General features: G+C 45.1%; 50 protein-coding genes and 2 tRNA genes (2 of these 52 cut by a window edge). 13 read left to right on the plus strand and 39 right to left on the minus strand.

Translation table 11 applies throughout. The annotated features are described in order from the left end of the window. The 3 genes in view from H5T88_05380 to H5T88_05390 are tightly spaced (at most 59 nt apart) and all read right to left on the minus strand, a layout consistent with a single transcriptional unit that may run on beyond the window. On the minus strand, positions 1 to 1,821 hold the 5' portion of the coding sequence (locus H5T88_05380; GenBank protein ID MBC7329776.1) for a family 20 glycosylhydrolase. Its footprint begins 831 nt before the window's first position; 1,821 of the gene's 2,652 nt are visible here — the first part of the coding sequence; its start codon is at positions 1,819 to 1,821; its stop codon lies off the left edge, out of view. Next, positions 1,818 to 2,984 (minus strand): glycosyltransferase family 4 protein, encoded by a 1,167-nt coding sequence (locus H5T88_05385; GenBank protein ID MBC7329777.1) that lies wholly within the window; start codon positions 2,982 to 2,984, stop codon positions 1,818 to 1,820. Before H5T88_05385 ends, H5T88_05380 begins: the two co-directional genes overlap by 4 nt. A 59-nt stretch (positions 2,985 to 3,043) precedes the next feature. Continuing rightward, positions 3,044 to 3,310: a stage V sporulation protein S gene (locus tag H5T88_05390; GenBank protein MBC7329778.1), complete on the minus strand. Its 267-nt coding sequence runs from the start codon at positions 3,308 to 3,310 to the stop codon at positions 3,044 to 3,046. Between the two features lie 260 nt (positions 3,311 to 3,570). Between H5T88_05390 and H5T88_05395 the strand changes: the two genes are divergently transcribed. From H5T88_05395 to H5T88_05410, 4 genes are read left to right on the plus strand one after another with little or no spacing between them, the layout of a single operon-like run. Beyond that, the gene (locus H5T88_05395; protein MBC7329779.1) at positions 3,571 to 4,179 is read left to right on the plus strand and encodes an SPOR domain-containing protein; all 609 of its coding nucleotides are present in this window, start codon (positions 3,571 to 3,573) and stop codon (positions 4,177 to 4,179) included. After that, entirely contained in the window at positions 4,176 to 4,622 is a 447-nt protein-coding gene (smpB, locus tag H5T88_05400) for an SsrA-binding protein SmpB (protein MBC7329780.1), read from the plus strand. The genes H5T88_05395 and smpB overlap by 4 nt, the downstream gene beginning before the upstream one ends. After that, positions 4,615 to 5,013: a hypothetical protein gene (locus H5T88_05405; GenBank protein MBC7329781.1), complete on the plus strand. Its 399-nt coding sequence runs from the start codon at positions 4,615 to 4,617 to the stop codon at positions 5,011 to 5,013. Before smpB ends, H5T88_05405 begins: the two co-directional genes overlap by 8 nt. A gap of 22 nt (positions 5,014 to 5,035) precedes the next feature. Further along, positions 5,036 to 8,008: a GNAT family N-acetyltransferase gene (locus tag H5T88_05410; GenBank protein MBC7329782.1), complete on the plus strand. Its 2,973-nt coding sequence runs from the start codon at positions 5,036 to 5,038 to the stop codon at positions 8,006 to 8,008. On the opposite strand, the gene H5T88_05415 is transcribed toward H5T88_05410, so the two are convergent. The 5 genes from H5T88_05415 to H5T88_05435 all read right to left on the minus strand — a co-directional run bounded on the left by H5T88_05415 (position 7,989) and on the right by H5T88_05435 (position 14,022). After that, positions 7,989 to 8,813 carry a PHP domain-containing protein gene (locus H5T88_05415; protein MBC7329783.1) on the minus strand — a complete coding sequence of 275 codons (825 nt, stop codon included), beginning with the start codon at positions 8,811 to 8,813 and terminating at the stop codon, positions 7,989 to 7,991. The genes H5T88_05410 and H5T88_05415 overlap by 20 nt on opposite strands. Further along, positions 8,800 to 10,155, minus strand: a complete 1,356-nt coding sequence (locus tag H5T88_05420; GenBank protein MBC7329784.1) for a CCA tRNA nucleotidyltransferase — start codon at positions 10,153 to 10,155, stop codon at positions 8,800 to 8,802. The genes H5T88_05415 and H5T88_05420 overlap by 14 nt, the downstream gene beginning before the upstream one ends. Continuing rightward, positions 10,152 to 11,276, minus strand: a complete 1,125-nt coding sequence (locus H5T88_05425; GenBank protein ID MBC7329785.1) for a glycerate kinase — start codon at positions 11,274 to 11,276, stop codon at positions 10,152 to 10,154. The genes H5T88_05420 and H5T88_05425 overlap by 4 nt, the downstream gene beginning before the upstream one ends. Further along, positions 11,273 to 11,509, minus strand: a complete 237-nt coding sequence (locus H5T88_05430; GenBank protein ID MBC7329786.1) for a PTS glucose/sucrose transporter subunit IIB — start codon at positions 11,507 to 11,509, stop codon at positions 11,273 to 11,275. The genes H5T88_05425 and H5T88_05430 overlap by 4 nt, the downstream gene beginning before the upstream one ends. A gap of 128 nt (positions 11,510 to 11,637) precedes the next feature. Continuing rightward, positions 11,638 to 14,022 carry a hypothetical protein gene (locus H5T88_05435; GenBank protein ID MBC7329787.1) on the minus strand — a complete coding sequence of 795 codons (2,385 nt, stop codon included), beginning with the start codon at positions 14,020 to 14,022 and terminating at the stop codon, positions 11,638 to 11,640. Between the two features lie 214 nt (positions 14,023 to 14,236). On the opposite strand from H5T88_05435, the gene H5T88_05440 reads away from it, so the two are divergent. Beyond that, entirely contained in the window at positions 14,237 to 14,467 is a 231-nt protein-coding gene (locus H5T88_05440) for a hypothetical protein (GenBank protein MBC7329788.1), read from the plus strand. Positions 14,468 to 14,495: 28 nt separating this feature from the next. On the opposite strand, the gene H5T88_05445 is transcribed toward H5T88_05440, so the two are convergent. From H5T88_05445 to H5T88_05455, 3 genes are all read right to left on the minus strand, one after another. Beyond that, the gene (locus H5T88_05445; protein MBC7329789.1) at positions 14,496 to 15,095 is read right to left on the minus strand and encodes a hypothetical protein; all 600 of its coding nucleotides are present in this window, start codon (positions 15,093 to 15,095) and stop codon (positions 14,496 to 14,498) included. A gap of 143 nt (positions 15,096 to 15,238) precedes the next feature. Next, on the minus strand, positions 15,239 to 15,889 hold the full coding sequence (locus tag H5T88_05450; protein MBC7329790.1) for a DUF1559 domain-containing protein: 651 nt from the start codon (positions 15,887 to 15,889) through the stop codon (positions 15,239 to 15,241). A gap of 157 nt (positions 15,890 to 16,046) precedes the next feature. Further along, the gene (locus H5T88_05455; GenBank protein ID MBC7329791.1) at positions 16,047 to 17,327 is read right to left on the minus strand and encodes a PocR ligand-binding domain-containing protein; all 1,281 of its coding nucleotides are present in this window, start codon (positions 17,325 to 17,327) and stop codon (positions 16,047 to 16,049) included. 74 nt (positions 17,328 to 17,401) lie between these two features. Between H5T88_05455 and H5T88_05460 the strand changes: the two genes are divergently transcribed. The 4 genes from H5T88_05460 (at position 17,402) to H5T88_05475 (ending at position 21,011) form a co-directional block, all read left to right on the plus strand. Next, the gene (locus tag H5T88_05460) at positions 17,402 to 17,638 is read left to right on the plus strand and encodes a hypothetical protein (GenBank protein MBC7329792.1); all 237 of its coding nucleotides are present in this window, start codon (positions 17,402 to 17,404) and stop codon (positions 17,636 to 17,638) included. Then, a complete protein-coding gene (locus H5T88_05465) occupies positions 17,635 to 18,849 on the plus strand; it encodes a tyrosine--tRNA ligase (protein MBC7329793.1) in 1,215 nt (404 codons plus the stop codon). The genes H5T88_05460 and H5T88_05465 overlap by 4 nt, the downstream gene beginning before the upstream one ends. A 1-nt stretch (position 18,850) precedes the next feature. Next, the gene (locus tag H5T88_05470; protein ID MBC7329794.1) at positions 18,851 to 19,921 is read left to right on the plus strand and encodes a phosphoribosylformylglycinamidine cyclo-ligase; all 1,071 of its coding nucleotides are present in this window, start codon (positions 18,851 to 18,853) and stop codon (positions 19,919 to 19,921) included. A 76-nt stretch (positions 19,922 to 19,997) separates the two neighbouring features. After that, on the plus strand, positions 19,998 to 21,011 hold the full coding sequence (locus H5T88_05475) for a 4Fe-4S cluster-binding domain-containing protein (protein MBC7329795.1): 1,014 nt from the start codon (positions 19,998 to 20,000) through the stop codon (positions 21,009 to 21,011). A 2-nt stretch (positions 21,012 to 21,013) separates the two neighbouring features. Here the strand turns inward: H5T88_05475 and H5T88_05480 are convergent, their stop codons facing one another. The 5 genes from H5T88_05480 to H5T88_05500 form a co-directional block, all read right to left on the minus strand. Next, positions 21,014 to 21,532 carry a GAF domain-containing protein gene (locus tag H5T88_05480; GenBank protein MBC7329796.1) on the minus strand — a complete coding sequence of 173 codons (519 nt, stop codon included), beginning with the start codon at positions 21,530 to 21,532 and terminating at the stop codon, positions 21,014 to 21,016. Between the two features lie 361 nt (positions 21,533 to 21,893). Then, positions 21,894 to 21,968 (minus strand) — tRNA-Ile (locus H5T88_05485). Positions 21,969 to 21,970: 2 nt separating this feature from the next. Beyond that, positions 21,971 to 22,873, minus strand: coding sequence for a sigma-70 family RNA polymerase sigma factor (locus H5T88_05490; GenBank protein ID MBC7329797.1), 903 nt, complete (start codon positions 22,871 to 22,873; stop codon positions 21,971 to 21,973). An 86-nt stretch (positions 22,874 to 22,959) separates the two neighbouring features. Beyond that, complete coding sequence (locus tag H5T88_05495; protein ID MBC7329798.1) at positions 22,960 to 24,696, minus strand: DNA primase; 1,737 nt, start codon at positions 24,694 to 24,696, stop codon at positions 22,960 to 22,962. A 3-nt stretch (positions 24,697 to 24,699) separates the two neighbouring features. Next, positions 24,700 to 25,665, minus strand: a complete 966-nt coding sequence (locus H5T88_05500) for a hypothetical protein (protein ID MBC7329799.1) — start codon at positions 25,663 to 25,665, stop codon at positions 24,700 to 24,702. Positions 25,666 to 25,810: 145 nt separating this feature from the next. On the opposite strand from H5T88_05500, the gene polA reads away from it, so the two are divergent. After that, positions 25,811 to 28,387: a DNA polymerase I gene (polA, locus tag H5T88_05505; GenBank protein MBC7329800.1), complete on the plus strand. Its 2,577-nt coding sequence runs from the start codon at positions 25,811 to 25,813 to the stop codon at positions 28,385 to 28,387. Positions 28,388 to 28,391: 4 nt separating this feature from the next. Here polA and H5T88_05510 read toward each other — a convergent pair whose 3' ends face one another. The 3 genes from H5T88_05510 to H5T88_05520 are packed head-to-tail and all read right to left on the minus strand — an operon-like array spanning position 28,392 to position 31,401. Then, the gene (locus H5T88_05510; protein MBC7329801.1) at positions 28,392 to 29,882 is read right to left on the minus strand and encodes an efflux RND transporter periplasmic adaptor subunit; all 1,491 of its coding nucleotides are present in this window, start codon (positions 29,880 to 29,882) and stop codon (positions 28,392 to 28,394) included. Positions 29,883 to 29,884: 2 nt separating this feature from the next. After that, a complete protein-coding gene (locus H5T88_05515; GenBank protein MBC7329802.1) occupies positions 29,885 to 31,192 on the minus strand; it encodes a TolC family protein in 1,308 nt (435 codons plus the stop codon). After that, the gene (locus tag H5T88_05520) at positions 31,189 to 31,401 is read right to left on the minus strand and encodes an AbrB/MazE/SpoVT family DNA-binding domain-containing protein (GenBank protein MBC7329803.1); all 213 of its coding nucleotides are present in this window, start codon (positions 31,399 to 31,401) and stop codon (positions 31,189 to 31,191) included. Before H5T88_05520 ends, H5T88_05515 begins: the two co-directional genes overlap by 4 nt. Positions 31,402 to 31,558: 157 nt before the next feature. Between H5T88_05520 and H5T88_05525 the strand changes: the two genes are divergently transcribed. Next, entirely contained in the window at positions 31,559 to 34,660 is a 3,102-nt protein-coding gene (locus tag H5T88_05525; GenBank protein ID MBC7329804.1) for an efflux RND transporter permease subunit, read from the plus strand. A gap of 43 nt (positions 34,661 to 34,703) precedes the next feature. Here H5T88_05525 and H5T88_05530 read toward each other — a convergent pair whose 3' ends face one another. The 8 genes from H5T88_05530 to H5T88_05565 all read right to left on the minus strand — a co-directional run bounded on the left by H5T88_05530 (position 34,704) and on the right by H5T88_05565 (position 41,467). Then, complete coding sequence (locus H5T88_05530; GenBank protein MBC7329805.1) at positions 34,704 to 35,405, minus strand: hypothetical protein; 702 nt, start codon at positions 35,403 to 35,405, stop codon at positions 34,704 to 34,706. Positions 35,406 to 35,465: 60 nt separating this feature from the next. Continuing rightward, complete coding sequence (locus tag H5T88_05535) at positions 35,466 to 36,068, minus strand: trimeric intracellular cation channel family protein (protein MBC7329806.1); 603 nt, start codon at positions 36,066 to 36,068, stop codon at positions 35,466 to 35,468. Positions 36,069 to 36,420: 352 nt separating this feature from the next. Next, a tRNA-Ser gene (locus tag H5T88_05540) sits at positions 36,421 to 36,511 on the minus strand. A 25-nt stretch (positions 36,512 to 36,536) separates the two neighbouring features. Then, positions 36,537 to 37,484, minus strand: a complete 948-nt coding sequence (locus tag H5T88_05545) for a radical SAM protein (GenBank protein ID MBC7329807.1) — start codon at positions 37,482 to 37,484, stop codon at positions 36,537 to 36,539. Then, complete coding sequence (gene surE / locus H5T88_05550) at positions 37,463 to 38,230, minus strand: 5'/3'-nucleotidase SurE (GenBank protein ID MBC7329808.1); 768 nt, start codon at positions 38,228 to 38,230, stop codon at positions 37,463 to 37,465. Before surE ends, H5T88_05545 begins: the two co-directional genes overlap by 22 nt. 10 nt (positions 38,231 to 38,240) lie before the next feature. Beyond that, on the minus strand, positions 38,241 to 39,821 hold the full coding sequence (locus H5T88_05555) for a phosphoglycerate dehydrogenase (protein MBC7329809.1): 1,581 nt from the start codon (positions 39,819 to 39,821) through the stop codon (positions 38,241 to 38,243). Between the two features lies 1 nt (position 39,822). Then, positions 39,823 to 40,962, minus strand: coding sequence for an alanine--glyoxylate aminotransferase family protein (locus H5T88_05560; protein ID MBC7329810.1), 1,140 nt, complete (start codon positions 40,960 to 40,962; stop codon positions 39,823 to 39,825). A 97-nt stretch (positions 40,963 to 41,059) separates the two neighbouring features. Continuing rightward, positions 41,060 to 41,467, minus strand: a complete 408-nt coding sequence (locus tag H5T88_05565; protein ID MBC7329811.1) for a YjbQ family protein — start codon at positions 41,465 to 41,467, stop codon at positions 41,060 to 41,062. A gap of 179 nt (positions 41,468 to 41,646) precedes the next feature. Here H5T88_05565 and H5T88_05570 point away from each other — a divergent pair, with 179 nt between their 5' ends. Further along, complete coding sequence (locus H5T88_05570) at positions 41,647 to 43,764, plus strand: glycoside hydrolase family 3 C-terminal domain-containing protein (GenBank protein ID MBC7329812.1); 2,118 nt, start codon at positions 41,647 to 41,649, stop codon at positions 43,762 to 43,764. A gap of 18 nt (positions 43,765 to 43,782) precedes the next feature. On the opposite strand, the gene H5T88_05575 is transcribed toward H5T88_05570, so the two are convergent. From H5T88_05575 to H5T88_05585, 3 genes are read right to left on the minus strand one after another with little or no spacing between them, the layout of a single operon-like run. Continuing rightward, positions 43,783 to 46,068, minus strand: a complete 2,286-nt coding sequence (locus tag H5T88_05575) for a hypothetical protein (GenBank protein MBC7329813.1) — start codon at positions 46,066 to 46,068, stop codon at positions 43,783 to 43,785. Beyond that, positions 46,065 to 46,562, minus strand: a complete 498-nt coding sequence (locus H5T88_05580) for a hypothetical protein (protein MBC7329814.1) — start codon at positions 46,560 to 46,562, stop codon at positions 46,065 to 46,067. Before H5T88_05580 ends, H5T88_05575 begins: the two co-directional genes overlap by 4 nt. Positions 46,563 to 46,608: 46 nt before the next feature. Beyond that, positions 46,609 to 47,607, minus strand: coding sequence for a glycoside hydrolase family 99-like domain-containing protein (locus tag H5T88_05585; protein ID MBC7329815.1), 999 nt, complete (start codon positions 47,605 to 47,607; stop codon positions 46,609 to 46,611). 95 nt (positions 47,608 to 47,702) lie between these two features. Between H5T88_05585 and H5T88_05590 the strand changes: the two genes are divergently transcribed. Continuing rightward, positions 47,703 to 48,911 (plus strand): neutral/alkaline non-lysosomal ceramidase N-terminal domain-containing protein, encoded by a 1,209-nt coding sequence (locus H5T88_05590; GenBank protein MBC7329816.1) that lies wholly within the window; start codon positions 47,703 to 47,705, stop codon positions 48,909 to 48,911. Here H5T88_05590 and H5T88_05595 read toward each other — a convergent pair. The 9 genes from H5T88_05595 to mfd form a co-directional block, all read right to left on the minus strand. After that, the gene (locus H5T88_05595; GenBank protein ID MBC7329817.1) at positions 48,867 to 50,033 is read right to left on the minus strand and encodes a cation:proton antiporter; all 1,167 of its coding nucleotides are present in this window, start codon (positions 50,031 to 50,033) and stop codon (positions 48,867 to 48,869) included. The genes H5T88_05590 and H5T88_05595 overlap by 45 nt on opposite strands. After that, on the minus strand, positions 50,034 to 51,143 hold the full coding sequence (locus tag H5T88_05600) for a DUF362 domain-containing protein (GenBank protein ID MBC7329818.1): 1,110 nt from the start codon (positions 51,141 to 51,143) through the stop codon (positions 50,034 to 50,036). 30 nt (positions 51,144 to 51,173) lie between these two features. Next, the gene (locus tag H5T88_05605) at positions 51,174 to 51,635 is read right to left on the minus strand and encodes a bifunctional nuclease family protein (GenBank protein ID MBC7329819.1); all 462 of its coding nucleotides are present in this window, start codon (positions 51,633 to 51,635) and stop codon (positions 51,174 to 51,176) included. 17 nt (positions 51,636 to 51,652) lie between these two features. Then, positions 51,653 to 52,975: a transcription termination factor Rho gene (gene rho / locus H5T88_05610; GenBank protein MBC7329820.1), complete on the minus strand. Its 1,323-nt coding sequence runs from the start codon at positions 52,973 to 52,975 to the stop codon at positions 51,653 to 51,655. 6 nt (positions 52,976 to 52,981) lie between these two features. Beyond that, positions 52,982 to 53,524 carry a hypoxanthine phosphoribosyltransferase gene (hpt, locus tag H5T88_05615; GenBank protein ID MBC7329821.1) on the minus strand — a complete coding sequence of 181 codons (543 nt, stop codon included), beginning with the start codon at positions 53,522 to 53,524 and terminating at the stop codon, positions 52,982 to 52,984. Positions 53,525 to 53,542: 18 nt separating this feature from the next. After that, positions 53,543 to 55,084, minus strand: a complete 1,542-nt coding sequence (guaA, locus tag H5T88_05620; protein ID MBC7329822.1) for a glutamine-hydrolyzing GMP synthase — start codon at positions 55,082 to 55,084, stop codon at positions 53,543 to 53,545. Between the two features lie 135 nt (positions 55,085 to 55,219). Beyond that, positions 55,220 to 55,804, minus strand: a complete 585-nt coding sequence (rdgB, locus tag H5T88_05625; protein MBC7329823.1) for an RdgB/HAM1 family non-canonical purine NTP pyrophosphatase — start codon at positions 55,802 to 55,804, stop codon at positions 55,220 to 55,222. Next, complete coding sequence (locus tag H5T88_05630) at positions 55,801 to 57,192, minus strand: phosphoglucomutase/phosphomannomutase family protein (protein ID MBC7329824.1); 1,392 nt, start codon at positions 57,190 to 57,192, stop codon at positions 55,801 to 55,803. The genes rdgB and H5T88_05630 overlap by 4 nt, the downstream gene beginning before the upstream one ends. 13 nt (positions 57,193 to 57,205) lie before the next feature. Next, positions 57,206 to 57,671, minus strand: the 3' end of a protein-coding gene (gene mfd, locus H5T88_05635) for a transcription-repair coupling factor (protein MBC7329825.1). Its footprint extends 2,651 nt past the window's final position; the window shows 466 of its 3,117 coding nt (coding positions 2,652–3,117); its start codon lies beyond the right edge, outside the window; its stop codon occupies positions 57,206 to 57,208.

Consider the following 57,671-nt stretch of genomic DNA (forward strand, 5'->3'; position numbering starts at 1 on the left):
ATCGGCTATTATTATGTCTTTTGGCAGAAGCTTTCGTTTTCCCTCCGCTTCCTGCTTGGTTTGGGCATGGGTTGCATCTCCTGCCTCGCCTGGGGCGAGTAATTCATCGCCCCAAATCATGACCTTACAGCCCTTCTGAGAAAGAAAATCGTAAATCTTCTTTATATGCTCAACATATAAGCTGACGATATCTTTGGTTCCACAACCATATGGGCAATTTGGATTGGGGAATCTTCCAATCATTTCAACTTCGTCAGCCCCGATATGGAAGATAGCGGGCCTCTCAAAAAGGTTGATTGCCTCTTCATATATGCTGAATAAGAAAGAATAGGTGCGGGGATTGGAAGGGCAGAAGGCATAAGGGCGTTGAGGGTCCTCAGCAATATCAAGATTGTTTTTCCTTTGAAACGCCCATTCCGCATGACCGAATGATTGGATTAATGGGTATACATCTATGAAATTTTCCTTTGCTGTTTTAACAAGGGTTTTGATTTCCTCTTGGGTCATCGTCCAATCATTCTTGAGGTTGGGTTGGCTTTTCCACTCTCCATACTCACATTCTAAAACAATCGTGTTTATCTTCATGGGAGCGAGGATTTTCTTTATCAATTGTAGATAAAAAGCAAGAGAGAACTTGTCAGCGAAGAAATGAACTCCTCTAAATGGAAAGGCGGGATAATCTTTTATGACACAACACCTTATTCCATTCTTTGTAAATAACCATCTAAGAGTTTGCACAGCATAAAAAAGCCCCCTTTCATCTTTTCCACAAAGGAGGGCAAAATTGGGCTTGACGATTAGAAAATATCCCTCTGGCTTAAGAGGTTCATTGAGAATTGCGCTTTCCTCTGGAGTGATTACATCCTTTATGAGGTTTTCGTTATTCGTTAGGATAATGTTGCCTGGCAAGTTCTTCAATGGTTCGTTTGAAAGCAAAACTTGGCTGGAAAACCCTTGTTCCTTTAAAACCTCCTGCAAAGAAGCGATAATTCTTCCGTCTATTTGGTTCTGGGAGGAGTCAACTATTATCTTGGAGGAGCGGAGAAGGAAGAAATCGTTGTCAAGAATTGATTGCTTTGGGGGAGGGAGAAATGGAAAATTCCAGTTTCGTTGGATAAGGTTATCTTTATATGTGGCTTTGACTACGCTTGTGAGCGATTTTTCCACCTTCATAGTGGGAGTGAATTTGAAGACAGTGCGGAAAACCGACTCTTTATCAAAGTTCAACGGGCTATCCATATATCCAACCCATAGCTCGTCTTTGCTCCAAACGGGTAAGCGGGCATCTATTAGGACTTTTTTCCCCTCTCCTTCAAAGGATAAATTGAGTTCTCCTAAAGTGGTTCTGAGCGAAATATATTGAAAATCCTCTGCAAGGTATGCTTCCTCTATCCTCTGTGCCTTGCTGACGACGGGAATGTTTCCCGATTTTTTATCCGATTTGAAAGTTGCACCTGCGAATTGACTTATCGGTAACTGGGCAACAAAATATTGGAGAGTAGCCGGGATATTCTTTTTAAGCTTTATGCGGAGGACAGCCTCTATTCCTTCCTCTATATAAGATACTTTATAAATTAAAGAGACTTCCGATGTTTCATCTTGCCAAATGAAGGAGTTCCCTTCCTCCCTAACCGTTATCTTTCTTTTACTGCTATCATAAATCACCCCATCCTGTGAAACGACGGCAATGGACGACCTTCTAACTATTCCTTTTCCTCTTATTGCTACATAAAGCCCTTGACTTGTTATTGAACATCTCATCTCATCTGAGGGGAGGGCAAGAATGGAAACGGTTAAAAGGAGAATTATGATATATTTCATTTTGATTTATTTTTCTCTACGACCCTTTTGTAAAGGGAGAGGAGTTTTCGCGCGCTTTCCTTAGCGGAGAAACGTTTTGCTCCTTTCAACGCTTCTTCCTTCATTTTATTAAGTCTCTCCCTATTCCTCAGAAGTTCACCCGCAACATTGGCAAAGGCATCGGGGTCAGCGGGAAGGATGAATCCATCCAGACCCTCACGGATTGATTCCCTCGCGCCGAATGAATCAGCTGCAATAACGGGAACACCCATAGCAAGTGCTTCTGCCATCACTAATCCCTGTGTTTCCGTCTTTGAGGGGAAAAGGAAGATATCTGTTGCGGAGAGGCATTCCCTTACTTTCTCCCTATCAACGAATCCCAAAAACCTACATTTATCACTAATCCCAAGTTCATCCGCTAAAACCTTGAGCTCTTCTTCCTGAGGACCCGAACCAACAAGGAGAAGGTAAACATTGGGAATTTTTTCAACAAGTTTCCTAAAGGATAATAGAAGCATTTGGACATTTTTTTCCACCGCGAGCCTACCAACATAGGTTAAGATGGAAGCATCTGAGGGAATGCCAAGGGAAAGGCGAGGGAAAGAAGGGTCTTCTTCTTTATACCAATTATCCAGCTCTAACCCTGTGGGAATGACCTCTATTGGACGATAAACGCCATAACTTCTCAGCAATTGCTCGGCTGCCTTGCTTGGAACGACCACCGCATCGCAGAGGTTGCAGAAATTCCTGCTTAGTTTACGGAGAAAGGGTTTGACCAAGAAGGAAGGGAGGGGGTAGGCGTAATGGGAATACTCTTCATAGAATGTATGGTAGGTGGTGACGAGAGCTGTCCCATTCCTTCGTGCCAAGTGCCTTGCCGTCCAGCCCAAGAGGAAAGGAGTTTGAGGATGGACGACATCCACATTTAGGGTTGAAAAGGCTTCAAATATTCTTGGCGAGAAGGGGATGGGGATGGGGTATTCGGGGTGATGGGGGAAGCGGAAGGAGGGGAAACGAAATACAGAAGCGTTTTTATCTTTGTAGCCAGGGAAACGGGGGGCGAAGAAATATAATTTGCATCCGAGCTCTTGCAAATGCTTGGCAAAAGTTTCAATAGATATAGAGACTCCGTTTATAATAGGAGTAAAAGACTCACTGAAGATGGCTATAACCATCCTCTGCACAAGAGTTTCCTTCGGGTTCTGGGACCCTTTCTTTTACTTTACATGACTTGCCCTATTTTTTATTTGGTGCGGGATTCCAAGAGGAAGCGTATAGCGGTTCGTTCCTCACCGTCGATGTTGACGGAATGGAAGGCAGGGGCAGCTACAAGGTCTATGCCGTTTGGCGCTACATATCCCCGCGCTATGGCTATTGACTTCACCGCCTGATTAACGGCTCCCGCTCCAACCGCTTGCACGATGACCTGCCCATCCCTTCTCATTACCGCCGCAATAGCACCGGCTACCGCCTTAGGAGAAGAGTTAGCAGATACCTTCAATACCTCCATTTCTTCGACCTCCTTCTTTATCTTTTTTGCGTCGCATCTATCATTTGAGCTTGGCTATTGAATTCAGCTGTTTTTGTTATTAAATTTTAATAACGGTTAAATTATGAAGCAAGCAAATTTTCAATGCAAGCAATTTTTTAATCTTGGTTTTGTTGCATAATTCATTAAAATTATAAATTGTCAAGATACAGGGTTTTTGCAACAAAACCTAAACCCTTGACTTCTCCTTTGTTAATTGATTATAATGCCTATAGAAAGGAGTGATAAGCATAGAAAAGTCGGGATTGCTTAAGAACATTCTGCTTGTGATGGGCGTGATTTGCGTCCTTGGGGTTTCCTTTGTTTTGGGGCTCTTCACTGGGTGGAAACTCTCCAGCTCCGAAAGATACGAAGAAAGATACGAAGAAATGCCACCGTTAAGAAGAACTGTTCCACAAAAGCAATACACGCCACCCTCAACCCCCATCTTCATTATACCCCACAAGACTACTCCCTCCCTTCAAGCTACTCCTTCCCAAACCAAGCCCCGGATACAAAAACCCTCTGTTCCTCCTAAACCGGAAATCTCAATAACTCCGACCAACATCCCTCAACCTCCAAAGGCAGTAACGACTCCACCACCAACCAGCGAAGAGGCACCCGTGGAATCCCCAAAGAAGCTTTACAAAGTGACTATTGGTCCTATGGATGAGGAGCAGGCAAAGAAAACACAGGAGGAATTGAAAAATCAGGGAAAGGAAGCCATACTCGTGCCTTCAAATGGCAAATATAAATTGCAAATAGGAGCTTTTATTCAGAAGGAAAACGCCCAGAACCTTGTGGATGAACTGAAGAAATCAGGATATAACGCAGTATTAGAGGAAAAATGAAGGTTATCACAACGAACAGAAAAGCGAGCCACTTCTACGAGATAGAAGATAATATAGAAGCCGGTATAGCCTTGACTGGTTCGGAGATAAAAAGCGTGAGGGAAGGGAAGGTGGACATAAGCGACAGCTTTGCAAAGATAGAGAAGGGAGAGATATGGTTAATGAATATGTACATAGCTCCTTATGATAAGGCAAGGGGATTGAATGTTGACCCTCGTCGCCCGAGAAAATTGCTCCTCAAGAAGAGGGAGATAAGGCATCTTATGGGAAAAGTTCTTCAGCGTGGTTATACCCTCATTCCTTTAAGAGTTTATATAAAGGGAAGATGGGCAAAAGTAGAATTAGGATTGGCGAAGGGGAAAAAGCTATACGATAGGCGCAGGGAGATAGCGGAGAGAGATATGAGAAGAGAAATGGAGAGAATGTTAAAGGGAGGTGATTGAAATAGATATTAAGAAGGAAAAGCTGGTAAGGGAAATCATAAGACAGCGTTTTGACAATCCCGAATGGGAGGTTTTCTCCAATATAGGAGAGAGAAAGGAGCGAGGAATTAGGATAGGTCCGAATGTCTTTTATCCAAGCATAGTAGTTCTAAAAATGGATAGTAGCGAGGTCATCGGCGTAGGTGAAGTGGAAACTGAGGAAGCAATTGACCCCCAGTCAGCGAATAGATGGCAGATGTTAAGTAAAGCTTTCCCTTCTTTTTGGCTTTACATTCCAAAGAGCAAATTGGAGGAAACTCGTAAATTGCTCCAAGAACGAAAAATAAAGAAGGTCTTGCTTCGCACTTGGGAGGTAGATGAGAAGGGAACGGTTACCATAACCGACCTTTAGAGGGAAGGCTGAGTTAAAGCCGATGATTATAAGAGAGCTTTTAAAGAGCGATGGTGAGAAATTAGGGAGTTTTCTTGAAAGTCTATCTCCGCAAACGGAGTATTTCTTTCATCCTTACCCCCTAACAAGGGATTCCGCCTTAGCCTTTGTTAATAGGGAAGATATATTTTGCCTTGTCGCAGAGGAAAATGGGAAGATAATAGGCTATGCTTGGTGGGAGCCTAAGGATGTAGAACTTCCCTCAATAGGCATCTGCGTTGCCGATGAATACCAGGGGAGGGGAGTGGGGAAAGCCTTATTGGGTAAATTGGTTCAAGAAGCAGAGAAGCGGAAGAAGAGAGGACTCAGGCTGATAACTATGAAGGATAATTTGAGGGCGATAGCTCTTTATAAAAAATTCGGCTTCTACATAGTAGGGGAGACAAAAGAGGACCCAAGAGGGGAATCTTGGAAAATGATAAAAAGGATAGGACCGATAAGGAAAATCTTCATCGTCCCTTACTGCCATCCCGACTGGGCTTGGACTCACACAAGGCTCTGGCACGAGAGACGCTATGACCTTGTCTTCAACGAGGTTTTGGATATAATCTCCCAACATCCCAATTTTCGTTGGTATATGGATAATTACTTATGCCAACTGACTCCCTTTTTGAAACGCTCACCTAAAAGGATAAAAGAATTAAGGGAAAGGATAAAAGAGGGAAAGATAGCGATATGTGGAGGTTATTCCAATATTCGCCCAAATATGGTTGAGGAGGAAACGTATATTCGCAATTTAATAATAGGCAAGGAAAAGTTCCGGTCCTTATTCCCTGAAGCGAATTTGTCTGCACATGGGGATGCGGTTGATGTTGCTGTTGGGCATCCCCAGATGCCACAAGTGCTTTCCCTTGCTGGCTATCGCTATTTTATCTTTTGGCGACCGGAGGTCGCGCTCAATCACAAGGAAATACCCTATGAATTCATCTGGGAGGGTTTGGATGGCTCCAGAATAATAGCTCATAGAGCCTGTTATGGAGGATTATGCACTAAAGATATGCTTCCTGATGATTTTAGGGATAGATGGGAAGAGATTAAGGCACTTTGGTGGGAAAGGGAGATAGGTTATCGCGCTGTGTTGTCTCCCACGGGTTTGATTTGGATAAGTCATGGCAACGATGATGCTCGTCCTCTCCGTGCTCTATGGACAGACGAGGAGATGGAGCTCTTAGCCTTTGTTGAAGAGTGGAACAAAAGGGAGAATATACCTATGGTCTTTGCAACACCCTTGGAGTTCTTCAAGGAGATTAACAAAGAAGAACTCCCGATAGTTAGGGGTTCTCTTGACCCTTGTGATGTCTGTTACAACGCCGCTTTCGGTGGTTCTTTGGGTCTTTGGAAATTGCGGATTGAAACAGATAAGGAACTGCGTCTGGGAGAGATTTGGTCTGCAATAGCTAAAGCGCTCGGATATAGTTGGGAGGCAAATTGCTTCCAACCCTTGTGGGAAAACCTACTTAATTATTCTGCCCATGCTACACAGTGGCTTTTCCAGGAGGATTTTGACAACCTCTATTCTCTCGCCCAGCAGACCATTGGGAAAGCAAAGGGAATAAAAATCAAGGCATTAAAGGATATTTCTAATCACATCTCTCCAAAGGAGAAAGAGGTAATCGTTGCATTCAATCCTCTACCCTGGGAAAGAAGAATCTATATACCGATGGTTCTCTCTTTCCCCCAGAAGATACCTCCCTTCATCCGCCTCAAAGACGGGACAGGTAGGGAGATTGCCTATCAAAGGATTAGAGAAGTTGGTCTATCCGGCTGGGAATTGGAGGTCTTGACCAGGGTTTTCCTCCCTCCCCTTGGCTACAATACGATAACAGTTGAAACAGAGAAGCCTAAAGATTTGGAAGAAGGAAGTTTTCTACAACCGATTTGGCAAGGAGGGGAAATAATCGGATTCAGGGAGGAAGAGATAGGGGAAGTAAAATTGGAAAAAGGAGATGTCGGTTTTGGCGGTCTCGTTCTTTTTCTTGTTGATGTTACTGCGGAACTACATATGGGTAGGATATTGGATAAAAGGAAGGTGGAATGGGATGCAGTGGAGAAGGTCAATGATGGCCCTTTGTTCAAGAGCTTTCTAAGAAGGGGAAAGGTCAACTCTCACAAAATAGAGCAAAAAATTCACCTTTATAGTGGCGAAAAGAGAATAGAATTTGAGACCCTTATTGACTGGCGAGGTGAGGATGGTTTTATTGCCCTTGTTAATCCCTTACCATTTGAGGGAGAACTTTATGGCGATACCCCGTTTGCGGTGGAGAGAAAGGACCTCTCAGAGGAAATATATGGACCCGTGGAAGGAAGTGGCGGAAATATAGAACGATGGAGGAAGGGTGCCTTCTTCGTTAGGTCTTTTATTGATTGGAGTGATTCCCAAAAAGGAATTGCCTATATCTCGCACGATGGAGATAGATACTTTATATTTGATGAAGAAGATAGAGCGATTTATCACATCCTCATAAATAGCATCATAACCTGTGAAGGGTGGGAGAAGGATATCAATTATCAAAGGAAGGGCGTAGGGCTCCATCATTTCAAGGGGAGCATATTGCTTCACAAAGGCGATTGGAGAGAGGGAAAAGTATATAAACAAGCTTTGCTCCTTCGCCATCCTCCGGATTTAATTTTTATGGATGGCGAGGAAAAGGAGTCTCTTTCTCCTATTTTGCCACCCATTTTTTCCTTTCTTTCCCTTGAGCCCGAGAACCTTGTGCTCACGGCTTTCTATTTCCATGAGGGGGATTATTATCTGCGATTCTATGAAATAGAGGGTAAATCAACCGAGGCTAAAGTAAAACTTCCCTTCAAAATAAAAGAAGCTATCGCTGTGGATTTTCTCGGCAATTTTTTGAAGGGACCAGAGATTGAAATTAAGGGAAACGAGCTTTCCCTAAAAGTAGAGCCTTGGAAGATAATAACCCTTCGCTTAAACCCTACCGCTTTTTCCCTTTGAGTTTTTCCACACATATAAAGGGGACCTTAAACTGTTCAATCAAAGGAATATCATTGAAAGAATGAGCATCTGAGCCGCCGGTGGGAAGGAGAAATAAATCCTCACACATTTGTTGATAGCGTTCGCTATCGTCGGGGGAGTGGGATGGGTGCCATACTTCTATGCCTTCTAAACCCTCCTTAATCATTTGGGGGATAAGGTAGTCAACATAGGATTTACCGGGATGGGCGAGGACTGCTATTCCACTTGCTTGGTTAATCAATTTGATAGCCTCTTGCCAAGAGATTGAACGGCGGGGAACATAAGCTGGGCTTCCTCTCTTCAGCCACTTTGCGAAAGCTTCTTCTTTACATTGGGCATATCCTCTGTTTACCAATGCCTGTGCGATATGGGGTCTCCCCAGAGATTCCCCACCTGCTAATCCCAAAACCTCCTCAAAGGAAATCTTCAAGCCAAGTTTATTTAACTTATCAACTATTTCCTCGTTTCTCTTCAAACGGGCTTCCCTTTGCCTCTTCAGTCCCTCCGAAAGGGCGGGAGAGTTGATATCAAGGTAATAGCCGAGGATATGGATTTCCTTTTCGTTGTAATCGGTATTTATTTCAACGGCGGGGATAACCTCTATCCCCGCCGTTGAAGCTATTTTTTTCGCTTCCTTCACTCCCGCTATAGTATCATGGTCAGTGATAGCTATAGCGGAAAGACCCAGTTTTGAAGCGGTCTGAATTATCTCTTTTGGGCTCCACTCTCCATCTGAGAAAGAGGAATGGATGTGGAGGTCAGCCCATTTTTCAGGATTCCTCATCAATGAGGCGGCGCACGAAGTCCAAAGCTTCTTCCTTTGTGCTTATCAAGCCTTCAGCGTAAGCTTCCTCCGCAAGCCTCAATAACCTACCTATTGTGGGTCCGGGAAGAGAGCCGAATTCCTGCACTATATCCCTTCCGCTGAGTAGCCTTCTCGGCCTGCGTCCTTCCTTCTTAGCTTCATCTATAAGTTTCAATGTTAGCTGCTTGTGTTTCTCCAAATCCTCGGGGCTTACCTTCTTCGTTGCCAGTCTATCCGCATAGGAAAGGAGGAGGAGCGCAATTGCGTCTTCCTTGAGGTCTTGGAAGAAGCGGAAAACGACCCTATGGGAGAGCTCGCCGAAATGGCTAAGGAAGCTTGGGCGAAGGTGATGTCTTACCAATCTCCTAAGGGTCTTAACATCCTTTTTGGAGAGCCTCAATCTTCTGCCCAGCTCCCTCATCATTGTTTCTCCGAGGACATCGTGCCCTATGAATCTTACCGTGCCATCGGGTTCAACACGACGAGTGGCGAACTTACCAACATCGTGAACGAGAGCCCCCAATTTTAGGAGGAATTGGTCTTTGCTATCAAGCTTTACATCGGCAAAGTCCTCGGCGAGCAATTCCTCAAGATGTTTGAGGGTTTCAACGGAATGTTCAAATACATCCTCGCCATCCTGAACAACACCCTTCAAGGCTGATAGCTCGGGAAGAATCCCCATAAGCAGTCCTAATTCCTCCATTAAGTAGAAATAAGAGTAGCAAGGCGTGACACGGGAGAGGAGGAAGAGTTCCTCCTTTATTCTCTCGGGTGGTGCCTGGGTGATAAGGGGAGCATTGCGTCTTATCGCTTCCTTCGTCTGTTCCTCAATTGTGAAGCCCAATACCGCTGCCAACCTTATCGCCCTTAACATCCTCAACGGGTCCTCAAGGAAAGCCTCTTCCGAGACCATCCTGAGCACCTTATCCTCAATGTCCTTCTTGCCGTTGAAGGGGTCTATGAGTGTGTTTAAGTCGTCAAGAGGGACAGCCAGAGCATTGGCGGTGAAGTCCCTTCTTGCCATATCCTCCTCAATCGAACCGTTCAGGCTGGATACATCTACTTGTATCCTGCCGGGCAAGAGGCACCTTATCACCCTGTAACCATTCATAACGATGATTTTTCCTCCCAACTGGGAAGCAATATCGTTGGCGAGGAGAAGTGGGTCCCCGTCGGTCGCGAGGTCAATATCCTTTGTCTCTCTTTCCAATAGCCAGTCCCTCACGAAGCCTCCGACGAGGTAGGTCTTCATAGAATGTTCTCTGGCGATTTTCTCGACCTCTTCCAGGACAATCTTCGTCACGAGGTCAAGCTCTTTCATAATAACATACCCCCTATCTTTAGAATTTTTGCTATCTCTCTTGCTGTGTTTTCCAACAGCAAGGAGGTTTTTTTCATCGATTGGCGCAAGGTTATGGGACCATTGACAATGGAAAAGGCGGCTTCTATTCCCACTTGGGAGGGATTAAAGCCTTCATCAATCTCTCCTGCAAGGGCTATAACGGGTTTCCCTTTAGCCCTTTTAATCGCACCGGCAATTGATTTTCCGTAAGCAGTTTGTCTATCCAATTTACCCTCGCCCGTGAATATCAAGTCTACATCTTTTATTTTCTCATCAAAACCAATGTAATCCAAAATCGTGTCTATTCCAGAGGAGAGGGAGGCATCAAGGAAAGCAACAAGACCAGCACCTAAGCCTCCAGCTGCTCCTCCACCGGGGAGATTGGATACATCCTTGTTGAGGCAGGTCTTAACTACTTCCGCGAAACGCCTTAACCCTTCCTCCAATAGTATCACTTCTTCCTCACTCGCCCCTTTTTGAGGCGCATAAATAGACGCCGCCTCTAAAAGGGTGTTTTGAACATCACAAGCAACTATAATTTTAACATTTTTTATCCGTTCGTCAAGCCCTTCAATCTCTATTCTTTCCAATTTCAACAGTCCCTCGCCTCCCCAAGGGACATCGTTCCCATCCTTATCCAAAGCCTTTATTCCCAATGCCTGCGCCATCCCCAATCCCGCATCGTTAGTTGCCGAACCGCCAATTCCTACGATTATTCGCTCCACTCCTTGATCAAGGGCGAACTTGATCAGTTCACCAACACCATATGTTGTCGTTTTCATAGGGTTTCTCTTTCGGGGAGGAACAAGGGAAAGCCCAGCAGCCTGAGCCATCTCCACAACGGCTGTCTTCCCATCGCCTAAAATGGCGTAATGACCTTTAACCTTTTCCCCTAATGGACCTGTGACTTCTTTATAGATCAACTTTCCCTGGGTTGCGAGCGCCATTACAAAAGCTGTCCCTTCACCGCCATCGGCAAGAGGTATTTCCCTTATCTCTGCATTAGTGAAAACGCTTCTCAATCCCCTTGCAATCGCCCTAGCGGCTTCCCAGGCGGGTAGACTTCCCTTGAATGAATCGGGGCAAACAGCAATTTTCATTCCTTCCAGAGTTTCCTCAACTCCGCCTCTATGGACTCAGCGGTGGTGCCGAAAACAACCTGCACAGCCTTGCCCATCTTCACTATCCCTAAGGCTCCTAATTCTTTCAATTTTTTCTCGTCTATCTTGGAAGGGTCTTTTACCTCCAAACGAAGACGGGTGATGCAGGCGTCCATCTTCTCAATATTTTCCTTACCACCTAAGGCAGTTAACATTTCTTCTAACCTTGCCATTTGGCATATAAATTTTATCAACAAATTTTCCAATCGGCAAATTGAAACGCTAAAATATTTAAACCAAAACCCACGGTAAAGGATGTATGCCGGAGGTAGCTGACGCTTCAATATATTCCCGAAATCGCTCAAGGTAATAGAAAAGCCTCTCTCAATCCTTTCTTTGCAGTCCAATAGAAAGGCTGAATGGGAGATTTATCTTTTTCCAAATCGCTAAATCTATGGGGAAGAAGATAGACCTTTGATTCTTGTTGACGATTTAGAGTGGACTTCGTTTGAAAAACATAGAATATGTCAATCCAATCCCCTCCATCGTAAAAGCGGGTTACATCATATGTCTTGCTCTTGCTATCTATCCAACGCTCAATTATAGCTATTCCAAGTCCAATTGGAGGGTCTATCCAGGAGAAATCAAACCAGCCAGCCTTTCTCCTGTTATCCGGAGATGGCGAACTGCCCAAATAACCGAAATACAAATCCCGATATTTATCGCTTACCTCCAACCTCCCCTTGCTTATCCTTAGCGCTCCCTCACCAGCGTAGGCTTGAAAGACGCCTTCCCTTTGGGTTAAAGAAGCCCCCTCCCTTGCCCCTTCGGTCTCAATTTCCCCTTTAGGCGTTATACTTCTTCTTATCTCAATTAAAGGACTCTTCCTGAAAAGAGTGTATCTGCTATAGCCCTTCAATTCCTCGCTCTCAAAGGGAATCACCAGCTCACTGAAGACCTCACCTTGGTTAAGAGCTATTTTTTCCCTTAAAATATTGAGATTTTTCACTGGCTGGAGTTCCAATTTCCATGGAGAAGAAAATAGGTTTTCTCCCTCAACGCTTAGCTCGTTTAACTCGTCCCTCTCTAAATCAAAGCTTGCCCTATAATATTCGTTCTCAAATGTCCATTTCTCTTTAATGAAAAATATCGTAGAGCATTTTCTCTCTACCTCAAAAAGCAAATAGAAGCGCCTTTCACCTGCCGGTATTTCATCTTCCATCCATATTGCCTCTCCTTCACTGTTTATCTGGCAAGGGAATTCCTTGAGAAGAACTCCATTTTGGTCCATTGAGATGACTCGCGCTGAACGCCATCCTTTGGGCAATTTATAATACAATGGCTGGTTTTCCCTCTTCATAGGTGAGGGCGGAAGCCAAAGGGCTGAGAAGCCTTTGGAGGAAGATGGGCTCGGGGGAGAGATGCCTACAGCCAAAACTTCCTCTTTTTCATTATTCAAAACGGTTGAGTTTGCATCCCCAATAATTCTCACTCTTATTATGTGAAAACCTTTCTTCAAACCCTTGAGTTCAAATGTGAAGTCCTTTTCCCGATTGACCTTGAGGTTATCTATTTTCTCTTTCTTGAAATTTTTCCCATCAACTAAAAGAAGGACTTCTACTTCCTTTCCCTTCATATTCCCTATGTTTTTCACTTTACCTTTCACCTTTGCGATTCCCTTTTCCTTTCCAATTGTCCATTCATAGGAATAAACGGGAAGGACGAAATAGCGATAAAAAAGTTCGTCCGAGAGCCTGTCGAGCTGTGGAACGCTGCCATAATAAAAGATTGCAACACCCAAAATATCTGGGCAGGAGGATTTTATCAACCTGAATTGCTCCTCCAATTCAGCGGGTGCAGTCAAAAGAGTTCTGTGCTGGGGCTCATAATTTATCCCTAATCCAATAAGGGTTTGCCTTTCCAATCTCTTTTCCTTTATCCCTTTAATGGCTTCTTCTAATACTCCAAGATGCATATTGTGATAGTTTAAGTAAACTTCGGGTAGAAAATAATCCACATATGGGGAAAGCTTTTCTTCATCTCCACCAGTTGTCCATAGGGCGATTTTGAGATTGGGATTATTTCTTTTGAACATTTTTATCGCTTCCAATACTTTGTCGCTTACTTCACAGGCGCCATACTCGTCTATCCCTATTCCCTCCGCTCCCTTCGGTATATTTGACCAGCAGGCGACTTGCTCTTCTATCTTGGATTCGGGATGTTGACTCCAATAGCAAACCCCAGGCTTAAAAACCAGTGGAATCCTTCCTTCCCAAAGCCATTCCTCTATCTCTTCCTGTCTAATCGTTGTGCATATAGTGGGGAACTTCAAATCCTTAGGTGTTCCATACCAGGCAAACTCCACCTTTCTTTCCACCACCGGAAAACTCGTTTCCTTAGAGAAAACTTTCCCCTTAGCTATTACTTTTACCTTCAAATTATAAATCCCGCTTTCCTTCGCTATCCATTCCCCAATTTCCAATTTATTTTCTCCAGTTTCTAACTTTGGAATTGTTATCTTCTTTATTTCTTTCTCTCTTCCACCGTCTTGGAGGTAAAGAGATATGGAGACATTTTCAATTGGTTTATCTTCTTCGTTTTTCAAGTTAATGCGAAGCTTAAACCTTTCACCCTTGCAAGGCAGAACCGGGGCGACGATAAGTTTTTCTATGCTGAGAGGAAATGTGAGCTTAGCGCTTAAGGTAAGAAGAAACAAGATTGGGAAGAGAATTTTATAGGTCATCATGTTTAAATAATAAAGGCTTTCCAATCCGCATAGCAAGGAGAATCAGGGGCATGGGAAAAAGGGAATTGGATTGTTTGTTAGGCAGGCATAGAGAGTTAAAAAGATGGGAAACCAGAGACTATCACTCCCCAGGAAGTTGAAAGGGCGAAGCCGAGTGGGTGGAAGGGAAACCACCAGAACCTCTTTCTCATAATTATTAAAAAGAGGGTAAAGATTGCTCCACCTAAGAAAGATGGTGGCTATCAAAATGGAGAAGGGAACGGCTATCCCAAATACAATCGCTAAATTTCTCCTTTTGACTTTCAATGAATCCCCGATTTTGAAACTATCAAGGAATGCTGTTATCAATATTCCTCTCAAATCCCTCGTAAAAAGGGAATCCATAAATGGAAGAAGGGAGAGGTTTCTTGCGCCGAGCGAACTTGGGGAGGCAAACAAGGAGTAAATCTCTATAGGGTTGAAGCAACCCTCGCTCATATCATAATCATACCGCCTTCCGAGGTTGCCCGAGCCATCACGAGGGCTTCAACGAATATGTAAATACCGAACTCAAATAGGGCAATAGCCAAACCTAATCCCGCTTTATTAGACCAAATACAAATAAAGAGAAGCGAAGCGATGAGTCCCCAGAATGCAACTTTATATGGAATCACCTCGTCTTCTTTTTTATATTCGTTTCTCACAATCTTCTTAAGATGGGGAAGGGCAATGTAAAAGAGATATCCAGCGGTCACGAAGAAAGCTCCCGCTGTTTCGTAGGAGAGGAAAAGAGAGGCTCCAGAGTGAGGGGCTATAGTAGTTTCCGCGCCGAGGTAAACAGCTATCAATTCCTGAGCTCTGAAGAAGAAGTAAAAGACCCAGAAACTAAATAGAAGCTGGGTAGGGAGAAGGTAGAAGAAACCGATTGTGGCAAAAGAGATATAGATGTAAAGATATTCAATGTTATCCCAAGGACGTCCAGTGAGGTATTGTTTGAGATTTATATTGAGATTTATTGAGGGAAGGTTGGGAAAAGCTTTTTGAAAAGTGTTCAGTGTATAGATGATGGACGGGATAGCAAAGCCGAGCCACATAACTTTGTTATTTAAAGGGCACGAGCCAGTTATGGAGAAAAGAATGCCGTAAAGTAATGAGCGTAGTGTCAACTATGAGCGGTCCCTGAATGTATTTGGATTTGGGGCAACCCCAAAGGGGTTGCCCCAAATCATCTAAACCCTTACCATATCATCGCCGGGACTATATGAGCGTTGTGGAAATCCCAGCTGCCGATTTCCTGCGAATGCAGCCACTTAACATGTCCATCGCAAAAGGCGATGTTATCTCCCTCAGAGTGGCGAGTATATTTGGCGTCCCTTCTATCCTCCATACACGAAGCGGCGCATGCGTTTGGATAGGCAATGAACCAGGAGCAGGCGAAGGTGGAGAGGGAATCGGCAACCATAACGAGTTCAGCGGGATTCTCAAGTTTGGCAAGGGATAGACCGCGAGGGGGGTCGCACCAGTGAGGGCAAAGCATACAGGAAGCGATGCCATAATTGACATCGCCAGCTGGTTGAGTGGAGCCATCCGGTTGAAGGATTCCTGCAGAAGCGGAGGGACACTTTAGGATTTGTGAGTTCTTAAGATAGGGTTGAATAAGCTGGTACCACCAGATATTATTGACCCGACTTCCTGTGGGCAAGCATTCATCCCAGTCCTGGGCATACATCAGGAAGGCATTGGCTATCTGCTTCAAGCTTGATTGGCAGCTAGCTTTTCTCGCCTGCTCCCGTGCTCTGCTGAACACTGGGAAGAGGATGGCCGCCAAAATCGCTATTATAGCGATTACGACCAACAATTCTATAAGGGTGAAGCCTTTACGCCTCATCAAAGAGCACCTCCTTTTTTTTGAGATTTGTTCAGTGTAAATAATGACCGATGAGGTAGCAAATTTCTATGAGTTTCTTATTGAACAATAGGAGATTTTTAAGATATTTTATTTGATATTTGGTTTTAAGGTCCTTGCTTTACCAAGTATTGTGGGGTTAGAGTGTTTGTGTTTGTCCTCTTTTAAGCTTTCTGTAGGCGAGAGGGGTCAAACCGAATTCTTTTCTGAAAATAGCGGCGAAATAGGCGGGGTCATTGAAACCCACTTGGAAAGCGATATCGGTTACGGGAATATCTGTATTCTCTAAAAGTTCTTTCGCTTTAGCTATCCTCACCCTCGTTAAATATTTCGCGAAGCTGCACCCAGTCATCTTTTTAAACAAAGCGCTAAAATAAGTCGGGCTTAAGTGAACCTCCCTTGCCACGGTTTCCAACCTTAACTCCTCGGAATAATTGTCCAATATATATTTCTTCGCTCTCTCAATAACGGATTGTCCTAATCTGGGTTCCTCCCAAAGAGTCATTAAATCGTTCATAATCCAACTCACGGTATCTATTATCTCTTCTTTTGTTTTGCATTTATCAAGTAGGGAGGCATACTGCATAGTTAATTTGAGAAGGTCGACTTGATGGGGAGTGAACATTCTTATCACTCCAAGAATTGAAAGGACCAATCCCCATACCTGTGACTTAACTCCCAAGGAGTCCAATTCCCAGTTTTCCAATATATGGTTTAAGATGCGAGACAAAGAGACAAGGATGCTGTTTTTGCTTCCATATCTTAAACGAGTTAGAAGTTCCCTTTCCTCCTCATATGGATAGTTCGGCTGCTGATGATGAGAGAGCCAAAGCTGTAGGTTTATCAAATCCTTTTCAAAATCAGCTTCTCTCTTTCTTTCCCGAAGCTCTTTAAGCCTTCTGTAATCCCTCTTACTATACTTAAGCGCATTCACAAGAGAATCCCTTATATTGTTTGCCAACTCAAATAGCGTGTTTGCCACATCGTTAACCAAGGAAATGGGAACGACTGGAAGCTCCCAGTATGCCTTTTTAAGCTCTTCCCTATCCACAGGCAAATCCTTTACTTTTTCCCAGATACTCGTGAATTTCTCTTCGGATGGTTTTTCCGTGAGGAATTGCCCTAACATAATGAATGCAACGCACCTGTCCAAGAAGATTATGGGAATTACTCCATCTATGAGACCAGCGTGGCACTCGTAGATGTAAGGGCGCTTATTTTCGCAAGCTATTTGAAGATTCCTCTTATCATTCATCAGACATCTATTTAAGCCTTTGTAAGTCTGGCGAATTATGCTACAGAAAGATTGTAGAGGCGTAGAAGCAGGGAGACCTACAGCGGGTCTAACCTCTTCTGAAAGGCAAATAGAGAGGTGTAAATCTTCAAATTCTTTTCCTTCCCAGTATTTAATGGTCTTCATTTCTTCTTGAACAAGCTCATAATATCCTTTATAATTATATTAATAAGACAAATTTATGCAAAGGAGGTAAGAAAATGCGCCCGGAGGATGCTATTCTCGCGAAATCGGTTATGAGCGAATTAACCCGCAGACGAATAAACATAAGTGGATTGCGAGTTACCGCATCTATGGGTATTGTGAGAATTGAGGGAGTTGTTAGAAGGATAAGAGGAGACAACCGGGACCTCAACGCCGAGATGGAAAGAGCAAGGGATATCATCAAGAGAAAGCCGGGAGTGAGAGATGTTGTGATGAATGTAAAGGTAAGATGAGTCCTGAGGAACAACTCCAAATATTAACCAGTGGGTGTGTGGAGGTAATCACAGAGGAGGAGTTATTAGAGAGATTAAAAACAAAAGAGAGATTAACAGTAAAATATGGAGCTGACCCAACCGCCCCTGACCTTCATTTAGGGCATAGCATTCCCTTAAATAAGCTTCGTCAGTTTCAAGAGCTTGGGCATAGAGTAGTTTTCATTATCGGCGATTTCACCGCGATGATAGGTGACCCCTCAGGACAGTCGCAAACAAGAAAGCAGCTGAGTAGAGAAGAGGTGGAGAAGAATGCCAGGACCTATCTCCAACAAGTGGGGAAGATACTCGCCCTTGATAAAACGGAGATAATCTTCAATTCCCAATGGTTTTCCTCAATGGATTTGGAGGATGTGATAAATCAGCTTGCCTCCAAGTATACATTAGCGAGGATGTTGGAGAGAGAGGATTTCGCCATAAGATTTAAGAATGAGAAGCCAATCTATATTCACGAGCTTCTTTATCCTCTTATGCAGGGATATGATTCCCTTATGATATCGGCGGATGTTGAAATCGGCGGAACGGACCAGAAGTTCAACATGCTCGTGGGAAGGGAGCTTCAAAGGGAAAACGGACAGCCTCCCCAAATAGTTATGACCCTTCCTTTACTTGAGGGCTTGGACGGGGTTCAGAAGATGAGCAAGAGCCTTAACAACTATGTGGGTTTAACAGAACCACCAGAGGAGATGTTCGGCAAACTTATGTCCATATCCGATGAACTAATGTGGCGATATTTAAGTCTTCTTTTGAATTATTCACAAGAGAAAATCATGAAGCTGAAAAGCAAGGTGGAAAGTGGCGAGTTGAACCCAATGGATTTGAAGATGGAGCTCGCTTACAGAATAGTTGCTACATATCATAACGAAGAGATGGCGGAAAAGGCGAAGGAGGAGTTTGAAAAGGTCTTTCGGAAAAGGGAAATTCCCAGCCAAATGGAGGAGATTTGGATAGATAAAGAGAACATAAAGGATGGCAAAATATGGATAATAAGGCTCCTTTTGCTATCTGGTTATGTCAGCGGAACGAGGGAGGCAAAGAGATTAATCAGCCAGGGAGCAATAAAGGTAAATAAGCAACAAATTAGCAACAGCGATTTGGATATTCCCGTTGAGGACGGAATGATAATTCAAATTGGGAAGAGGAAATTCTTCAGGGTGAGAATAGGTGAGTGAGATGGAAGAGAAGAGATGGGATTATACCAAGGCGGGAGTGGATATTGAAAGGGAAGAGAAGGGGATGGAAGGTCTTCTTGGGTGGGTAAGGAAAAGTTTGGGGGAAGATGTTTTACCGATAGGGTATTTCGCAAATGTAATAAGAATTGGCGATTTAGGGATAGCGATAACGATAGACGGGGTAGGAACTAAGCTTCTGGTAGCACAGATGTTGGGAAAATACGACACAGTTGGGATAGACTGCGTTGCTATGAATGTAAACGATGTGCTATGCGTTGGGGCGAGGGCAGTATTTATGGTTGACTACATAGCACTTGAGGAGCCAAGGGAGGACCTTCTTGAGGAGATAGGAAAGGGGTTGTATGAGGGGGCAAGGATAGCGGGCATACAAATCGTGGGAGGAGAGACGGCGCAGTTGAAAGAGATGTTAAGAGGGATGCGAAAGGGATATGCTTTTGATTTAGCGGGTGCCTGTGTCGGAATTGTCAATCCCGATGAGGTTATTCTTGGGCAGGATATTGAGGATGGGGATGTCGTGATTGGGCTGGAGAGCAGTGGAATTCATAGTAACGGGTTGACCTTGGCAAGGAAGGTTCTTTTGAAAGACCATCTTTCCATTTTCAGATATATTCCCGATTTGGGAAGAACGATAGGCGAGGAGCTTTTGGAGCCCACCAGGATATACGCGAGGGAGGTATATGAGATAATGGGGAAGGTCAGGGTTAAGGCGTTATTGAATATCACGGGAGGAGGGTGGTTAAATCTTTTAAGGGTTGAGAAGCCGATAGAGATAGAGGTTGAGGACTTGCCGCCAATACCTGCGATATTCCAGATTATCCAAAAAGAGGGAGAAATACCCGATGAGGAGATGTTTAGGGTCTTTAACATGGGGGTAGGTTTTGCGGTTATAACTCCGGAAGAGGACGTGGGTAAGGTCAAGGAAATATGCGACGGGTTTGGTTTAAAATCCTATGAGTTAGGGAAAGTGAGGATAGCGAAGGATGGAGTAGGCAAGGTGCGAATTCTGAGGTTGGGATTAGTGGGAAAGGGAACGAGGTTTGAAAAAGAATGATTTTTTCTCCAAGGCATATTTGTTCCGATAATAAATCTTATGTTAACTTTTCTTGAAGAGGAAAAACGATTTTAAAATGAAGGGAATTAGACTACCGGTACCTATTTCCGCTGGTGTAATACTTTCCTATCAATGCAACGCGGAGTGTCTCCATTGCATGTATGCTTGCACGCCGAGGTGGAAAGGCTGGATTTCGGAGAGGGATTTGGAGAATTTATTATCAAAGCTTGCGGGGAAAATTATGCCCAGTCCTTTCGGGACGGAACGAGTAAGTCTGAATTACGGGCTTCATTTTACAGGCGGCGAACCCTTTATCAATTTCCCCCTACTTCTCAAAGCAGTTGAAATAGCTAACGAATTGAAGATTCCCTCCACTTTCATTGAAACCAATTGCTACTGGTGTAAGGATGACAAAATAACGAGGGAGAAGCTGGAATTGCTTAAATTGAAGGGATTGAAAGGGATTTTGATTTCCGTCAATCCCTTTTATCTTGAATTCGTTCCCTTTGAAAGAACCGAGAGAGCGATAAGAATCGCTCAGGAGGTTTTCCCCGGGAACGTAATGGTATATCAGATGGAATACTACTATCTCTTCAAGAAGATTGGCATAAAGGGAAAGATGAGGCTTGGCGATTATCAGAGGCTGGCAAGGGATGAGTTATCGGGACGAGTTGAACTTTTATTGATGGGGAGGGCTGTTTATAAGCTGGGCGAGTTTTATCCAAAATATCCGGCGAGTTTTTTCTTCAATCAACCTTGCCAGCCGCCTTTTATTAGGAATTGGCACAATCACTTTGATAATTATGGGAATTTCCTCCCAGGATATTGCGGAGGAATATCCCTTGGAGATTGGAGAAATCTTGACAAAATCTTATTTGAAGGAATAGATTTGAGTTTCTATCCGGTTTTGAATTTCTTGGTTTCCCAAGATTTTGAGGGATTATTCAATTTCGCAAGGGAATATGGATATGAGGAAATAAAGGAAGGCTATGTATCAAAATGTCATCTTTGCCTTGACATCCGCAAATTCCTTTTGGATAAAGGCGACTTTTCGGAGTTGCGCCCCCGGGAATTTTACCGTTATTTATAAAATTACCAGATGCTTTTCCAGAGAATGTCCTCTACATCCCTGTATTGCTGGCGGAGGTTCTCGTAGAGGGCTGCGTTTTGAATCGCTATCGCTGCCTGGGCGGCGATGGAGTTCACGAAATCTATCTCGTCCTTTGAGAATTTTCTTGGTTCGCTCGTGTATATTCTCACTACTCCTATCTTCCTATCCGCTACTCTCAATGGGACGGAAAGAACCGAGACGATTCCCTCTCGCTTAGCCTCCTCGGGATACTGGAACCGTGGGTCCTTAGTCGCATCCTCTATGTAAACAATCTTCCCCTCTAAAACTTCCTTATCCACTTTGCTATGTTCCACATCCACTGGTCCTTTATCAAGATATTCCTTGCTCAATCCGTAAACTGCTTTTATCTCAAGTTTTTGTCCGCTAGGGTCCAATAGCCTGATTGAACAACCCTTCACTCCCAAAGCCTTTGTTGTTTCCTCCACCATCGTTGATAAAAGCTGAGACATATTGAGCATTCCGCACATCCTTTTCTCCATATCCGAAAGAGTGGAGAAATACTTCAACCTTCTCTCAAAAGAAGAGATAAGGTTGGAGGTCAAAATAGCGAGCAGAAGCCAGCTGAGAAGAGCTACTATGCTGACCCAAAAGGTCCCCACTCCCCAGGTAACCCAAATCAAAAGAAGCCATGAGGCTATGGCGAAGCCAACGGAATATAACAATCCTAAAAGGGAAGCAAGGACGATGGGAATCGTGTATAGATAGGCAAAACCGTAGGAGGAAGCAATGTTTTCCGGTGATTTAGCGAAATATACCAAGAGGGAGATCACGACGAAGAGTATAAGTGCCAGCAAAAACATGCCTGCTTTTTTCATTTAGCCATCCTCTCCTTTCCTTTATTGGTGGGCCCGGCCGGATTCGAACCAGCAACCAACCGGTTATGAGCCGGCTGCTCTTCCCTTGAGCTACGGGCCCATTTAATCAAAATCTATAACCTCTTTCAATTTTTTAATTCTATGAGGGTGGCGCATCTTTTTCAAGGCTTTCGCCTCTATTTGGCGTACCCTCTCTCTTGTTACTGCCAAAATCCTCCCCACTTCCTCCAATGTCCTTTGATATCCGCTATCAAATCCATATCTTAATCTTATAACCAATTGTTCCCTTGGCGTCAAGCAGGAACTTATAAGTTCCTCTAATTTTTCCCTCTGCATAGAGCGTGCTACCTCTTCCTCTGGCGATGGAGCGTCGCTATCCGCTACGAAATCCATTACCCTTGTATCCTCGTCTTCGCCGGTGAGATTATCAAGCGATATGGGGTCAGGGCTAATTTCCATTATACGGCGCACTTCATCAATCGTCAAGCCCGTCTCCATACTCAGTTCCTCTTCAGTGGGCTTTCTCCCCAAACGCTGCGTCAGCTGCCTTGCCGCCCTTGTCAGCTTGTGTAGGTTTTCCACCATATGAACAGGGATACGAACAAGCCGCGCTTGGTCGGCTATTGAACGGGAGATCGCCTGCCTTATCCACCAGGTAGCATATGTGGAGAATTTAAATCCCTTACGCCAGTCAAATTTCTCAACAGCCTTGATTAGACCGAGATGTCCTTCCGCAATTAGGTCTGCAAAGGGCAATCCCCTCCCCATCTTCTTCTTTGCGATGCTTATCACTAAGCGGAAATTTGCCTCTATCATCTTCCGCTTCGCATCCATATCTCCCTGCTCTATCCTCTTCGCCAACTCTACCTCTTCCTCTGGGGTCAATAGGGGTATATTAGCGATTTCCTTCAACCAGGCTTTCATTGCGTCTTCTATTACAAATTGTCTGTCCGTTTTATCCTCCCACTCCGTTTCTTCTTCTTCTTCCTCCTCTATGAAATCCATCTCCTCAAAATCTGGATCTGGGGGATAGAACCCTTCCTCTCTTTTCTTTCTTACCAAACTATTCACTCCCTTGCGAACCTTTTGTTTTACAAAAGGTTCTGAAGAGTTTTAAAAAGAGAGCGCAAAGAAACGATTGATTTTTTACGGGCAAGCTTTCCCTCATTTATTAATTTTAACGCTTCCCGATTGATTTGTCCAACTCTTTTAAGATAAATTTCAAGTATCTTGAGGGCGCAATCATAAACCACTTGTTCTGTGGGAGGAGGTAGTTCCTCAAGCTCGATCTCGCTCACTTTTTTCTTCTCTTCTTCTTCAAGCATGTCCAGTAGCGCTCCCCGAGAGAACCCCTCCCCTGCCAAGGACTTTATCTTACTATATATGCTCCTCAGCAAGCTATTTGAAAGAAGCTCTTCCTTAATTATTTCAGTTACCGGCTTTATGAAAGAGGGCTCTAAGAGAAGGGAACGGACAAATTCCTTTTCCACCTTTTCCATCTTTCCCAATGCCTCCTCTGGCCGCATAGAGGGGGTAGCGGTAACCCTTACCTTTGTCCTATCCCCTGCCCTTCTCTTCCTTACTTCCAATGTTATCCAGTTCAAATACTCTCTAACCATCTCGGGGTCCCCCTTAGCAAGCTCCTCAGCGAGCTTCTTGCTCACCTCGTTCCTCTTTCCCGGGTCGCTTATATTAGAGATTATATCTATGGCTTCTTGCCTTCCTTCGTCGCCCTTTTCAAGAGCCTTTTTCAACTGGAAATCGCTTATATCAACTGCTTTCTCAACAATCTCCTCAAAACCTTTCTTACCTTTCTTCCTTATGAATGTATCTGGGTCGTATCCCTCGGGAATGAGAATGACCTTCGCCCTTAAGCCAGCTTCCTCAATTAAAGGGCTTGCTCTTAAAGTGGCGTTCATCCCTGGAGAATCCGGGTCGAAAGCGAGGTATATCTCTTCACAATATCTTTTCAAAAGACGCAGATGTTCATCAGTCAAAGCTGTCCCCAATGTGGCGACCGTGTTTTTTATCCCCGCTGAATAAAGAGCTATGAGGTCCATATAACCTTCAACGATAAAGGCTTTCTTTGCCTCCATAATATCTTTCTTCGCCAAATGAAAGCCATAGAGAATTCTTCCCTTTCTGAAAAGCGCTGTTTCCCAGCTATTTATATATTTTGGAGTAGAATCGTCAAGCACCCTGCCACCGAAAGCTATCACCTTCCCATTGGGTGAAAAGATAGGGAAGGTTATTCTTCCACTTAATATGAGATGAAGTCTGCCTTCTCTTTTGGAGAAGATTCCACAATTTTCCAAATCCTCGTTTGGATAGTCCTTAAGAAGATTGAGGAGCTCTTTTAAATCAGGGGGAGCGAAGCCGAGCATAAATTGTTTTATCGTTTCCATATTCATTCCCCTACCCTGCAAGTAGTGCAAGGCCTTTTCTCCCTCTGGTTTGCTCAAAAGGACATTGTGAAAATATTTAGCGCAGGTCTCGCATATTTCAAGGATGTTATCCCATCTCCCCCTACCCTCCCATTTGAAAGGAATGCCGACTCTCTCCGCCACGAGCTTGGCCGCTTCCATAAAATCTACATTCTCCATTTTCATTACAAAGGAAAAAACATCTCCACCAGCACCACAACCGAAGCAGTGCCAAAGCCCCTTCTCCTCGCTTATCATCAAGGAGGGATTTCTATCGGGGTGGAAGGGGCAAAGAGCTTTATAGGAGCGCCCCGCCCGTTTTACGGGGATGTAGTAGCTAATTACATCTACTATGCTGGCGCTATCTCTTATCTCCGCTATTAAATCTTGGAGGGAGCGTGGCACCCTTTACATAGATATGGTGATGGAAACCACCTTCTTATTTCTTAAGCCAAATACAACGTGGTATGTTTCGTCGTAGCGGCAGAAGAGAATGCCTCCGCTCTCCGATTGCTCCTCAGGAAATCCGTAAGCATTCAAAATATCGGTGTAAGAGCTGCCCAAGGTTATTCCCTTTGAAGTGCGGGCTTTTGACCAGCTCGTCCCGCTGACCGTGACTTCCACTACCCTACCCTTGGATTGTAGAAGCGTAACACGCAGGGTTACGCCTCCTTTCAGGCGATAAATCCAAAGAACTTTATCTGCTGAAACAGTTTCAGTTTGGGTTGAGGGCATAGCTCCCTGGGTCATAGGTCCTCCCGCTCCAGAGATGCCTGGCAAGGGGAAGACTCCTCCTTGAGGACCTACTGGTCCACCCATAGGCGTGGCAGTTCCCGCGGGGCGCATCCCTGGCATCGGACCCATTCCGGGACCCATCATTCCGGGCATACCGGAACCCATCATCCCAGGCATACCAGAGCCCATCATCCCAGGCATTCTGCCTGCTGAACCGGGCGCTCCTCCCGTTGAACCGGGCATCATTCCTGGTCCCATCATGCCGGGCATACCAGGTGTCATTCCCGGTCCCATCATACCGGGCATTCCGGGTGTTGCGCCGGGTCTCATCATTCCGGGCATCCCACCTGCTCCCGGCATAGCTCCGGGACCCATCATCCCCGCACCCATCATCCCTGCCCCGCCCATCCCGGGCATCATACCAGGGAAACCGCCAGCTGTGGTCGTAACTCCTACACGGAGCCCAACTACAATCTCGTCAGGTTGTCCGTAAAGCTTCACTACATGGTCCCATGACTTCCCAAGGGTTATCCCCGCCAGTGTTGTCTCCGTTTGTGTTTGGGTGGGCGTTGCTTCTTGAGCGAACGCTCCAAAACTGACCAGACATAACACGATAATCAAACTAACCTTTTTCAACAACTTGTTCACCTCCTAATTTTTAGACGCATATAGAGGCTATTTTGTTTCTTTAATAGGTATTCTAATAGGTAAGCGTTGTTTGTCAATTATTTTTAGACAAAAATTCATATTGAAGGGTCAGTTTTAATTTTATATAATAATCCAGATGAGGAAAACCCTTTATCTATTGGATGGTCAAGGCTTAATCTATAGGGCTTATCACGCCCTACCCTATTTATCAACCTCAAAAGGTCTCCCCACAAATGCGATATTCGGTTTTACTTCAATGCTTATTAGACTTGTTCAGGATTATTCAATTGATTACGCAGTCGCAGCGTTTGATTTGCCCGCTCCCACAGTTCGTCATAAACAATATTCGGCTTATAAAGCGACACGCCCTCCTATGCCCAGCGACCTTTCCCTGCAAATCCCTTACATTAAGGAGATAACCTCAGCCTTTGGAATAGCTATAAAGGAGATGGAGGGCTACGAAGCGGATGATATAATAGCTACCCTCGCCTTGCAGGGCAAGGAGAAAGGGTGGAATGTGTACATACTTTCGGGTGACCTTGATTGTCTGCAAATCGTGGGAGAAAATGTCAAGCTGCTTATCCCCAGGGTTGGGATGACCGATATTAGAGAAATAGATGAAGAAGCTGTGAAGGAAAGATATGGGGTGCCGCCTTCTAAAATCCCTGACTTGAAATCCTTAGCCGGTGATGTCTCGGATAACATCCCGGGCATCCCTGGTTTTGGACCGAAGAAGGCTTCCCAGCTGTTGGAGAAATTTTCCTCCATTGAGGATATTTATGAACATATTGATGAGCTACCTCCCCAACTGAGAGAGACCCTTTTAGCATATGAGGACATAGTGAGGCGGAATAAGAGCCTTGCGCTTTTGAAAAGAGACCTTCCCGTGAGCCTTGACGATGTCCCGCCTTTCCGACCGGATTGGGGGCGCATAAGGGAAATCTTACAGGAACTGGAGATGAAGAAGCTTATAGAGAGGTTGCCTAACCAAGAAAGCTCCCTATTCGTAAGGGAAGAGGTTCCCCAAAAGATGGTCAAGGAGGTTCAATCCGCAGATGATTTAGGAAAAATGTTGGCGAAAACTCCTCAAGAAATAGCCCTTCATATTGGGGAGGGAAAGCTTCATATAGCCACGAAGGGAGGAGAGGTCTTCTCACTGTCTCTTTCCAGGGGAAAAGATTTATTCGGTTCAATGGACAACGAAATTGAGCCTCTTAAACCCATTCTCTCCGATGAGAAAATTCCCAAATTAGGGCACGACTTAAAGAGCATAATGCTTCTTTTAGCCAAGGAGGAAAATGTCTACCTTAAAGGCATAGCCTTTGACACCATGATTGCTTCTTATCTTCTAAATCCAATAAGGGGTGGGCATAGGCTTGAGGATGTATATAGAGAGCTCTTGGGAGAGGAATTATCAAATAACCCTTCTTTGCAGGCTCTTTCGCTGTTTGATTTGAGGGAGAAGATGGAGGAGAGATTGAGAGCTGAAGAGTTGGGACGGGTTTTCTATGAAATAGAGATGCCGCTTTTGAGCGTTCTATTTGATATGGAAATGGTGGGTGTGAAGATTGATATACCTTTGATGAGGAAGCTATCGGGAGAGTTAACGGAGCGGATGAGGGAGGTTGAAAAGGAGATATACAGGTTAGCGGGTGTGGAGTTCAATATAGCTTCTCCGAAACAGTTGAGGGAGGTTCTAACTGAACGCTTGAAGATTCCTCTGGGCAAGAAGAAGAAGACCGGCTTATCCACAGATGCTGAGGTATTGGAATCGCTTGCCCCTCAATATGAGATTGCAGGGAAGATATTGGAGTGGCGGGAGTTGGCGAAATTCAAGGGAACCTATATTGATGTTTTGCCAAGGCTTGCAGATAAGGACGGAAGAGTGCATACATCTTTCAATCAGTGTGTTACGGCAACGGGCAGGCTTTCTTCCTCTGAGCCGAACTTGCAAAACATCCCAGTGAGGGGGGAATGGGCGAAGAGGCTGAGGGGAGCATTCATCAGCGATGAGGGATATGTCCTCATATCCGCTGATTACTCACAGATAGAGCTGAGGGTTCTCGCTCATATAAGCGAGGACCCAGCATTGATTGAGGCATTTCAGAAGGGAGCGGATATTCACGCTTTGACAGCTTCATCCCTTTTTGGGATTCCATTGGAGGATGTTACAGAGGAGTTGAGAAGGAAAGGAAAGACGGTGAATTTTGGGATTGTTTATGGAATCTCTGAATTCGGGCTTGCAAAGGAGCTTGGCATCTCGGAAAAGGAAGCCAAGGAATATATAGAGCAATATTTTCAGAAGTTCCCGAAGGTAAAGGAGTATGTGAATAAGACGATTGAGGAGGCGCGGGAGAGGGGCTATGTGAGGACGATTTTCGGGAGGAAGCGTCCCTTGCCCGAGCTTTTAAGCTCAAATAAGATGGTGAGGGAGTTCGGAAAGAGGGCTGCGATAAACGCTCCTGTGCAAGGAACGGCTGCGGACTTGATAAAGTTAGCAATGGTGAGGATTCATAGAAGAATAAAGGAGACGGGGTTGCCCATGAAATTGCTCTTGCAGGTTCATGATGAATTGCTTATAGAGGCGAGAAAAGATGTTAAAGAAGAAGCGAAACAAATCCTTAAAGAGGAGATGGAGAATGTCTATCCTCTTGCCGTCCCTCTGGTCGTTAAAATCGGGGAAGGAAATAGCTGGGAGGAAATAGGGCACTGATTTTTTAAGGAGCAATCATATACGCTGTTTCTGGAACGCTCGCCTCTTTCACTTGCCTTATGTTTACCTTAGCTCCCACTGGCACGGCATCCCCTCTTTCTATCACCTCTTCGCCTTCCTTAACGCCTTCCACTATCTCTATCAAATCCCCAATGGTTGCCCCCGTTTTTACCTTCTTCTTAACGGCTTTACCATTCTCCACCACCGATACATACCTATCATTGCCTTCTAGATAAACGCATGCTTGGGGGAGGAAGATGCCCCTTTTCTTCCCAAGGATTACCCTCGCCCGAGCAAACATGCCGGGCTTTAGCATAAAGGGTGTTTGAGGGAGGGTTATCCTAACGAGAAAAGACCTGCTGGTAGGGTCACCTGCGGGAGAAATCACGCTTATTTTCTGTTTGAAAGTTCTATCTGGCATAGCATCAAAGACGAGGTCTACCTCCTGCCCCACTCGCAGGCGGGCGACATCAAGCTCAGAGGCGATACAATCAACATAAGAGGAGCCCGTATCAACTATTACGAAAAGCGGGATGCCTGGTGCGACTATTTCCCCGATGTCAACCAATTTGCTGAGCACATATCCGCTTATCGGAGATGTGATATTTGCTTCCTTCAAACTATTAAGGGCAAGATTATAAGCAGCCTTTGCTTGCTCAACAGCTGCCTTTGCCGCTTCCATATCCTGTTGGCGGATTCTAACCTGTTGCTCTGATGCCTTGGCGAGCTCATACATCGCCTCTGCTTGTCTCACATTCTGCTCCGCAATCCTTATCTGTTCTTCCCTTGGACCGATCTTCACGAGTTCAAGTTGCTGTCTCGCGGATTCAACCTGCGCCTTTGCAATATCATATTGCATTTGGGCGAGGTCCAAGGCTTGCTTCGCTACCGCCCCTTGAGAGTAGAGCATCTTAGTTCGCTGATAATTTGATTCGGCATTCCTTAGGTTCGCTTCTGCTTGGGCGAGTAGCGCCTCCACTTGCTTAATCTCCTGAGGACGAGCTCCTGTCTTAAGCATTAAAAGGTTTTCCTTAGCAGCGTTTAAAGTCGCCTCTGCTTGCTGTAGGGAATATTGAAATTGCTGTTTTTGGAGCTCGTAAGCTGTGCGGGCTTGGTCATAGCGGGTTTGAGCGCTTTGCAGAACCGCTTTCGCCTGATTAACTTGATTTATAATATCAGATGTATCTATCTGAGCCAGCAATTGCCCTTTATTAACGAAATCTCCTTCCTTGACTAAAACCTTAATTACCCTGCCCGCTACTTTGCTGGCTACCTTCGTCTGCAGGATAGCGGATATGGAACCGGGCAGGCTAATAGTATCATTTGCTTCAAGAACTTTTGCCCTATAAACATCTACAGGATATTCCATAGCGCCGACAACCATTCCTTTAGCCTTTTGGGCACGCATTATGGAAATGCGATGGATGGTTGCCCAAATAACCGCTAAAATCACCAACACCAAAACGATGATAATTGCTCTTTTTAAAGTCTTCATACTCATCTCGCCTCCGTTATCTCTCCTATTGCTTTATCAAGGTTTATTTTCGCAATATGAAAATCAAAAAGCGCATTCACATAATTCACTTCCGCTTGGGTTAAAGCCGCTTGCGTATCCAATAGCTCAACCTGAGTGGACACACCGGCTTGATACCTGACCTCAGCAAGCCTATAGGCTTCCCTCGCTTGTTCCAGGGTCTTCGTTGCTACTTCCAGCTTTGCTTTGGCATTTTCCAAATTCACATAGGCATTCTTCACTTCCAGCTTAACGCCGTCCTCCAATTGAGCGAGGTTAGCCTTAAGGGTTTCTATGGTAGCTTGGATACTTTTCTGTTTCGCCTTGTTGAGACCACTATCAAAAGGGGTGGCAGAAAGGGATAGGACTATGTTCCAGCTGAATTCCCTTGGTGAAAACGATGTAGTTGGATGTTGCCAATTGTATGAGAAACCAAGGGTCAAATCTGGATAATTTTCCCTCTTCGTCAAGCGGAGGGTTTCCTCCGCTATCTCTATCCCCAATTTCAAAGCAGCGATTTCCTTCCTATTTTGCATGGCTTTCTTTATACAATCCTCAAGCGATAATGTGGGCTCTTCGGGAGCTTTAACCTCGTCATGGAGTTCTATTGGAGTAGTGGGGTCAACTCCCATAGTGTTAAGGAGAGCGGATTTAGCCACTTCATAGGCATTTTGGACGCTGAGAAGTTGCTGTCTTATATTCGCCAAGTTGACTTCCGCTCTGAGGACATCAAACTGGGGAACGGTGCCCGCCTCGTAAGCTGCCTTAGCTACCCTTAAATGTTCCTCCGCCGCCTTTAAGGTCGTTTCAAATATAGCGATGCTCTTCTTCGCCTGAAGAGCTTGGAGGAAGGCTCTTTTAGTAGTGGTTATGACATCCTCTCTCGTTCTCTCATAATCTATCTCTGCCTGGTCTATTGAGAGGGAAGCGGCTTTTTCTCTAAGGGAAATCTTCTTGCTTATATCAATTGGGTGGAAAATGCCGAGGGACGCTTTGTAGGAATATAGCTCTCCAATTGTGATTTGAGTGGGTGGCATATTGGGAATAAAGGAAGGCATTGTTATCGTTGTCTTTTTATCTATGCGGAGGGCGGAGGCACTCAGGGAAGAGAAAATCTTCTTGCCTGCTTTCGCCATCTCCCAATTGCTTCTCGCACTCAGCAATTTTTCCTCGGCAACTTTTATCTGCTTATTGTTCTGCAAAGCTATTTTAACTGCCTCATCCAAGGTTAAGGGATTGGGAATAGTAGCGAGGTATGATAAAATCAGGAAAAGTTTCTTCCATCTTTTCACTTTTCCATCAGCTCCTTCAACATCTGGGTCAAGCGATGCAATTCATTTAAAGCGGATGGAAGGATTAGAAAAATCCCGGTGTTCAGCGGGTTTACGAAAACCAGCATTTTATCCCCTGTCTTTAAACCCAGCCTTTGTCTTGCCTCCGCTGGGATTACGATTTGTCCCCTTTCTCCTACGGAGACGGAACCTATAAAACATTTCCGAATGACCTCATTGCTGTTTTTGAAAACCTCCAATTTAAAACATCTCCTTTCAATTCGGTTTTTTTATTATAATTCTATCGTACATTTCAGATAAGTCAAATTATTCCTATTTGACTTACCCTTCATCTTTACTATAATTTTAGATTGAGGTGAAATCAATATGAATCTCTACGAGTTCAGCGTTAAGCGACCCATCACGATATTGATGGTTATAATCGCCGTCTTTCTTTTGGGTTTCGTTTCCCTCTCCCGCCTCAAAATAGACCTCCTCCCGGATATAACCCTTCCTGTTGTTACGGTGACAACGGTTTATCCCGGAGCGGGACCCGAGGAAGTTGAAACTCTCATCACCAAGCCATTGGAGGAAGCTGTGGGCACTGTCAAAAACCTTGACGAAATTTCCTCTTACTCAATGGAAGGTGTCTCAAATATAATGGTTCGCTTTAAATGGGGGACGGATATAGACCTCGGAGCTATAGATGTGAAGGAAAAGATAGACCCCGTGATAGATATGCTTCCTGAGGAAGCTCATCGCCCAGTTATCAGCAAGCTTGATATTTCAGCTATGATGCCCGTTGTGGGAATCGCTATCACCGGAACTGACCTCAAGACCCTGAGAGATTTAGCCGATAATGTCATCAAAAGGGATTTGGAAAAGGTTACGGGAGTTGCGATGGCAGCTGCTATGGGTGGATTGGAGAGGGAAATAAGGGTGGAAGTTAATCCAAGCAGGTTGAAGGCTTATGGAATAGCTATTGAACAGGTTACACAAGCTATTTCAGCGGAGAATAGAAATCTTCCCACCGGCTATCTTAGGGGTCCAAAGAACGAGTATCTTGTGAGGGTTGTAGGGCAGATATCAAATCCCCAGGAATTGGGCAACATAACCTTGACGATAAAGAACGGTGCACCCATTCTCTTGAAGGATGTAGCGGAGATAAAGGATACAACGAAAGAGCCGACGAGCTACTCAAGGGTAAACGGGAAGCCGGCCGTGGTTATCATGGTTTTTAAACAGTCAGGAGCAAACACAGTAGATGTATCCGATAGAGTGCAAAAGGCTATGAAGGAAATTCAAAGGCAGCTTCCGCCAAATGTTTCTATGACATTAGTGATGGACCAGGCGGATTATATAAGGAAATCCATTAAGAATTTGGAGGATGTGGCTCTGGAAGGAGCTATATTAGCGGTTATCATCATTTTCCTCTTCCTCACCACTTTGAGTAGCACCTTTGTAATAGCTCTATCCATTCCCATATCTCTTTTCGTCGCTTTCATTTACATGTTTTTCAGCAAGACGACTTTAAACATAGTGACTATGGGTGGATTGGTCATCGCTATTGGAAGGATTATAGATGACTCCATAGTTGCTCTGGAGAACATTCATAGGCATATAGAGATGGGCGAACCGCCGATGAAGGCTGCGGTGGAAGCGATGAAGGAAGTAGCTATGCCCATCCTTGCCGCCACCTTCACCACTATAGCTGCTTTCTTCCCCATCCTTTTTGTAGGAGGAATGACCCAACAGCTCTTCTCCCCAATGGTTCTTGTTTTCTCCGTAGCCCTCCTTACCTCGATGCTTGTCGCTTTCTTCGCTGTTCCGATGTTCTCCTCTCGCATTCTCCGCCCGATTTCCGAGGAAAAGGGAAATGGTATACTCTATAAAGTGGTTAACGCATTTCAAACCGCTTATAGAGCTGTAGAGGATATCTATAAAGGAATGTTGGCTTGGGTATTGAGGCACAGGCTAGCTACTATAGGGATTGGAGTTGGTAGCTTTGTCTTGAGCTTTTTCCTCATACCCATCATTGGTCTTGAATATATTCCTGCCTTGAGCAATGTAATCAGCATAAGTGTGAGGACACCAGTGGGGACAAGGTTGGAAGAGACGGATAAAGCGATTGCGGAGGCAGAAAAATATATGGCTCAGGTGCCCGACTTCATTACTTATACCGCCTACTGCGGAGGTGGAGGTAGAGGGGCTTTTGCCCTTATGGGGACTGCTAACCCAAGCCAGTCGGGAAGGATTATGGGTAGATTGAAGCCGTTTAGGGAGTTAAAACAGCCGGTAAATGTCACGAAGGAATGGCTTAGAGAAAAGCTTCAGAGGATACCTAACGCAACATTTAGTTTTGTGGAAATGGAAGCCGCTCTATTAGGTGGAAGAGGGGGGATGGCTGACATTGATGTGGAGATAAGGGGAGATGATTTAGACACGCTGGCTCAATTAGCCAATGATTTGAAGGAGAGGATGAAGAAAATCCCCGGTGTTTTCGGCGTTGACTTGAGCTGGACAACTGGAGCGCCCGAATATCAGGTAATCATAGATAGGGAAAAGGCGAAGACATTTGGGATAACCGCTGGTCAAATAGGGTCTGCACTCTACACTCTTCTTGGTGGTCAGCAGGTGACTTATTATAGAGAAAAGGGGAAGGAGTATGATATAACCGTTCAGGCTCCCGCTTCTCAAAGGGAATGGGAAGCAACGTTGAGGCGTATGCCAATCTTTTCTCCTGTCACAAAATCAACAATCCCTTTGGAGATGGTTGCGAAAGTAGAGCTTAAAACAGGTCCCTCTCTCATAACTCGCAGGCAGCTTCGCCGTTCAGTTGATGTAACAGCTTCAAAGGGCAATAGACCCCTCGGTGATATAGTGAGAGATATCCAAAGAGAGCTTAACCAAATGAAGTTTCCACCTGGTTATATCACGGCGATAAGGGGTGCGGAAGAAAGCAGAAGGGAGGCATTCAGTGGTCTCTTCATAGCCTTGGTCGCCGCTATCTTTCTCATCTATATCATTCTCGCATCCCAATTTGAATCCCTTGTCCATCCTCTCGTGGTGATGACGGCGATTCCAATGGCATTGATTGGTGCTCTCCTTGGGCTTCTTATAGGAGGGCAGACGTTGAGCGTCCTTTCTATGCTCGGGATATTGATGTTGGTCGGTATAGTGATAAGCAACTCGGTTTTGTTGGTTCAATTTATAAATCTTCAGAAGGAGCGAGGGTTGGAGACAAACGAGGCGATAATGGTGGCAGGACCCATAAGGTTGCGTCCCATTTTAATGACAGCTTTGGGCACGATTTTCGCTATGATACCGATGGCTTTGGCGATTAGGGAAGGTTCCGAGATGTTCAAGCCGTTGGCGATTGCGGTTTTGGGTGGATTGATAACATCAACATTCCTCACTCTTCTCTTCGTTCCCGCCATATACAGTTTGCTTGATGAATTCTCAAGGAGAAGAAAGAAGGCTCAAAGATAATTAATAAGCGGGGGCACGATACCGTGCCCCCGCTATTTTTTATTTAAATCCCTCCTCTCTTGAACTTCTCTATAGCCTCTCTTACCGTTCCGGAGACAGCGGTTATGACTTTAATCCCTTTGCTTTGTAGCTTCTCCTGAGGTCCCGGTCCAACTTCGCCGGTGATAACTGCTTTCACTCCCTGAGAAATGACGAATTCCGCTGCCATTATCCCGAAACCTCCGCCACAGGTATCACGGCTACCCTCGTTCTTTATGGCTTCAAATTTTCCGCTCTTTAAATCATAAAGAATGAAGTATTGACATCTTCCGAAATGGGGGTCTATCTCCGCATCTAAATTATCTCCTTTAGCAGTTATGCAAAGGATATCTCCTTCAAGTTCCGTTGTCTTGGATTTTAAGCGTTCGCAGACCCTCCTAAGATTTTTACCTCCTTCCAACTCCCCTTTTGCCAACTTCTCCAATACTTCATCTACATTTCCGCTTATTCCCATCATCACTTCTATTCCATTCCTTCTAAAGATTTTCTCAGCGGATGGACCAATCCCTCCGCATACGATACATTGGACGCCCTCCTTTATCAAGAAGCTGGGAACGACGCCCTGTCGATGCGCCCCATAAACTGGATTTTCCACTATCACCTTGCTTTTTACTTCTCCATCCTCAATATCAGCGATGACGAAATAGCGGGCTCTTCCGAAATGCTCGGAAACATATCCCTCTTCCATAGGAATAGCAACACGCATATTGTCATCCTCCTTTCAAAGTGAATGATAATCATTTTCAATTGGAGAGTCAAGTGAATTTTATGATTCAAAGCGAGGCAATTGCCATCTTCTTTGAATCGCTAATATCCGAAGGAGAAGGGTTATTCCCATTGCTGATGTGGAGGCAAGGGTATTGCTTCCACCTAAATATAGAATTAACCAGAAGACGAACCCACCGCAGATAGAACAGCTTGCGTATACCTCCTTCTGCAAAATTAAAGGAATTTCTCCCGCTAATACATCCCTGATGATTCCTCCTCCAACCGCGGTTGAAAGACCCAAAACTATTATGCCGATTATACCCATCCTATACTCCACCGCTACCAAGGCACCGCTAACGGTGAAAGCGGCTAATCCTATTGCATCGGAGAGAAGAAATCCCCAATCCTCAACGATTGAGGTGCTCCAGCGTCTTGTGAGGAGGGCAAGGAGGATGCCCAAAAGAGCAAAGCCTATATAAAGAGGGTCTTTGAGCATTATTGGCGTTCTTACGACCATAAAATCCCTTAAAACGCCCCCACCGAGAGCGGTAACGAGTCCTAAAACGGCTATTCCGAAAAGGTCCAAATTCTTGCTTATTCCCTTGACAGCTCCTGAAAAAGAGAAAGCTACTAAGCCTATGAGATTGGAGATGAAAAGCATTTTTTAGATTATAAATAATTGTAGGTCTCCTTGCAAAATCTTTTAGATTTATTCCTCTAAGGGCTCTCTTTTCGTTCCCTCCGATGAAGAAAGTTCAAGGTTAAAAGGGGGGTTTAACCCATAAACTCTTATGCCCGATATAATCTTGTTTCGTTTTAGGAGGTCAAATTCCCCATTCCTTGCTTCTCTACCCAAATGGGGCATACCTCCGCAATTTCCCCGCTTCCTCAAAGGCTTCTAATAAATCTTTGAAACTGCTATTTAGTGAGTGAGCTGGATTGGGAACGACACCGATAAGGAATTTCCTTTTAGAAATTGGGAGTTCCCTTTGATCTAGGTAAATCAATTTTTTTGGCGGAGGGGGTGGGATTCGAACCCACGAGGAGCTTTTCACTCCTAGCGGTTTTCAAGACCGCCTCCTTCAACCACTCGGACACCCCTCCAATATATTATTATAACTTCCTTTTCCTAAAAAATAAACCAACGTGGTTCGTCAAACCTGTATAATCCCGCCTTTCTTGCGATTTCAAGAGCGGATTCAAACTCCTTTCTCGTTATCCTCCTTCCTATCTTCGGATGCCCAACCGCTTTATAGCAGGGGCGATATTGCGCCATTATGTTTATGTAAGTATGAGGAGAGATTTCCTCCGCTATGAACCTGCATATCTCTTCCGTTCCCGCCAGTCCCTCTGGCATAACCAAGTGCCTTACCAAAAGCCCTCTCACCGCTATTCCTTCCTCACTTATCACCAAATCCCCTACTTGCCTATGCATTTCCTTTATTGCCTGCTTCATCACTTGAGGATAATCCGGGGCATTACAGAACTCCTTTGCTACATTCCCATCAGCGAACTTTGCGTCAGGCATATAAATATCCACTACCCCTTCCAGAAGCCTAAGTGTTTCAAGGGAATCATAGGAGCTCGTATTGTAAACTATGGGTAACTTCAACCCCTTTTCTATTGCTATCTTCAGAGCGGAGAGAAGCTGAGGAACGATATGGCTTGGAGTGACGATATTGATGTTGTGGCATCCCCTCGCTTGGAGATACAGCATAATTTTGGCGAATTCCTCATCATCCACCTCCTCCCCTACCCTCCAATGACTAATCTCGTAATTTTGACAGAAAATGCAGCCGAGATTACAACTCGTTATGAAAATTGTTCCTGAGCCACTCATACCAACGAGGGGAGCTTCCTCTCCGAAATGTGCTCCATAAGAAGATATGACCGCCTTCCTACCTATATGGCAGAAGCCCTTCTCATCTCTTAAACGATTGACTCCGCAATGCCTTGGACAAAGATTACACTTCTCCAATTTTTTGTAAGCTTCTTCTATTCTTCTGTCAAGTTCCCCGCTCTCGTAGAGGGAGAGATAAGATGGATAAGCAGATTTTAAATTATCAATTCCTCCCATCTTACATTCCTCAGGAGGCTGAGGGCTTCTCCAGATGTCAAATCAAGACCCAAAGGCGTGATTGATACCTTCCTTTGAGCGATAGCATATACATCCGTCCCCTCCTCCAACTCATCTACAGGGGTTTCTCCTCCTATCCAATAGACTAATTTCTTTCCCTCTTCGTAAATCTTTCTGATTGGCGATGGATATGTCCTCTTCCCCAAGCGAGTTAGCTCAACTCCCATCAAATCCTCCCTTCCCACATCCGGGACATTCACATTCAAGAAAGTATGAGGGGGCAAGGGATTTTGAAGGAGGAAAGAGGTTATTTTCTTCGCGATGAAGATAGCAGTGTCAAGATGTTTTCCCTCGCCCTCGCAGTTTAGGGAAATCGAGAAGGAGCTTATCCCCTGCATTGCTCCTTCCCTGGCTGCCCCAACGGTCCCCGAATAAAATATATCCCAGCCGAGATTTGGTCCAATATTTATCCCAGAGATTACGAGCTTGATATCTTTAAATAAAGCTCGTGCGGATAACATAATGCAATCCGCAGGGGTTCCGTCAACGGCGAAGGCTTTGACCTTTTCTCCCAAAAATGTTTCCCTCGCAACCAATGGTTGATGGAGAGTAACTGCGTGGGAAGATGCGCTTTTCTCCTGGCTTGGAACCACTATTGCAACCTCTCCCAGTTCCCTTAATTCCTCCCATAAAGGGAGGAGGGAAGGAGAGAGGAGCCCATCATCGTTAGTCAAGACTATGGGCAACTTGACCCCCTTAAAACTCCACTACCCAAGCTTTTTCAATTCCCTCTATCTTCTCTATTTCCCGCAAGACATCCTGAGGAATGCTCTCATCAACACTAAGCACCATTACGGCTTTTCCTCTCTTCTCCTCCCTGCCAACATTCATTCCCGCTATGTTTATGTCGTTTTTGCCCAAAATCGTTCCCACCTTTCCTATGATTCCCGGCTTGTCAATGTGGGAGGTGAGGAGGATTATTCCTTCTGGAACGAAATCAACTCTATATCCATCTATATTGACTATGCGTGGCTCGCCCTTCCCTATAACCGTTCCGCCGACCTTCCTAACCTCATTATCACCATATATAGTTGCCGTAGCAAGGTTGGTGTATTCCGAGGGGGTCGTGCTTTTCGTCTCAAGGACGCTTATCCCTCTGCTCTCCGCGATAATGGGGGCGTTTACTAAATTCACAGGGAGGGAAAGGACGGGTTCCAGTATTCCCTTCAATAGGGAGCGGGTAAGGGGGCTTGTTTCCACCTCCCCTATCTCTCCTTGATATGAAACCTCTATTTTGCTAATCCTTTTGCCTCCGATGGCAGCTAAAAGCCTCCCCATTTTCTCCATTAGTGGGATATAGGGTTGAATGAAGGAAAGAACCTCAGCTGGGAGAACGGGAAGGTTAACCGGGCTGGATGGAGGTATGCCTTTGAAGAAATTGACGATTTGCTCGGCGACATCAACCGCTACATACTCCTGCGCTTCCACTGTTGAGGCACCGAGATGGGGAGTTACTATCACCTGGTCAAGTTTTAATAGCGGGTGGTCGGGTGGCGGCGGCTCCTGTTCAAACACATCTATTGCGGCGCCTCCTATTATCCCTTCCTCTATCGCCTTTACAAGGGACATCTCATCAATTATTCCTCCTCTTGCCGTGTTTATCAACTTCGCGCCCCTCTTCATCATCCTTAATTCTTCCTCACCGATGAGATGTTTTGTTTCCTTGGTAAGGGGTGTATGAACTGTGACTACATCGGCGGTTTCGAGCAAAGTCGGTAGGTCAACGAGGCGAATATTCATTCTCTCAGCAACTTCATCCGATATGTAAGGGTCATAGGCGATCACTTCCATTCCCAATCCCTGCGCCCTTCTCGCAACTTCCCTTCCTATCCTTCCCAGACCGATTATCCCAAGCTTTTTCCCGAACACCTCCATACCCATAAACTTACTTCTTTTCCATTCCCCTTGTTTGAGCGACATATGAGCTTGAGGGATGTTCCTCGCTAAAGCCAGGAGGAGGGCAATAGTGTGTTCAGCTGCTGCCCTTGTATTCCCTCCCGGGGAATTGACGACGACAATGCCTCTCCGAGTCGCAGTTTCAACATCTATATTATCAACCCCTACCCCTGCTCGCCCTATTATCTTCAAATTAACCCCCGCTTCAATTATCTCCCTAGTGACTTTCGTCCCGCTCCTCACCATCATAGCATCATATTGAGGAATCCTTGCGATAATCTCCTCCTTGGAGAGCCCTGGAAGATAATCAACCTCCATCTCCTGGCGAAGTATTTCCAAGCCCTTCTCGGAAATCTGGTCTGACACAAGTATTTTCGGCAATTCATTGCACCTCCCTTGCTATAAATTCCTCCGCTTCCTTAACTGCTTTCCCTAATTCCAGTGGATAACCCATCATCTTCAAGCCCATTTCCAGAGCAGATAGCGCGACCAGAGCATCTATCACATCAACGTAGCCGAGATGTCCAATGCGGAAAATTGTGTTTTGAATTGCTCCTTGCCCTCCCGCTAAGACGACGCCAAATTTCGTTCTTAAAAGGGAGCGGAGTTTTCTTACATCTATGCCCTCTGGATTATATATAGCTGAAACAGTATTGGAGGCATATTTCTCGTCTCCAAAAAGCTTCAAACCCATCGCTTTCACCCCTCTTCTTATCGTTTCCCCCACGAGCTGATGTCTCCTTTGAACGTTTTCCAAACCTTCCTCCAATATCTGTCTCAGCGCCTCTCTGAGGGCGAAAAGTTGGGGCAATGCAGGAGTATAGGGAGTTTGGTTTCGTTCCATTGATTTGAGCATAGATTTTACATCAAAATAAAAGCGAGGCATTCGGGCACTCTCAGCCTTCTCCAAGGCTCTTTGGCTGACGCAGAGGAAGGAGAGTCCAGGAGGTATCATAAAAGCTTTCTGGGAGCCTCCAACTACTACATCAATACCCAATTCATCTGTCGGTAAATCAATTGCCACAAGTGAGCTTATAGAGTCAACAATCCAGAGGATTTCCCTATCTCCTATAGCTTCTTTTATCTCTTTGAGGTTGTTGGTAACGCCCGTTGATGTTTCATTATGAGTCATTAAGAGAGCTTTTGCATCGGGATTCTCGTCAAGGCATTCCTTTAATCTATCCGGGTCAATCGCTTTCCCCCACTCAAAATCCAATTTAACTACTTTCGCTCCAAAGGCTTTCGCAATAGATGCAAACCTATCTCCGAATACGCCTATGCTGGCACAAATCACCTTATCCCCGGGAGATAGAAAATTCACCACAGCTGCTTCCATTCCTCCAGTGCCAGCCGAAGGGAAGACGATAACCGGATTGGAGGTCTTGAAAACCCTCTTGAGGTTCTCTATAATCTCGCTTTGTAAAGCCTCGTACTCCGGTCCCCTATGATTTATCATTGGGCTGGATAAAACCTTTTGGACCTCCGGCGTTATGGGAGTGGGACCGGGTATGAACAGTCTCATCTTAATCAACGAAAAGCACCTCCTTAAAGAAAAATGGGGATTCCATTATTGAATTATACAGGTTTTTATCTCTTTCGTTAAATATAATATTTTCTTCTTATTCACCGATTACTTTAATAATAACCCTGCGAGTGCGGGGACCGTCCATTTCTATAAGGAAAACATTTTGCCAAGTTCCAACATCCAATCTGCCTCCCGTTAAGGGCATAACGACGAATGGCTTGAAAATTATTGAGCCTAAATGAGCGGTAGCGTTGTCATCTATGCGGTTATGCAAATAGGCACGATTTTCGGGGATTATCTCCCCAAGGAAGGAAAGGACATCTCGCATTAATCCTCCTTCGTGCTCGTTGAGGTAAAGGGCGGCTGTAGCGTGAGGAACGAAAACTATTGCTATTCCGTTCTTTATGCCGCTCTTAGCCACTTCCTCCCTTACCTGTGAGGTTATATCAAGGAGTTCCTTTTTATCCCTTGTTCTAATTGAGAATTCGGAAGAATAGACCATAAACTCTTACCTCCCTTCAATGAATCCTTATCATCCAAATAAATGCGAAATCGTAAGCGCTCAAGTAACCTGTCCTTATATTTCAATTTTAGATTCACAGAATTCAAAAATCAAATATTGACTGTTTTTCAGTAGGATATAAAATAAGGTTAAAAATAAAAAGAAGGAGGCAAACGGCTATGGAGGAAAGAATAAACGAGCTTATTTCTAATCTGAGCATAGAGGAGAAGGTAGCTCAGCTCTGTTCTGTTGGCGGTGAGCATTTGTTGGATTACGAGAGGTTCGCTGAGGAGAAGGCGGAAGAGCTCTTGAAAAACGGTATGGGGGAGATAAGCTATATCCTTCGCCATTTGGACCCCGATAAGGGAGTAGAGATAGGGAACGAGGTGCAAAAATTTGCCCTTGAGAAGACTAAATCCAAGATTCCCATCATAATTCACGACGAATGCCTTCATGGTTGTATGGCAAAGAAATCCACCAGCTTTCCCCAGTCAATTGCCTTGGCAAGCAGTTGGGACCCCGATATGGTTTATGAGGTGGCGAAGGTTATTGGAAAGGAGACAAGAGCAAGGGGAATCCATCAAGCTCTTTCTCCCACCATAAATATCGCGAGAGATGTCAGACATGGTAGGGTTGAGGAGACATATGGTGAGGACCCTTATTTGACATCCAGGATGGCGGTAGCTTTTATCAAGGGTCTCCAGAGCGAGAAGGTTATCGCCACGCCAAAACATTACGCAGCTGATTTCGCCGGCGATGGAGGAAGGGACAGCAGCGCCACCTATTTCTCGGAGAGAACCCTGCGGGAAATCTTCTTCCCCGCTTTCAAAGCGAGCATAGAGGAAGCAAAGGCTTGGTCGATAATGGCAGCTTATAATTCCATAAGTGGGGTGCCCTCTTCCTCCAATAAATGGCTTCTCACAGATGTTCTTAGGGGAGAATGGGGATTTGAGGGGTTCGTCGTCTCGGATTACGGTTCGGTATGGGGGTTATATGGCGCTCATAGGGTAGCGGAAACCTTAGCTGAGGCAGGGAAGCTCGCTCTTGAAGCGGGTTTGGATGTGGAGTTGCCCCATGCGATTTGCTTCCCTGAGCTTGTTAAGCTCTTGAAGGAAGGCACAGTGTCCGAGGATGTTTTGAATGAGGCGGTTAGAAGAGTTCTCAGGGCTAAGTTTTGGTTGGGGCTCTTTGAAAATCCTTTCTCCGACCCAGGGTATGCGAGGCAAATCTGCGATTGCGACGAGCATAGGGAAATGGCATTGAGGGTAGCTGAGAGGTGCATTGTCCTCTTGAAGAACAACGGAATCCTCCCACTGCAGAAGGATATCTCATCCATCGCTGTCATAGGTCCTAATGCAAACGAGGCGAGGTTAGGTGGATATAGTGGCTATGGAATGAAGGTTGTCACTCCCCTTGAGGGGATAATAAGGAAGTTAGGCAAAGGGACGAAGGTTTATTATGCTGAAGGGTGCAAGGTAAGGGATTATTCCAAGGATGGCTTTTCTAAGGCTGTTTCCGCTGCGAGCAAAGCTGATGTGGCGATTTTGGTTATGGGCAACTCAGATGAAACTGAAGGAGAAGGAAGGGATAGATGCGACCTTGATTTGCCCGGCGTTCAGGAGGATTTGATAAAGGCAGTAGTGGATACGGGGACTCCCGTTATCGTCGTGCTTATAAATGGGAGCGCTATAACGATGAGCAAATGGATAGGCTATGTTGATGCTGTTTTGGAGGCTTGGTATCCGGGAGAGGAAGGCGGAAACGCAATCGCGAATGTCATCTTCGGCGATTATAACCCCGGTGGCAAGCTTCCCCTCACCTTCCCAAGATATACAGGTCAGGTCCCCCTCTATTATAATTACAGACCCTGCATTAGAAGCCTTGATTATGTGGAAGTCAGAGGAAGACAACCGCTTTTCCCCTTCGGCTTCGGTTTGAGTTACACAAGCTTCAACTATAAGAACTTGATGGTTTCACCGAGGGTTTCCTCGAGAGGAGACACAATAAGAGTAACTGTTGAAGTGGAAAACACCGGGAAATATGAAGGGGATGAGGTAGTCCAACTCTACTTAAAGGATAAGGTAAGCAGGATTGTTAGACCGGTTTTGGAGCTTAAGAGATTCAAGAGGATACATTTGAAACCTGGGGAATGCCAGAAGGTAGAGTTCTTGCTTGGCGAGGAGGATTTGGCATTTTGGGGTGAGGATTTGAAGCCAGTGGTTGAGCCTGGTCAGTTTGAGGTTTTGGTTGGAGGGAACTCCGAGCAGGGATTGAGGGCGACATTTGAAGTAAAATAAAAGTTCGGAGGGGCTCCCCTATCGGGAGCCCCTCTCTATTTCTATCTTCTCGCTGTGAAAGCTCCATTCTATTTTTAAATATCCTTCATCTGCTTTTGCCATCCAACTTTTCTTCTCACCTGTTAAACAATTTGTTACTGTTATCTTATGAAGAGAGCCCTTCTCTATTTTATATTCCCCACTACCGAGGATTATCGTCCCTAAAGTAGCGAAACTTGGTATTGTCTCCGTTTTTTCGTTAGATAATAAGATTTTCCCTCCCCTTCCCACAATTTTCAATTCTACTTTATTAGGTGTATAACTCTCAATGTGAACCGTTAGGTCGCTTGGTTGAACCTGCAGGGGGACGGGATTTGAAAGAATGCGCAATTCATATTCGTTCAAAGGAACTATTATCTCCTTCAAATTTCCTTCCAAGGGGGCGGTAACGCAGGAGGGAAAAAATTGTTCAAAGGGAGTTATATAGATAAGTGCATTCTTCTGAGGGGCGAGGTTTAAAAGAGCGATTCCATCTTTCAGGAACATCATCCTACCAGTCTGGGGAAAGAGGGCATCAAGCAGGTAGCTGTCAGCTCTCCAACTTAAGATAGCTTGATGAAATTCGTTGAAAAGTTTATTGTAGGGAAGCCAATTTCGCCAAAGAGGAAAAGTCGCGTAAATCCCCCAGCCTAAACCTACCTTCTTTATCAATATTCCGGCAACAGCCATCCTACCGCCCGCACCCACAAGAGCTCCTAAGGTTGCGAGTATGTCGGTTTTCCCTCCCACATAAACAAAGCCGATGCATCCATCAACCGCGAAACCCTTGGCATTTCCATCGCTCGCTTTATTTTTCTTAAGCAGGGGAAAGAGAGGGTGTTCAATATTCACGCGAAAATTTCCCCTTCCTTTCGTTATTGTGAAGAATCCATCTAATCCGAAATTGTTCCTTAGGAATTTGTTGGCGCTTGCCAAAGTTCCTCCCTCATAACAAGCAAAACCGATGTCAGCAACCAAAATACCCCCCATTAATATGAAACTTTGCAGGAGCTCCTCTGCGCTGGGTGGGATTAGAAAGGCCGAGGGTGCTAAGATGACTTTGTAGCGGAAAATGTTAACTTTGTCCAAATCCTCTACGCTTAGATAATCTATTCCACCGTATGCGGAGCCAAATCTAAGCGCGAAGAAAAGGTCGCTTGGTTGATTTATTAGGGGAGTTTGTAGGAAGCCGTAAAGCCCTCTTCCCTCCAAATTGAAGCCTTCAAGAAATGGTTCATATAAAACAGCTATTCTATTTTGAGGTTGAAGTGGGTTTTGCCTTTTGTTTCTCCTTATTAGTTCCTTTAGCTCCTTCAATTCCTTAAGAATTGCCCAGTTATCAAATCCTATTCCGCCTGCTCCTTCAATGTAGGCATTATTCAGCCACTCTTGGAGAAGATAAGGGGTCGTCTTATACTCCCCTTCTTTTATGATGTGGAGAATCGTTATCGGGGTAAATAGACCTCCTCTTCTTGCCATTGCAACTCCATGGGGATTATGAGCGAGGAAATCCATTTCCACCTCGCCAGGATAGAGTGCTAATGTAACGCCATCGTATCCCGGTGGAACCGATACGATTGATTTATAATCCTTAAGCATACCCGTTATCACCCAGCGTTCTTTGCCTATATCTGCTCCTTTAATTTCCCCCAGCCATAAATTAAGCAGGTCTCTAAGGCTCCACCATTTATAAAGCGCCAAGTCTAAAGAGGCACGACTTATTCCATAATGAGGGATTTCCCCTTCCTTATCCGCTGAAAGTTCCTGAACGACCTTAAGGTTTACCTCTTCCGGGAAATTTAGTTCCTTTCCCCAAGCTTGTGAGAGATTGGGGAAGGAGCCATACCACATAAGAAGGTAGGATAGGAAATCGCTCTCGCTATATTCAATTGCTCCAGATGGGTCATAGCCGAGCGCCCAAACGAGCCGAGGTAAGTCTTTAAATCTTTCCACTACTGACCGCACCCAAGAGCTGGTTTTTTCCTGATAATCTTTGTTTATCGGACTGCGAGAACCGAAATCAGGTGTCTCTAGATGAAGGCAAATTATCGGTAGAAGTTCCTGCCTAACCGCTTCCTTAATTAAAGCTTCCTTCTTTTCCATTTGTTTATCTTGAAATGTTATGTCAACCCAAATGGAATTAAATCCCCATTCTTTATACTCCGATAGCTCCTTCTCATCATCAAGACCGAGAGCAAAATAAAGGAAGGGAAGGGGATGAGAAGGAATGGTAAAAAGAAGGAGGAAAAGGGGAAGGCATTTTTTTAAGAAATCTCCTATCCTCATAGCTTGTAGCCTGAGTTTTTTAATTCCCTTTCAACGATTTCGGGGAAGCGTTGTTCAGCGATATTCATATATTTCCCAATCCACTCCTCCCTTAATCCATTTTGCCATTTCATTGGCTCATATCTACAAATCATGCTGAGCAGGAAGGAGATAGCGAGATGGGCGCTCGGCTCATCCAGATTTAGAACCCTGGGAAAATCCATACCTTCCACGCATCCCATCAAGTCTCTCATTTTAAAGCGTGTGCCCGACTTTATAGGTGTGGAGGAAAAGCAAAGGTGGAAGCTTTGGAAAAGCCCTTTTTCCTTCACAATGACCTCCCTTTCAAGTAGAGTATTCCCTTCCTCTCTCGTTCCCCTATTCGTCAAGCCATGGGTGGGTTCATCCTTGGGGGCACCTAACTTGGAAGCTATCAAAGCCTTTGCGAAGAGGGAGAAGGAGCAGAAAAGAAGGTGCGGTTTACTCAAAAGAGAGGCAGATTTAGCGAGACGCATGTATTCCCTCGCCTGGGAAAGGCAGAAGGAGATATAAGAGAGAAGTTCATTTTCCTTTCTTGAAGCGATTAGCGTATTCTCTTGTGAGCTGGAGGTAGAATCTCCCATATTCAACGCTCGGTTCTATCTCCGTTCCCTCATGCCATTCGTTAAAGGAACATATGAGGACCCAGTCCACATCCGCCTTTATAGCGCTTTCCCAAAGTTCCCTGTAAAGCTTTCCATCATCCCTCAGGCGAATCAAAGGGTTATTCGGTCTAACATTTGAATCGTCATAGCCTGGGATAACGGTAGCGCAGGAAATTTTTCCCCTTTTGGCACATATCTCCTTACAACTTCTATACCTCCTATACATATCCGCCTTTGCTAAAATAGCGCCAACTGGGTTGTATTCGTGTAAACCGTCAAAGAAATCAAGCCAACGGGAATTAAGGGAATCAGCGATGAAAAGGACATTCCCTTTCCTCAATCTCTTCACTTCTTTTATGACATCTTCCCATTTATCCCCCAGCTGACCCATTGCTCTACCATAGATAAATATAACCGGTTTGTTATCGAACTTAAAGAAGGCAGGGCTGTTAGCGTATTCGTTTAAGATATACATCAAATCCTTTACAGTGGCTTCAACCTTATCCACGGCGACAGGGGAAACTTGTTCATAATAAATCGTGAGCTTCACGGGAATCCCTTTCTCCTTCTCCGCTATTTTCAGCGCTTTCCTGAAAGCTCTATCAGTGAAGTCATCCATTCCCCACCAGCTGTAAATAAGGGCATCTATTCCTGCCCATTTTGCGAGGGATAAGTGCTCTTTGATAACCTGTGGGTCGTTTGAGTCATATAGTTTGAGGGGATGATTAGTGGTCCCAGTATCGGGGATATTTCCCGAGAGGAGGATTTCTGGGTTATGGCCAGCTTCGTTCCAGTGCACCCAGGCTCCTGAAATCTCGGGCGTTCCATACCAAGGATAATAGAAAGCGAGAACCCTCTTCTGGGGAGAGGCGAGAGAACAAAAGAGGATAAGAGAAAGGAACAATTTCTTTGACATTTCTTCTTAGTAATGTAATTATAAAATGAGATAAATTAAAGTCAAGACTTTTTTAATAAACGAAGAATTACTTTTGGACATAGGAGGGATATTTTGTGCCGAAAATTCTTTTATTAATCTTCTTGCTTTCACTATTTATTCTCCCCTTAGCTGAGGCTGGACTTCTTGCCGGAGCGAGCAGGGTGAAGATAACACCATCATATAGCGTTTATCTAGCTGGTCTGGGAAATAATAGAAAAAGCGAGGGAGTACATGACGATATTTACGCCAGTGCCCTTTATTTAAACGATGGTAAAACGAGTGTGGTTATTGTTTCCCTTGATTTAATAGGTTTATTTCACGACGATGTTGAGGATATCCGCGGAAATAAAAATGACATTATAATCGCTTGCACTCATCAACATTCTGGTCCCGATACCCTGGGATTGTGGGGTCCGGATGAAACAACATCTGGTGTTAACCCCGAATACCTTGCCTTTGTCAAAGGCAAAGTGAGGGAAGCTATAGATAAAGCGAGGAAATCACCCAAGCCGGCAATTTTAAAAGTAGGGGAAGCAAGGGTAAGCGAAGTGGCGTATAATGCGAGGGAGGAGAGCCTTTTAGACCCAACGATGACTTGTTTGTTTGTGGAAAGTCCTGATGGAAAACCTATAGCTATACTTGTCAATTATGCCTGTCATCCCGAGGTTCTGTGGGAAGATAATCATTTAATTACCTCGGATTTTGTCTACTATTTGAGAGAGCTATGCGAGCGAAAGATTGGTGGCACGACGCTATTTCTCAACGGGGCATTGGGAGGAATGGTGACGCCGAGGGTAAAGGAACACAGTTTCTCAGAGGCGAGGAGGGTTGGCGAGACAATCGGGGTGGAGGTTATAGAGGCTTGGAGGAAGGCGGAAAAGATACAAAATCCAAAGATAACGCATAGGTGTGCCAGATTCAAGCTGCCGGTTGAGAACCCCCGTTTTCTCCTCGCTTCCCAAATGGGCATATTCAAGAGGAAGATCCAAAGCGGAGGAATAGATACGGAGATGCATTTCCTTGATATCGGTGGAAAACTGCAGATTTTGACCAATCCTGGTGAGGCCTTGCCTAAGGTAGGCTTTGCTTTAAAGGAGTTGTTGAAGGCTAAATATAAAATGATAATCGGTTTAGCCTGTGATGAGATTGGCTATATACTTACCAAGGAGGATTTTGGCACCCAGCTTTACTCATATGAAAGTTCTATGAGTTTAGGTCCTAAAATAGCTGATGTCCTATTACAATTTGGGAGGAAGTTGGTGAGCGGAACGCTCGCTGAGTGAGAGATGTAAAATTAAAGGGGCTATTATCGTGGTTAACATGATTACCAAAACCAATATGGAATAGTCGGCATAGGAAAGGATACGATGGGACAAGGAGTAAGAAGCTAGAACGAGACCGACTTCCCCTCTGGGCACCATCCCCACGCCGATAATCCACCTCTTTAGTCCTTTTCCTGGAGAGGATAGTCCAGCGATTAGTTTGCCTGAAAAAGCGATAGCGAAGATTACAAGTATAAACCAAAGGGAAGAAAAGGAGATAGCACCGATTTTCATTTGGGCGCCCATAATGACGAAGAAAAAAGGGGTGAGAAAATCAGCAAGGGGGGTGATTCCTCGTTCTATATGTAGTTTTTGCTCTGTGCGTGATAGGAGAAGCCCACAGGCGAAAGCACCAACTATTGGAGCCAACCCGGCAATTTGAGAAAGAAGAGAAAGAAGGAGAAGAAAGGCTATAACTCCCGCGTAGAGCGCTCCCCTCGTCCTCAAATTAACCAAGACCTTCATTAAGGACGGAGTTATCCGCAAGCCGATTCCTAGCGCAAGTCCGAGAAAAAGCAATGCAAAGATAAACGAGCGGAGTATTAATCCTATGGATATGTTTCCGTGTTCTATGCTCGTGAGAACGGAGAGAACCATAAGAGCTAATACATCGTCTAAAACGGCTGCCCCTAAAATAACATTTGCCTCTCTACTCTTGAGCCATCCTCTTTCCTGCAAAACCCTTGCGGTTATACCCACGCTCGTAGCAGTGAGGACACCTCCTATGAATAATGCCTCCAACGAGCGGTAGCCAAAGGCAAGGGAGATGAGCCAGCCAAGAAAGAAGGGGAGAACGACGCCGACGGTTCCCACCCATATTGAAGCTTTACCTGCCCTCTTAAGCTCTTCTATGTCCATTTCCAATCCTATCTCAAAAAGGAGAAGAATCGCCCCCATCTCGGCGAGGATATGAAGGGTTTCATTGGTTGGGTCGACCCAGTTCAACAAGCTGTAGCCAAGCAAAAGTCCCGTGAAAAGCTCGCCGACGACAGTCGGCAGCCTAATTCTATTCATCAGCTCCCCAAAGCCCTTGGCTAAAACGAGGATGGCGGCGGCTTTAAGCAGGAATTCATTGAAAGACATTTAAATCTTTATCAACTTGTAATTCGTCGTTCCTAAGCCGAGCTCTTCCGCATGCTTCAATTGTAATGTCCAATCAACTTGTGGGAAAAGGGCGCGGAATTTATCCTCGCCTCTCTCTAACCTTTTTCCCAAGGCAGAGCTTTCAATCCCTATTTCCTCGTTAACGAGGTCAGCGGAAGCCTTATCAATTGCAACTGGGTCAAAGGAGGCTAAGATACCGATGTCGGGCACGATTGGCAAGTCAGCCCAACCAACGCAATCGCAGAGGGGGGTTATGTCCATAAGGAAATTGAAGAAACAAACCTTTCCCTTTTTATCCTCAAGGATTGCATAGGCGTATTCCGCGAGCCTTTCCTGCTCAGCGACTGTTTCATCTCCCCAACGGATAGCGATTGCTCCCTGCGGGCAGGAAACAGTACATTCCCCGCAACCTATACACTTTTTCAAATCTATTACCGCTTTGCCGTTTTTAATTTTTATCGCTCCCACCGGGCACCATTTGGCGCAATTCCCGCAACCTATGCATAAATCCACGTTCACTTGTGGGGATAGCTGTGAGTGAAGGGCTTGCTTTCCGCCCCTGCTGGCGCAGCCCATTGCGACATTCTTTAAGGCGCCGCCGAAGCCGAACTGGATATGCCCCTTGAAGTGAGAGAGAACGACCAAAGCATCGGAATAGTAAATCTCTCCCGCAATCTTTATCTGCTTAAAGCGGGGCAAATTCACCCTCTTAACCACGAAGTTCTTCCCCCGCAAACCATCCGCTATGATGATTGGGGCACCGGTGATGGCATAGTCAAATCCATTTAGTATGGCGTTAACAATATGGTCAACGCTGTTGGAACGCCCTCCTCTATAGAGGGTGTTGGTATCGGTCAAGAAGGGCTTCGCTCCCACAGATTTTATCTCCTCAACGATTGGACGGACGAATATGGGACGGAGATAGCGGGTATGTCCTCTCTCTCCGAAGTGAAGCTTGACACCGACAAGGTCGTTCGGTGAGAGGAAGCTGGAGAAGTTCATCTTCTCTATAAGGCGTCTCAATTTGGGGACCAAACCTTCCTCATGGGAAGAAGAGCGGGCGTCTACGAAGTAGACTTCTGCGTCCATAATTCTACCTCCTTTCAAGAGTATGGATTTTTATTGATATTCTTCTTTTGCTGCTTCCAGGAAAACTCTCTCCAGGACATAGATGGGAGCTTTCACTCTCAGGGCGAGGGCAATGGCATCGCTGGGACGGGAATCAACGAAGATGGTCCTATCCGCAACGCCAAGGTAGATTTTCGCATAGTATGTGTCGTGGAAGAGGTCATCAACGACAATCTTCTCCACTTGGACTTCTAACTTTTCCACGATATTCTTTAAGAGGTCATGTGTTAAGGGACGAGGAACGAGCACCTGCTCCGGATATAGAGCTAAGGTTATAGCTAAAGCCTCAAAAGGACCAATCCAAATGTGAAGATTTCTACCCATGTCATCCCTTAAAACTACGAAATTCCTGCCCGCTTGGTCTTCAAAAACCCCTACTACTTTCACGGGAACTTCCTTATCGCCCTCTGGAAATCCCTCAAAATGTTCACCTGGTTCCTCAAAATAAGGCAATTTATTTCGCCTCCTTTTTAGTCTTGCTCAAAGGGTCCTTCCTCTATCATCACAAGTTCCTCAGGGGAGAGGCTGCTTCTCAGTCGCTCAACTACCGTTGAGAAGAACTCCTCGTTCGACCTTGTGCGTTTAAGCCACTTGATTAATTCCTCGGTTGCCTCCGCTGTATCTAAAGAGGCATAGGCTCTCCGCAAAATCCATACACTCTTCAATTCCTTTTCCGTGTAGAGAAGTTCCTCGTGGCGAGTTCCACTTCTTTTTATATCTATCGCTGGGAATATCCTTCTCTCCGCCAACCCTCTATCAAGCACGAGTTCCATATTCCCCGTTCCTTTGAATTCCTCAAATATAACCTCGTCCATCCTGCTACCCGTTTCTATCAATGTCGTGGCGATTATAGTGAGGCTTCCCCCATTCTCAATCTTTCTCGCCGCCCCAAAGAAATGCTTTGGTTTGTAAAGAGCGGCTGGGTCAAGCCCTCCGGAGAGTGTCCTGCCAGATGGGGTACAAGTGAGGTTGGAGGCACGGGATAAACGGGTGAGGCTGTCAAGCAGTATAACAACATCACGCCCCGCCTCCACCAAGCGCTTTGCTTTCTCAAGGGTTAAATCGGCGACCCTCATATGATTTTCCGGCATTTCGTCAAATGTTGAGGAAATCACCTCTCCCCTAACCGACCTTTTAATATCCGTTACCTCCTCGGGACGCTCGTCAATGAGAAGGACAATCAAGTGAACCTCGGGATGATTTGCCGTTATGCTATTCGCTATAGTTTTGAGGAGGGTTGTTTTGCCAGCTTTTGGAGGAGCAACGATCAATCCCCTCTGTCCTTTCCCAATGGGAGCTATTATATCTATAACTCTAGCGGATATATTGTCGGGAGTGGTCTCTAGGCGCAATCGCTCAAAGGGATAGACGGGAACGAGTTCATCAAAATCAACTCGTTTTCTGAGAGATGTTAGCTTTATTCCGTTTATCGTCTCCACCCTTAGAAGTCCATAGTAGCGCTCCGTTTCCTTGGGAGCTCTGGCGAAACCGGCTATAACATCCCCCATCTTGAGCCCCAGTTTCTTTATCTGGGAAGCTGACACATACACATCATCGTTTGATGGACGAAATCCGTTGACCCTGATCAATCCATAACCCTCAGGAAGGATTTCCAACACCCCTTCTATATACCGCAAGCCTGATTTCCAAGCATAATTCTGAATTATATTCTTTATCAAATCCTCCCTGTTGAGGTTCTCTGCTTCGCTAATACCTAAATCCTTAGCGATTCCGAGGAGCGCCTCGTCGCTCATCGCTTCTAATTGGGTAAGGTCTAATTCCATATCCATCATACCTCCTTACTTTCCAGCGTAGACATCGGGTTTCAAAACCCCTACGAATGGTAGATTTCTATATTTTTGGTTAAAGTCCAAGCCATAACCTACAACGAATTTATCGGGAATCTCAAATCCTTTATAATGAATATCCACCTCTACCTGCCTTTTCGCTGGTTTATCTAAGAGAGCACAAACCTTAACGCTCGCTGGCTTCCTAGCTCTTATTATCCGCAAAAGATAATCCAAAGTCAAGCCCGTGTCAACTATATCTTCTACTATTAATATATGTCTTCCTTCAATGCTTTCGTCCAAGTCCTTTATTATTTTAACCACCCCAGATGTTTCAGTATAAGCTCCGTAGCTGGAGATGGCTACAAAATCAACGCAAACGGGAATCCTTATATGTCTAATCAAATCGCTGAGAAAGACGAACGCCCCCCTTAAAACTCCCACTAAAACGAGCTCCCTATCTCTATAATCCTCGCTTATTTTTTCTCCCAGTTCTTTAACTTTCTCCGCAATCTGCTTCTCGGTTAAAAGAATCTCCTGAATGTCGCTTTCCAATCTCGTTATCATATCACATCACTCCCATTCTATTGTTGCAGGTGGTTTAGAAGATATATCATAAACAACCCTGTTTACGCCTTGAACTTCCCGGGTTATGCGATTTGAGATGTTCTCCAAAACCTCGTAAGGCAATCTCACCCAATCGGCTGTCATGGCGTCCTCGCTGGAAACGACCCTCACAGCTATAGTATAATCATAGGTTCTTCTATCTCCCATCACCCCCACTGTTCTAACGGGAAGAAGGACGGCAAAAGATTGCCATACGCTCCTATACAAGCCCGCTTTCTTGATTTCCTCCACGACGATGGCATCCGCTTCCCTTAATATTTCTGCTTTTAAAGGTGTTACCTCGCCGATAATTCTGATGGCTAATCCGGGACCAGGGAAAGGATGACGCCAGACTATATCCGAGCTTAGCCCTAATTCCTCGCCCATCTGCCTAACCTCGTCTTTAAATAAGTAGCGTAACGGCTCTATCAGTTTCAGTTTCATTCTCAGGGGTAATCCACCCACATTATGATGGGTCTTAATCCTCGCTGCTCTTTCCGTTCCGCTCTCTATCACATCGGGATATAGCGTGCCTTGGGCAAGATATCGGACATCCTCAAGCTTGCTTGCCTCTTCCTCAAAGACCTTCACGAACTCCTCTCCAATTATTCTCCTTTTCTCCTCAGGGTCCGTAACGCCCTTTAGCCTTGAAAAGAACCTTTCCTCGCCGTTAACATATATAAGGTTCATTTTGAAATTCTCTCTGAATGTGCGAAGGACATCCTCTACTTCCCCCTTGCGCAGGAGTCCATGATTGACGAATATGCAATAAAGGTTATCCCCCACGACTTTATGCACGAGAACCGCCGTGACCGCGGAATCAACACCGCCACTTAAGGCACAGATGACTTTGCCTCCGTCTTTGACCACCTCTTTTATATATTCTATTGCGCTTTGGATGTAAGAGGTAGTCGTCCATAAGGGTTCACATCCCGCTTGATTATAGAGGAAATTGCGTATCACCTCTATTCCCCAAGGTGTATGAACGACTTCGGGATGAAATTGGACACCGAAGATTTTTCTCTCCGGGCAGGACATAGCGGCAACGGGGGTAGAGCGGGTATAGGCGGTAACCTTGAAGCCTGGAGGTGGTTTAACCACGATATCGGAATGACTCATCCAGGCTATCAAGTCGGGGTTCAATCCTGCGAATATGTCGGAGTCGTCTATTACAAATAGCTCAGTCTTTCCATATTCCGCTTTCTCTCCTCTTCGCACTTCTCCATTAAGCATATAGCTAATCAACTGATGACCATAACAGATGCCCAGTATGGGAATGCCAAGATTGAAAATTTCAGGGTCGCATTTCAAGCTCCCCTCTTCAAAAACGCTGTTTGGACCGCCCGAAAGGATGATTGCCTTGGGATTGATTCTCTTTATCTCCTCGGCGGTTATAGAGGGAGGGACGATTTCGGAATAAACACGACACTCCCTCACCCTTCGCGCGATAAGCTGGCTATACTGGGCTCCGAAGTCCAAAACTAACACTATTTGCTTATGCGGTAAAATGGAGTTATCTCTCTCGGCGATTTTTGATCTCCTTCCTTCCGTGTTTTTTAAAATCAATTATTTATCGCTTTCGCCGACAAATCAACCAGAGGGGGATTTATTTAATTACTATTATATCATAAACGAAAAATTTGTCTATACTTTAAGGCAGATTTTCTCTAAAATCTCCCTTGCCTTTATCAATGCCCTACCCCTATGGCTAACCTTGTTCTTCTCTTCTAAGCTCAGCTCCGCCATCGTTTTCCCAAGCTCTGGAACGAAGAAGATTGGGTCGTATCCGAAGCCTCCCTCTCCTTTTGGCTCATAAGCGATATAACCCTTAACTATGCCCTCAGCTTTTTCCAAAATTCCCTCGGGCGTGGCGATTGCGATAACACAGCGAAATAAAGCCTTCCTCTCTTCCCAACCTTTCCCTTCCAGCAATGACAAGATAAGCTTTATCCTTTCCTCATCGCTTTCTCCCACCCTCTTTGACTTTAACCCAGGGAAACCGCCCAAGCACTCTATCTCCAAACCTGAATCATCCGCCAACGAAATCTCTCCCCAGCGCGATACCGCCTCAATTGCTTTGCGCGAAGCGTTCTCCCAGTAGCTTTCTTCCCCTTCCTCAGATTCAAGAGGAGCTGGTAAGGGGACAATCTGGAGGGGAAGTCCATTTAAAGCCTGCTTCATTTCCCTAAATTTTCCCTTGTTGTTCGTTGCTATTATCAGTTTTCTCATATCAGCTTTTCAATCTCTTCCCTCAAAAGTGATAATGTCTCCTCGGAGTGAGTCTCCATATAGCATCTCGTTATCGGCTCTGTTCCCGAGGGGCGTAGGAGAAGCCAAGAGCCATCTTCAAACTTGAGCTTGACGCCGTCCATTTCGTTTATTTCGCATATCTTCAACCCCGCAAAGGAGGAACTCGCCTTTTTCAAAGCTCTCAGCATTTTCTTTTTCCCTTTTTCCTCAACGGGAATGTCAACCCTTTGGAAGAAGAATCTCCCTATCCTCTCAAAAATCTCCTCTAAAATCTCCTTTAAAGGCTTCCCCCATTTAGCGTATATCTCGCACATCAATAAACAGGCTAAGACGCCGTCCTTTTCCGGTATATGCCCCTTTATCGTCATACCGCCAGACTCCTCCCCTCCTAATAGTCCATCCTCGTCCTTCATTGCCTTGCCCACGAATTTAAAGCCAACGGGCACTTCTTTAAGGGGAAGATTGTAGAGCTTTGCCAAAGAGTCAAGCATGCTCGTCGTTGCAACGCTTCTAACAATCACCCCTTTCAGTTTCCTCTCTTCCACGAGATACTTAAGGACAATAGCAAGCACCTCGTTAGGAGTTATGAAATCGCCTCCCCTATCCACAATGCCAAATCTATCAGCATCTCCATCGGTGGAAAGCCCGATATCGCCTTCCTTTTCCATTTTCTCCCTCAGCTCTATCAGGTTTCCCTCTGATGGGTCGGGAAGCATCTCTCCGAAGAGAGGATTCCTTACATTATGAAGCACTTCCACTTTCCAACCCACATCCCTCAATATCCCGTCAAGGTATCCCCTCCCGCTTGCATAAAGAGGGTCGTATATAGCATAATGAGGATTTTCTTTCAGGAGGGAGAAATCTATCACCTTTTCCAGATGTTTTCTATAGGAAGGAAATGGGTCAAAGCGCTGAACTTTCCCTTTAACTCCTTCTGTTGTCTTTCCCCTTCTTTTCCTGACGAATTTAATTAATTCCTCAATTCTGTCAGTAACATCGGGGAGGGCAGGATGAATATACTCGGGAATGAATTTTATCCCTGAGTATATGGGTGGATTGTGGCTTGCGGTTATCATCACTGCTCCTCCCGCATTGAGTTCCTTTACAGAGAAGGATATGAATGGCGTGGGGACATCCCTTTCCGGGAGGTAAACATCTATGCCGTTTGAGGAAAGAACATCGGCAACCGCTATAGCGAATTCAGGGGAAAGGAAACGGGCGTCGTAGCCGACAATCGCTCCTCTCTCGGCTGTTCCCCTCTCCTTCATAAATAGGGAGATTGCTTCAGCCACTATTCTGACATTTTCAAATGTGAATTCATCTGCTATTACCGCTCTCCAGCCGTCGGTTCCGAACTTGAACTTCATTTCAACCTCCTTTTCAAATTAATTTTAGAAGCAATTGCTGAAGATGTTCAATTAAATTCCTACCGCTGAGACCCTTGATATCTATGACTATCTTTCCGTCAGCCCATCTTCCACCGCCGATCTTTCTTAGCTTTGAGCGGTCGAACTCTTTCAATGTCTGTAGATATAGCCTTCCACCTCTATATTTGAGTGAAAGGAGATTCGCTTTCTTCGCGAGGAAGCGAAGTTGCAGGACCTTGAAGAGGTTCTTCGTTTGCTCGGGCAATTCGCCAAACCTGTCCTTCATTTCCTCCTCCAAGTTTCTCAATTCCTCCTCGGATTGACAGCTTGCCAATCTTTTGTAAAAATCAAGCCTTATTGAGGCGCTCAATATGTATTCCTCGGGGATATAGGCGGAAATGGGTATGTCAACAGGGGGAAGGAAAAATTCCTTCTCTTCTACCTTCTTCCCCCTCAATTCCGCTATGGCTTCCTGCAGA

This window comes from bacterium, from assembly GCA_014360495.1.
Taxonomy (GTDB): domain Bacteria; phylum Armatimonadota; class JACIXR01; order JACIXR01; family JACIXR01; genus JACIXR01.

Bases quoted from the DNA above. Each gene is read 5' to 3' on its own strand.
- H5T88_05535 (MBC7329806.1), bottom strand. From the start codon at position 36,068: ATGCTTTTCATCTCCAATCTCATAGGCTTAGTAGCTTTCTCTTTTTCA.
- H5T88_05560 (MBC7329810.1), bottom strand. From the start codon at position 40,962: ATGAGACTGTTCATACCCGGTCCCACTCCCATAACGCCGGAGGTCCAA.
- H5T88_05425 (MBC7329785.1), bottom strand. From the start codon at position 11,276: ATGAAAATTGCTGTTTGCCCCGATTCATTCAAGGGAAGTCTACCCGCC.
- H5T88_05420 (MBC7329784.1), bottom strand. From the start codon at position 10,155: ATGAAAGAGCTTGACCTCGTGACGAAGATTGTCCTGGAAGAGGTCGAG.
- H5T88_05580 (MBC7329814.1), bottom strand. From the start codon at position 46,562: ATGCGTCTCGCTAAATCTGCCTCTCTTTTGAGTAAACCGCACCTTCTT.
- H5T88_05475 (MBC7329795.1), top strand. From the start codon at position 19,998: ATGAAGGGAATTAGACTACCGGTACCTATTTCCGCTGGTGTAATACTT.
- H5T88_05415 (MBC7329783.1), bottom strand. From the start codon at position 8,813: ATGAGGAATCCTGAAAAATGGGCTGACCTCCACATCCATTCCTCTTTC.
- rdgB (MBC7329823.1), bottom strand. From the start codon at position 55,804: ATGAGAAAACTGATAATAGCAACGAACAACAAGGGAAAATTTAGGGAA.
- H5T88_05460 (MBC7329792.1), top strand. From the start codon at position 17,402: ATGCGCCCGGAGGATGCTATTCTCGCGAAATCGGTTATGAGCGAATTA.
- H5T88_05390 (MBC7329778.1), bottom strand. From the start codon at position 3,310: ATGGAGGTATTGAAGGTATCTGCTAACTCTTCTCCTAAGGCGGTAGCC.
- polA (MBC7329800.1), top strand. From the start codon at position 25,811: ATGAGGAAAACCCTTTATCTATTGGATGGTCAAGGCTTAATCTATAGG.
- H5T88_05490 (MBC7329797.1), bottom strand. From the start codon at position 22,873: ATGGATTTCATAGAGGAGGAAGAAGAAGAAGAAACGGAGTGGGAGGAT.
- H5T88_05630 (MBC7329824.1), bottom strand. From the start codon at position 57,192: ATGAAGTTCAAGTTCGGAACCGACGGCTGGAGAGCGGTAATAGCAGAT.
- H5T88_05525 (MBC7329804.1), top strand. From the start codon at position 31,559: ATGAATCTCTACGAGTTCAGCGTTAAGCGACCCATCACGATATTGATG.
- H5T88_05410 (MBC7329782.1), top strand. From the start codon at position 5,036: ATGATTATAAGAGAGCTTTTAAAGAGCGATGGTGAGAAATTAGGGAGT.
- H5T88_05595 (MBC7329817.1), bottom strand. From the start codon at position 50,033: ATGTCTTTCAATGAATTCCTGCTTAAAGCCGCCGCCATCCTCGTTTTA.
- H5T88_05450 (MBC7329790.1), bottom strand. From the start codon at position 15,889: ATGAGGCGTAAAGGCTTCACCCTTATAGAATTGTTGGTCGTAATCGCT.
- H5T88_05455 (MBC7329791.1), bottom strand. From the start codon at position 17,327: ATGAAGACCATTAAATACTGGGAAGGAAAAGAATTTGAAGATTTACAC.
- H5T88_05530 (MBC7329805.1), bottom strand. From the start codon at position 35,405: ATGCGTGTTGCTATTCCTATGGAAGAGGGATATGTTTCCGAGCATTTC.
- H5T88_05445 (MBC7329789.1), bottom strand. From the start codon at position 15,095: ATGTGGCTCGGCTTTGCTATCCCGTCCATCATCTATACACTGAACACT.
- H5T88_05435 (MBC7329787.1), bottom strand. From the start codon at position 14,022: ATGATGACCTATAAAATTCTCTTCCCAATCTTGTTTCTTCTTACCTTA.
- H5T88_05430 (MBC7329786.1), bottom strand. From the start codon at position 11,509: ATGGCAAGGTTAGAAGAAATGTTAACTGCCTTAGGTGGTAAGGAAAAT.
- H5T88_05575 (MBC7329813.1), bottom strand. From the start codon at position 46,068: ATGAGGATAGGAGATTTCTTAAAAAAATGCCTTCCCCTTTTCCTCCTT.
- H5T88_05470 (MBC7329794.1), top strand. From the start codon at position 18,851: ATGGAAGAGAAGAGATGGGATTATACCAAGGCGGGAGTGGATATTGAA.
- rho (MBC7329820.1), bottom strand. From the start codon at position 52,975: ATGATGGATATGGAATTAGACCTTACCCAATTAGAAGCGATGAGCGAC.
- H5T88_05510 (MBC7329801.1), bottom strand. From the start codon at position 29,882: ATGAAGACTTTAAAAAGAGCAATTATCATCGTTTTGGTGTTGGTGATT.
- H5T88_05545 (MBC7329807.1), bottom strand. From the start codon at position 37,484: ATGGGAGGAATTGATAATTTAAAATCTGCTTATCCATCTTATCTCTCC.
- H5T88_05600 (MBC7329818.1), bottom strand. From the start codon at position 51,143: ATGGACGCAGAAGTCTACTTCGTAGACGCCCGCTCTTCTTCCCATGAG.
- smpB (MBC7329780.1), top strand. From the start codon at position 4,176: ATGAAGGTTATCACAACGAACAGAAAAGCGAGCCACTTCTACGAGATA.
- H5T88_05465 (MBC7329793.1), top strand. From the start codon at position 17,635: ATGAGTCCTGAGGAACAACTCCAAATATTAACCAGTGGGTGTGTGGAG.
- H5T88_05480 (MBC7329796.1), bottom strand. From the start codon at position 21,532: ATGGAGAAAAGGATGTGCGGAATGCTCAATATGTCTCAGCTTTTATCA.
- H5T88_05570 (MBC7329812.1), top strand. From the start codon at position 41,647: ATGGAGGAAAGAATAAACGAGCTTATTTCTAATCTGAGCATAGAGGAG.
- H5T88_05585 (MBC7329815.1), bottom strand. From the start codon at position 47,607: ATGTCAAAGAAATTGTTCCTTTCTCTTATCCTCTTTTGTTCTCTCGCC.
- H5T88_05565 (MBC7329811.1), bottom strand. From the start codon at position 41,467: ATGGTCTATTCTTCCGAATTCTCAATTAGAACAAGGGATAAAAAGGAA.